The sequence below is a fragment of the Shewanella sp. DNRA4 genome (assembly GCF_012843185.1).
GTDB lineage: Bacteria > Pseudomonadota > Gammaproteobacteria > Enterobacterales > Shewanellaceae > Shewanella > Shewanella xiamenensis.
In genome coordinates this window covers 1-57,671 of sequence record NZ_JABAIP010000002.1, presented here as the reverse complement: position 1 = coordinate 57,671, position 57,671 = coordinate 1, and the positions used below count along the sequence as shown (strand labels likewise).

Below are 57,671 nucleotides of genomic sequence, written 5' to 3'. Positions count from 1 at the left end.
GATTCAACACACTCTAAGGGCTTTTCTAATTCGGCTTCGATTTCAAGCTCAAGATTATCATCAAGCTTACTGCCATCAGTTGAGAAAAACTTAATGCCGTTATCATAGTAAGGGTTGTGGGAAGCACTAATTACCACACCTGCTTCGGCGCGAAAAGTACGAGTCAAATAAGCTACCGCTGGCGTTGGCATGGGCCCCATCAGCATCACATTCAAACCCGCTGCCGAAAGGCCCGCCTCTAAAGCTGATTCAAACATGTACCCCGAGATACGGGTATCTTTACCAATAATTACTTTCTTAGTGCCGCTACGGGATAACACCCGTCCAGCAGCCCAACCCAACTTCAATGCCAGCTCGGGTGTCATCTGGCCTGAACCTACCTTGCCACGAATACCATCGGTTCCAAAAAATTTACGTTCGCTCATATCGCCCCACAAACTTCAATGTGTCCCTTCGATTGGGATCATAATATTAATGAAATACTTAACAAAAATAGCCTCTATAGATATGCCTGTGTCGCTTGTAACACTTTCAGCATATCGACAGTTTCAGGGACATCATGGACACGAATAATATGTGCCCCTTTCTGGGCCGCTATCATGGCGCCAGCAAGGCTCCCAGCTAAACGCTCAGAGGTCGGCCTAGCAAGGAGGTTTCCTATCATGCTCTTACGGGATAAACCTATCAATATCGGCAGTTCGAACTGCGCAAAACACTCTAACTTTGCTAGCAGTTCATAGTTATGTTCTAAGGTTTTACCAAAGCCAAAACCTGGGTCGATTAACAACCGTTCCCGCGGGATCCCAGCCTCCAAACAGGCTTGAATACGCTCATTGAGAAATTTAAAGACATCGGCAATAACGTCTTGATATTCGGGCGCCGATTGCATAGTACGCGGCGCGCCCTGCATGTGCATCAAACAAATGGGCACATTCAACTGCGCCGCAGTTTCTAGTGCCCCTGGCTCCAATAACGCCCGAACATCGTTGATTAAGTGCGCGCCAGCATTTACCGCCTGTCGCATCACTTCTGGTTTACTGGTATCAACCGAAATCCACACATCATGGTGTTTCGCGACATATTCTACCAAAGGGACCACCCGTGCGAGTTCATCCTCAACACTCACATCGGCCGCCCCAGGCCTTGTCGACTCGCCACCGATATCGATGATGAGCGCTCCTTGAGCAACCATTTCATCGGCATGCTGGCAAGCCAGTTCAAAAGAAGAAAACTTTCCACCGTCGGAAAAGGAATCGGGAGTAACATTCAGAATGCCCATGACTACGGGCGAAGCTAAGGATAAGCGTTTGGTTCCAGAAATTAATTCAAACACGCATTGACTCCATTTGGGACAGCTTGCTAGCGCGTTTCATCCGTATTCTGCGCAGTTCACTCATGTAACTGATTTATATTGAATGACAGCGCAGTCAATTTTCTAGCAAGATAAAACAAGAAAACCCCTTAACGGGGTTCTCTTTCAATTAACAAACGTTATTTAGCGGGTGACTCATCGGCATCTTTCAGCTCTGACTCAACAGGCGCTGACTTAACCACTTCGTCGACTTTAACCGCAGGTTCACCTTTGCCATTGCCTTTGTCATTTGAACCATTGTCATCTGCTTGCCAATCAGCAGGCTGACGCACTTCACGACGGTTCATCAAATCGTCAATTTGCAGTGAATCAATGGTTTCATACTTCATCAGCGCGTCTTTCATCGAATGCAGAATATCGATGTTATCCAGCAGAATTTGCTTGGCACGGCCGTAGTTTTTGTCGATAAAGGCCTTCACTTCAGCATCGATAAGCGTCGCAGTCTCATCGGACATAGCCTTGGCTTTACCCATGCTACGCCCTAAGAATACTTCACCTTCTTCCTCGGCATAGAGTAATGGACCAAGCTTGTCGGAGAAGCCCCATTGGGTCACCATATTACGGGCAATCGATGTCGCGTATTTAATGTCTTGCGAGGCACCTGTAGACACTTTTTCGCTACCGTAGATCAGCTCTTCGGCTAAACGACCACCGTAGGCAACCGAAATCTGGCTTTCTAACTTACGACGGCTTTGGCTAATCGCATCGGCCTCAGGTAAGAAGAAGGTCACGCCGAGTGCACGACCACGTGGAATAATGGTGACCTTGTGCACAGGGTCATGCTCTGGCACTAAACAGCCCACAATCGCGTGGCCCGCTTCGTGGTATGCCGTCATTTCTTTTTCGGCTTCCGACATCACCATAGAGCGGCGCTCAGCACCCATCATGATCTTGTCTTTTGCACGCTCGAATTCTTCCATACCGACCACACGGCGGTTACCGCGCGCCGCAAACAGTGCAGCTTCGTTAACTAAGTTGGCTAAATCGGCACCGGAGAAACCTGGCGTACCACGGGCAATCACGCTCGCTTTAACATCTTCAGAAAGTGGCACTTTGCGCATATGCACTTTAAGAATTTGCTCACGACCGCGAACATCTGGCAAGCCAACAACCACTTGACGGTCGAAACGACCTGGACGCAGCAGCGCTGAGTCCAATACGTCAGGGCGGTTAGTCGCCGCAATCACGATAATCCCTTCGTTACCTTCGAAGCCGTCCATCTCAACCAGCATTTGGTTAAGGGTTTGCTCACGCTCATCGTGACCACCACCTAAGCCTGCGCCACGTTGGCGACCTACGGCATCGATTTCGTCGATGAAGATAATACAAGGGGCTGATTTCTTCGCTTGTTCGAACATATCACGCACACGAGATGCACCGACACCGACGAACATTTCCACGAAGTCAGAACCCGAAATGGTAAAGAAAGGCACCTTTGACTCGCCAGCAATCGCTTTAGCAAGCAAGGTTTTACCTGTACCTGGTGGGCCAACCATGAGCACGCCCGTTGGAATACGGCCACCCAGTTTTTGGAATTTGGTTGGATCACGCAGATAATCGACCAGCTCTTTCACTTCTTCTTTGGCTTCATCACAGCCGGCAACGTCAGCAAAAGTGGTCTTGATTTGATCTTCGCTCATCAGCTTGGCTTTGCTCTTGCCAAAGGACATAGCGCCTTTGCCACCGCCGCCCTGCATCTGGCGCATAAAGAAAATCCATACCCCAATCAGCAGCAACATCGGGAACCAAGAAATAAAAATCTGGGTTAAGAACCCCGATTCTTCGGCTTCTTGGCCTTTCATGGTGATGCCTTTACGGTCAAGATCATTAATTAAATCTTGGTCATACAGTGGCATGATGGTCGTGAATTTTTCGCCAGTACGCTTAGAACCTTCGATAGTACGTTGGTCACTTTTCACTTCAACGCTGGCGACTTGTCCATCACGAACATTGTCTAGGAAAGTAGAATAATCCATCTTCTGCGATGACGAAGAAGAGGGGGAGTAACCCTGAAACACTGACATCAGCACAACGGCGATGACAACCCAGAGTATTAGATTTTTTGCCATGTCACTCAAATTACTAGACCTCATAAAGTCTTGCGATGATTAACGCTAGGGTACTACAACTTGTACCCTGTCGCCACAAGATAGACCTCACGGGAGCGTGCCCGCGACGAGTCCGGTTTACGTGTTTTTACGACTTTGAATGCCTCTTTAACCGCTTTCATATATTCGTCAAACCCCTCCCCCTGAAAGACTTTGACCGCAAAACTGCCGTTAGGTGCCAACACTTGATGACACATATCTAACGCCAACTCGACTAAATACATGGCGCGCGGCTGATCGACACCATCTGAACCACTCATGTTGGGTGCCATATCAGACAATACAACGTCAACCTTATCCGCACCGACGCGAGTTAGCAATGCTTCGAGCACTTTCTCTTCACGAAAGTCCCCTTGCAAGAAATCCACGCCGACGATGGGATCCATAGGTAAAATATCACAGGCGATGACTTTACCTTTGTCTCCAGCTAGCTTAACAGCAACCTGTGACCAACCACCTGGAGCGGCCCCTAAGTCAACAACCGTCATACCTGGGCGGATCAATTGATCCTTTTGCTGAAGCTCTTCAAGCTTAAACGCAGCGCGAGAACGCAATCCCCGTTTCTGTGCTAGTTTGACATAATGATCATCAAAGTGTTCCAGCATCCAGCGATTGGAACTGGCCGTACGTTTTTTACCTGACATTTAAAATCCGCAACAATTGAGAGTTACACAAAGGCTATATAAGGGTAGAATAGCGGTTTTTCAACAGTAACTCAGCAAAAGTTGGTAGAAATGAACTTAACAACCAAACAAAAACAGCATTTAAAAGGTCTGGCGCATAATTTAAAGCCAGTGGTGCTGCTTGGTGCCAATGGATTGACTGAAGGTGTACTCGCTGAAATTGAAAGCGCACTCGCTTATCATGAATTGATTAAAGTGAAAGTAGCCTCTGCCGACAGAGAGCTAAAAAATGCCATCGTTGATGCCATAGTACGTGAAACTCAATCTGCAAAAGTGCAACTTATTGGTCATATTCTGGTGATTTATCGTCAATCACCAGAAATGAAAATTGCTTTGCCAAGAGCGAAATAATTTTCCAGCCTTAAACAAAACGGCCACTCAAATGAGTGGCCGTTTTGTTTTAACGTCTACGGTGTATCGCTAATGGGTTTAACTTGATAGTGCTCAGGGGCTAAGCCGAGAAACTCTGGCAAGGAGGTCCCGACTGATATCGAGGAGAACGTGCCGGTCAAAATGCCGATAAACATGGCTATCGAGAATCCTTCTAGCGGCCCACCGCCCATTATCCATAGTGCTCCAACCGTCATCAGAGTGGTCCCCGAGGTCACCATAGTGCGCGAAAATGTCGCGACAATCGCTTGGTTGTTAATCTCCTGAATCGCAAGTTTGGGTTTTGCAATCAATAACTCACGAATACGATCGGCAATAATGATTGAGTCATTCAGTGAGTAGCCAAGGATAGCCAGCACCGCCGCGAGCACAGTTAGATTAAATTCCATCTGTGTCAGCGCAAAAAACGCGAGTACAAAAATGACGTCGTGTACTAACGCAAATAGCGCACCAGAGGCGAGGCGCCATTCAAAGCGATAACTCAAATAGCCTAGGATAGCTAACATAGCGACTAATAACGCGAGTCCCCCCTGCTCTGCCAGCTCTTTACCCACCTGCGGGCCGACAATACTGGTATTTAGCACTTGCACTTCGCCCAGTGGCGCTAAGGTTTGCGCAATATCCACATTGCTTTGTGCAGTGTCGGCATAACGCAATACCCAACGCCCAGGCTCACTCGCAGATATCACAGTCACTTCTTGCTGATAAGCCGCGTTCAGTAATGGCTGCAATTCGCTAGTGGTGATTCTTTTATCAAGTTGTACTTCGGTTACCACCCCGCCAGTAAAATCTAAGCCCCAATTAAAACCCTTCACGCCGATGATAGTAAGTGAGGCCAGCATTAAAAAGATCGAGATAGCGCTCGAAATATAACGCCATTTAGTCAGATTAATATTCTTCATTTTTATACCCTCACATGACGGCGCGCATCACGCCCATAAACAAGGTTAATCAAGGCTCTTGAAGCAAAAATACCGGTAAACATACTGGTCAGAAGACCTAAGCCTAAGGTCAAGGCAAAACCTTGGATCGGACCATTACCGATGGAATAGAGCACAACTGCGGTGATCATCGTAGTGAAGTTGGCGTCGAAAATGGTTGAAAATGCACTATCAAAACCAGTATCGATGGCAAGGGCAAAGCTTCGTCCTTCCTTTAACTTATCTTTTATCCGTTCGAATATCAGCACGTTAGTATCGACCGCCATGCCGACAGTCAATACTAGACCTGCAATACCTGGTAAGGTCAGTACTGCACCAGGAATAAGCGCTAGTAGGCCAAACAGGATCACCATATTAGAAATCAGTGCCACGTTTGCCACCCAACCGAGGCGGCGATACCAGAGCGCCATAAATAGCAGCGTAATCCCCATACCTAAACCGAGTGCGGCAAAGCCGTTTTCAATATTTTCAGCACCAAGTGTTGGGCCAATAGTGCGTTCTTCAACGATTGTTACAGGCGCAGTCATTGAACCAGCACGTAGCAACAGCGCTAATTGTTGCGCTTCTTGATAAGTCCCTGCACCAGTAATACGGAAACGATCACCTAGTTGGGATTGAATGGTCGCGACGCTAATGATCTGTTGTGTTTGCTTAGCTTTGCCCTGCTCATCCCGGCTATATTCGCTATAGGATGTTGCCATCGGCTTACCGATATTGGCGCGGGAGAACTCCGACATCTTCTGCCCGCCAATACGGTCGAGGTGAATGTTCACTTCGGCCATGCCCATTTCACCAATATTGGCACGGGCATCGACAATATGATCGCCACCTAATACGGGCGTGCGTGCCACATAAACGGGATTGCCAGATTTATCCTTCAGCACCTGCGCGTTCACAGAACCCGATTCTTTAACCTCAAAAAAGGCCAGGCTTGCCGTCGCACCTATCACGTTTTTGGCGGCGGCGGGGTCTTGTACACCAGGCAGCTCGATGCGGATACGGTGTTCACCCTGACGCTGCACTAGAGCCTCTGTGATCCCCAACTCTTCAATACGGCTACGCATGATTTGCAGGTTTTGCTGCACCGTTAAATTACGTAACTTAATTTGCTCATCTTGAGCAAGTTTGACCACTAAGCCATTATCCCCATTGGTTAATTGCCAAGTTGGATAGCTTTGCTGGATAAACTGACGTATGGCAGCACGGGCGTTATTGTTTGATGCTGAAGCATCCGTTAATGCAATCGCTATTTGTAATCCGGCATCATCGCGCGTGTTGTCAATACGCACACTGGCGCCACGGATTTGTTGTTCGCGTAAAAATTGTCTTAAGGATTCGACTAAGGCATCTGCTTGGGCTTGGTAGACAGGTTGCACATCCACATCCAGCAAAAATTGCACCCCGCCGCGTAAATCGAGCCCGAGCTTAATCGGTTCAAAACCCATATTTTGAAGCCAACTCGGCGCAGCACTCACCAATGCCAGCGTGAGTTCTTTCGGCTCACTCACCATGGATGACACTAAGGTCTTCACTAAGGTTTGCTCGCTGTCATCATTCAGTACAATAAGGGTTTGCCCATCTTCTGAGCTATTGGCGTTGCCATGTTGGGCATGCTTAACTTCGATACGCTTCACCTCAACGCCCTGCGCTTTTAATTTATCCCGCAGTTCAATAGGGGTTAAGTTAAGCCCTGCTTTAGCGCCCACCTGCACGGCGGCGTCTTCACCATACCAAGTCGGTAAAGCGCTAAATAACATCACAATAATCGTGACAATTAGCACAACGTATTTCCAAGCTGAATAATGATTTAGCAGCTTTTTACTCTGAATTTTATCCATAGATATCACTCGCATAGTTTTGCCCGCTCGGATAGTAATCAGTGGCGTATTAACGCCTTCAAACATGAGCGAACAATCACTGTATGTACGGTGAAACCTGTAAACACGAATTCAACAAAGAGTACGCTAAACGCAGCAAACTCAGTGGTGATAACCGATTCAAATCCGTCTAAACCGAATGCATTTAATCCAATGCAATTCAGTCGTATCTGCGGCAGTCATTCCGCAGGCTTTGACGCTAGGTTATCGGGTACAGGTTTCGGATGACAAAATGCAAAGTTAATCAAAGGCATCCTTAACGACCTATGGTTCAGTGACAAACTCAAACGGTATCGTTATGGATAAGCCTTGCTAACTTGCAACAGGGAGCAGTGAGTTAAGCGGCTTGCTGACTAAAGCGATATTGGAGGTTGGAGACTTTCCAGCCGGAGATCCGCGCGGGTGAAGATTCGGCTAAGAGGGTCCAATCCGGGCGAGCATCGAGGCGAATATTTTCCCCTAATGCGGGCGCAGGCTCGGGTTCGAACTCAAAGGCCAACAGGTAAACAGGCTTCACTTCGCGCATATCATGCTGAACAAGATTGATAAAACGCTGGGAGTTAACCGGGGCAAAATTAAAATCGTCAGAATGACTAACGAATTCAGACTCGGAACAATCGGAGGCTTGCACCTTATCAGAAGCAATGCAAACCGCTTGACTCTCGCTCGCAGTCGATTGTTCAGTTGAATGGCGCGATGTCGTATTTTCTTGCGCTGCGATTGACGGCGTATCGGCTGTCAGCACAGTTGTCACTACTGTTTTAGGCGCAAAATGCTGAGCGGTTAAGCTGCGCGGCGCATAGCCACTCGAATGGGCGATCAAAATGATCGACACACAGAGTAACATTAATCCTTGGCGCCAAAACTTAATCAAACTCAGATCCTAAATGGTGCACGCAGCAATTTACGTGAAAAATGTTTACAGGAAAAACAACGCTTTCTTGAATAGCTTTATTAAAAACATAGAAAGTTCCAAGCATGCAGCTTAAGTAACTGCCAACTCAGAGGCAAATTAAACTTTATCCATCTTGCTAAGTTTGCACTGCAAAGAGACTTATTGCGCAACGTGTTAAGTATCAAAAAGACATAAAAAAGCCGCTAAAAGCGGCTTTCAATGGTAAATAACCTGATGATATAAAGGCTTAGATATATTGCACCGAAATAATTTCGTAGTCGGTCAAACCACCGGGGGTCGTGATAGACACTTCATCCCCTTCATTTTTACCCACTAATCCTCGGGCGATCGGAGAGTTGACTGAAATCAGGTTTTCTTTGATGTTGGCTTCATCGTCACCTACGATTCGGTAGGTAACTTCAGCATCGGTATCGAGATTTAAGATAGTCACAGTCGCGCCAAAAATAATACGACCGTTGTTCACCATCTTAGTCACATCGATGATCTGCGCGTTAGAAAGTTTGCCTTCAATATCACGGATACGCGCTTCACAAATACCTTGCTCTTCACGGGCTGCGTGGTATTCAGCGTTTTCCTTCAGATCGCCTAATTCTCTCGCTGAGGCAATCGCTTCAGTGATTTTAGGGCGACGTTCAAACTTGAGCATATCTAACTCTTTACGCAGCTGTTCTGCACCGACAACTGTCATAGGAACCTTAGTCATAACTTCTTTCGTCTCCTTTAAACAAAAGCAACCCGTGCCGACGCTAAGGTCAACACAGTAAAATCAGGGTGGAATTGCGCTATTCTAATCGTTATGCGCGTGGGATGCATCAAGAACTGTGCACCCTTGCAGCTTACTGAAGCTAGCGCCCAGATGCTAGTAGTAAAGAATGATAGTGCGATCTTAATTACGGCAAGAGCCAAAAACAAAAATGCCCACAAACACGTCTGTGGGCATTAATCACTTTAGTAATAAAGTTTTAGCTTATTCAAGCCCTGCTTCGAAGGTCAAAAAGATTTCGCTTACCGTCTTATCGGCAAGGGATTTATCTGGGCTTGGACGCTCGATAGAGGCATGTAATAAATAACGGCCAGCGGCAGGTAACGTCATAGCCACTTTACCTTCTTTATCAGAGGTTAAGCTAATTTCCTCTGGCTTGTTACGGTATAGGCTACCGTCCTTCATAATGGCTACGCTGACGCCTTCAACGGGCTTTCCATCATAAACAAATTGCAGTGTTGCAGGTTCATTCTCAACAATATCAGCAGGATGCGTGATAGGTACTAATTCTAAGTATTCACCTTTGGGTACCAGTACCTTATCGGTTGGTTTATTGCGAGTCACATAGGTTTCAACCCTAGCAACGGTTAATGAGCCTTTAAGATCATAGGCATCCTTTGGCATGAGAGCTGCGGTCGCTTTTTTATCAAGACGACTACGCACTACCTCTTCTTTTCCTTTGACTTTGTAAACCGAAAAATACCGAGGCGTAACTTCTTTCTCGAACTTATAGGTGCCGTCTTGTAAGAGCTGCACATCAAAAACTGATTTACGGCCGCCAGTGTAGCTCGAACTTGGTGAACTCGACTTGCCATCGGGTAAATACACTTTCACATCGCTAGCCGTAACAGGCTTATCAACCATAAACACTTGGTTACTAGCGGAAACATCAGAAGTAATCCAAACTGCCTCATTACTTTCTGCCGACACATTGTAGTGGCTAGGTAGAATCCAGCGGTCATGGCTGCTGGCAAATGGGCTGATGCACAGTGCGCTAACTAAGGCAACAAAACGTAATTTCATCTTCACATCCTTTTCGTTAAATACTAGGCTTAGCGAGTCATGCCGCTTAAGCGAATATCAATGAGGCCAGTTTCAGTGGTGGCGGGTAATTGGGCTGTAAAATCCCCCGCCGATAAATCAAAGTTTTGTCTGACCAAATCACGGCCACCATGCTCACGCACCACTTCGATAAACACCGTGTAGGTGGCAGGAACAAGAGGTTTACCTGCATCATCTTTTAAGTCCCAATCAATTTTATAGTGGCCCGCAGGACGTGTAGCTGAGGCGATACCATCGACAAAGCTCATATCCTCACGTCCGGCTTTACGCCACCAACGACGAATATCCTTGAGCCATTTATGGCCTTCATCCCATACCCATAGGCTTATGGTTTTAACGGTTTGGCCCTTGGCATCCTCAACCCATACAGCCACATAGGGTCTGTGATACTGGCCCTCGGTAATTTCTGGCAAGGTTAAATCCACGGTCATTTTCGGTGCGGCCAATACCGCAGAACTCACAAACAACGCACCGATAGCGGTGGTGCGAATAAGATGACGCATCATCAATCGGCTCTCCCTATGGAACAAAATAAACATAAACAAGTGCGCAGCCAGAGCTGACGATCACCATATAAAACAACGATTTTTTTAGTCTTTTGGTTTGAGGTAACAGTAAATAAGCACCCGTGAGTGAGAACAAAATAATCAACAGCGCACAAAGATCGAGTACCCAAGCCCAGACACTTCCAGTATTACGGCCCTTGTGCAGATCATTTAGCACTGCGACAACGCCATAATCTAAGGTCTCGATATAGGCTTTGCCGTCGAGCAGATCGAGGGTGACTGTGCGATAGGTACCAGGCCCCTTACTCACTAGGCTGATTTCATCCTCATCGATATCGGCAGTGGTAATATCCATATCCCATTGACTTTTAAGCCAATGCCCCGCAGCTAAACGCCACTCGGGCTCCTGCGGCGCAGTGGGAATTAAATAACTGGGAATATCAAACTGCTCGCGCAGTGGCTCTTGATCCGCCGACGAAAACCAATTGGGGTGATTTAAGGTGATCCCCGTAATCGCGAAAAATAGCATTAACAAAAGCAACGCCATTGAGACGTAGACATGGATAATGCGTGCGTAGGAAAGAGATGATTTACTGACTTTAAATTTCAACGACTGACTCTCAAAAAAGGTATTTCAGGGATTGCTGCCTAAAATCGCCAAAACACAGCAGAACTTAGTGCCTGTATGAAATAAAATTAATGGCCTGATAGTAAATGATATTTATTATCAAAAAGCACCAAGTTTACAATCTTTACATACTCAATACGGTAGCGTTAGATAAAAGCAGCGCTGGTATAACTTGAAGGGAGACAAACTCTCGAATAAAGATACTTTGCAACATTTGGAGAATTACAATTAATTCATATAGATAAAAAGCAACATTTGGACTTAAAATCACACTTAAAATTTACCCTCTTCCCCCTCTCGTTTACAGAATCACAATCGGCTACAATCCGCCGCCGGCGACTTGCTGGTACTTCCAAAGGAAATATCATCTTGGGTACAACTCTGCTCAAAAAAATGCGTTGCCTTAACATTATTTGGCTCGCATTAATGCTAAACGCCTGTGTTGCTCCACTGCTGTTAATGTCGCCTCAAGGCCAACTGATGTGGGCACTGCTAAAACCCCTCGTAGGATTAAATCCTAATGATGTCGGGCTATTCGAACAGCCTCTCATTAAAGATCGTATGAAGTCGCTACTCGGTGATAACTATGAGACCACAGTATCTCTGTTAAAAACTGCCGACAAAATTCAACAGGAAGGCCCCTTATTTTATATGGTGTCGACTTATACTCCCGTGCCTGAAATGGCCGAAAAAGCCGGATTTGTATGGAATTCAGAAACCAACCAAATGGCAGTGATGTTATTAACGGGTGGCTCGCCAAAAATTATCTCTGAGCAGTTTACCAATCAAGCAGAGAAACTCGTTCCAAGCTGGCCAAAAGAACTGGCTGACTATACGGATCCGCAAAAACTGCAGCAAAAGGCCATAGAAGCTGGCACGGAAAAACTGCAAGAACAAATCCCAGCAGCTGCGCCCCTAAAAGCGGTTGCTACAGGCGATGTAAAAGCTACACAGGAAACGGTGCTTGAAAAAGCGGTGAACGAAGTCGCAGCTCCCACAGCAGTTAAAGAAGTAAAACCCGTACAATAACCACTACTCAACGCTCGGCGAGCTTTTTAGTCGCATTTCACTTTTATCGGTGTTAGCCACAGTGTTTATTGAACACTGTGGCTTTTTTTATCTCTATAAACACCTATCTAAGCCAATTAAGCGCATCTTAGCCATTAGTCATTCTCATATCGCCAAAACACTCAGCAATGCCATAACACACTAACAATGGAGAAGTAGATTGAAAATTAGCGAAGTAACCAGAGGATGATTCGACAAGCATATACAAACGACAGAAAGCAAAAAGCCCGTCAAAGGACGGGCTTTTTAACTATGGCTGGGGTACTAGGATTCGAACCTAGGTATGCCGGGATCAAAACCCGGTGCCTTACCGCTTGGCGATACCCCAATTAACTTTTTTTAACCGTAAAGGTTGCATTTTGATGGTACGGGAAGAGAGACTTGAACTCTCACACCTCGCGGCACCAGAACCTAAATCTGGCGTGTCTACCAATTTCACCATTCCCGCATCAAAATGTACCAGATTCACTCATACAAGCATCTCTGGATTTTTACCAGATAAACCAATTGATTTACGTGGATTTAAATATGGTAGCAATGGCGGGACTTGAACCTGCGACCCCAGCATTATGAGTGCTGTGCTCTAACCAGCTGAGCTACATTGCCATGGCTGGGGTACTAGGATTCGAACCTAGGTATGCCGGGATCAAAACCCGGTGCCTTACCGCTTGGCGATACCCCAAAAACTGAGAAACATGAAATGATGGCTGGGGTACTAGGATTCGAACCTAGGTATGCCGGGATCAAAACCCGGTGCCTTACCGCTTGGCGATACCCCAACTAAAACTTGTTTCATCACCCGCTAACGCAGATGTTTAAAATAATGGTACGGGAAGAGAGACTTGAACTCTCACACCTTGCGGCACCAGAACCTAAATCTGGCGTGTCTACCAATTTCACCATTCCCGCACAGTTTCAATTTTACATCCTGAAGCGATGCTAGCAAAAGCCAGTATAACGAAATGGTAGCAATGGCGGGACTTGAACCTGCGACCCCAGCATTATGAGTGCTGTGCTCTAACCAGCTGAGCTACATTGCCACTTCGTTATTGCGCGCCCCTCGTAGCGAGGAACGGGGCGTATTATGCTTATTCGAGGTATCGAGGTCAACAGCTTTTTTTCGCTATTTTCCTTGATACAAACCGTTCGGCTATTACTTCACCAAACTGAGCAACAGATACACTAAATCAGCCTCTGTTGCCCGTATTTTGCCTAACTTTCTACAGCTTAGCCCAATAATGGCTAACTTATACGTTAAACAGGAAGTGCATCACATCGCCATCTTGAACGATATAAGTCTTGCCTTCTACACGTAACTTACCCGCTTCTTTGGCGCCCGCTTCACCTTTATAGGCAATAAAGTCGTCAAATGCCACCACTTGTGCACGAATAAACCCACGTTCGAAGTCGGTATGGATAACGCCCGCCGCCTGTGGTGCAGTCGCGCCTACAGAAACGGTCCAAGCACGCACTTCTTTTACGCCCGCAGTGAAGTAAGTTTGCAGGTTCAATAACTGATAACCCGCACGGATCACGCGATCTAACCCAGGCTCTTCTAACCCAAGGTCTGCCATAAACTCATCGCGTTCTTCAACATCCATTTCAGCCAATTCTGATTCAATTGCAGCGCACACTGAAACCACAATGGCGTTTTCTTTTTCAGCAATGGCACGCACTGCATCTAAGTGTGGGTTATTGTCAAACCCATCTTCAGCCACGTTGGCAATGTACATGGTTGGCTTTAAGGTTAAGAAATTTAAGTAAGCAACGGCTTCTAATTCTTCCTTAGAAAGATCCATCGAGCGCAGCATTTTGGCTTCATCTAGCACTGGACGCATTTTCTCAAGGACTTCTACCTCAAACTTAGCGTCTTTATCGCCACCCTTAGCACGTTTTTGCTGACGAATAACGGCGCGCTCTAAGCTATCTAAGTCGGCAAGCGCCAACTCGGTATTGATCACTTCGATATCACGAGCAGGATCCACTTTGTTTGCAACGTGAACAATGTTGTCATCGTCAAAACAACGTACCACATGACCAATCGCATCGGTTTCACGGATGTTAGCAAGGAACTTGTTTCCTAAACCTTCACCTTTAGAAGCACCTGCAACTAGGCCTGCGATATCCACGAACTCCATGGTGGTTGGCAGTATACGTTGAGGATTAACAATTGCCGCCAGCGCATCTAAACGAGGATCCGGCACAGGCACTACACCAGTGTTTGGCTCAATGGTACAAAACGGGAAGTTTGCCGCTTCGATGCCAGCCTTAGTTAACGCATTAAAAAGCGTTGATTTACCTACGTTAGGAAGACCAACAATGCCGCATTTAAAACCCATATTCTTACCTTTCTCTCGATGATTGGCTGGCAAGTCACACTCACCAGCAAGTTTTAGTCGCACTGCCCCTTGGCAGCACATTGATAAATCGTCTTGACGTTTGAATAGCGACCTATAACAAAGCGCCTACCCAAACATTACTCCGCTTTAAAGGAGTGTAATCGAGTCATGGCTTTCACCATGTCCTCTTTAAATAAAATTTCAGTTGAGCGCACGGCTTCGTCTACGGCAGCATTGATCAGCTCTTGTTCTTTCGCGGGAGCCTTACCCAGTACGTAACCACTGACTTTATTTTTATCGCCGGGATGACCAATCCCAATCCGTAAACGATAGAAGTTTTTATCATTCGCTAATTTGGCAATAATGTCTTTTAACCCGTTATGACCACCATGGCCGCCACCGAGTTTAAATTTAGCCACGCCAGGTGGCATATCCAGCTCATCGTGGGCCACCAGAATTTCTTCAGGTGTAATACGAAAGAAATTAGCTAAAGCACCTACGGCTTTACCACTTAAGTTCATATACGTAGTCGGTATGAGTAAACGCACATCTTTACCGTGTAGTACGGCTCTGGCTGTCAGGCCAAAATACTTGCTATCGGCGACTAAGCTCACACCACAAATACGGGCTAATTCTTCCACATACCAAGCACCCGCATTATGGCGAGTCTGGGCATATTCAGCGCCCGGATTGGCAAGGCCTACGATTAATTTAATTTCGCTCATGACACTCACTAATGGCACTCAATACTGCGTTAATTGGTCGATGGCAAAGCACACAGGTCGACCATATTGAGCTAATAATGCCGCTTATACTCGTTAAAAACGCGGCATTTTAGCACTCAATGCGTAAGTCAACAAATACCGAGTGAGCAAGTGCTCACAACGAGGAACTAATTGAGCCCCATCGCATACTTAAGTACAGTTTGTTTGATGGGAGAATTGATATTGGCCAATTTTAATGCGCCATTGCGAAGTAATTTAAGCGGCAAAATATCATTACTAAAGCTAGCGTAAAACACATCCATGGTGGTCATCATCAGCTGATTATCAAGGTAACGTTTTGCTTGATATTGGCTTAACACCTCGGTTGACCACCATGGTTTATCCTCAGTTAATGCTGTCTTGATGGCTGTCAACAAAGCTCCAACATCTTTAAATCCAAGGTTAACTCCTTGACCCGCTAACGGGTTAATGGTGTGCGCCGCATCCCCTAAAATCACCACATTCGGCTTAAAATAGGCATTCGCGTGGCGGCGCGTCAGGGCAAAACTGCCTTTGGCTTCGACTGTAAAGTCACTGTCTAAGCGAACGGGAAAATGCTGGCGAATTTGGTCGGCAAGCTGCTTATGATTCAGCTGCATTAACTGTTTAATGCGATTGGCATCGTCATACCAAACTAACGACGCATGATTACCGGGGAGAGGTAATAACGAGCGCGGGCCGTTAGGGGTAAATTGTTGCCAAGTGACATCTTGCTGACCTTGAGCGGTTTGGATATTAATCAGCATGGCCGATTGGGCATAGTCCCAACCCGAAATTCCAATGCCCGCCCATTGGCGTACTTGAGAATTCGCACCGTCAGCGCCAACCAACAGCTTAGCCTCGAGTGAATAACCGGATTGTAAGTGCACGCTTACCGTATCAACACCACGCGCAAAGTAGGCAACGCGCTCAGGGCAAAAGAGTTGAATATTTTCCCATTGCTGCATTTGCTCCCACAGGGCGAGCTGCACTAAACGGTTTTCAACGATATGGCCTAAATGGCTAGCGCCGATTTGGGAACTGTGAAATTGGGTAATACAGCCATCAAGCTCCCAAGTCTCTAAGCCAAGATAAGGCACATTACGCATCTTAAGTAAGCTGTCTAATGCGCCTAACTGTTCAAGTAAATGTTCAGAGGCAACGCTTATTGCCGAAACGCGTACATCTAATGCTTGCTCAGGAGAATAAGCCTCGGGCGTAAAGGACTCAACTACAGCAACGTTAAGTCCTTGCTGTGCAAGACCAATCGCCGTTGCCGCGCCCACCATGCCGCCACCGACTAAAACCACATCAAAGGATTGAGTCTCTGATGTTATCGGTGCAGATTGCTGTGTTTGGCTCATTGTTCGGCTCATCTTAATTACCACTCATATTGTTGTTTAGACTTGTCAAATGCACCTTGTCACACCATCGCCATTCGCAACAGCTGCGCTGTAAATAATGCATTGGCTGCCACACCAACCATGTAAACGTTACCGTCAGTTACCGCAACAGGCTCGATTATGCCCTATATCACTACACCACGGAAATGTTGAACGTATTTCGACTCTAAATCCGTGAAGACATTGGCATTTGCTCCAGCAATAGCTTGTTGCCAATGGCAAATGTCGCACTAAGTCACCAAGAATAAATCACCTAAAACCCATCAATAGCGATAAACCTAGCTTCTTTGTGGGTATCATAACCCGATAGGATTAGCGAGTAAAAATGTGGACAACGCTGGTCAGCAGCCACAACTGCGGGTAAAATGTCGCGCTATTTTGACTGGGCGGTCCATTGGTCTTTTTACAAGGCAACGACGGCTCGGGACTCTTTTTACAGGGCAGCGTAGGGCAACACAACTGATGAGCAAAAAACTCCATATTAAAACTTGGGGCTGTCAAATGAATGAGTACGACTCATCTAAGATGGCGGATCTTTTAGGCGAATACCAAGGTTACACCTTAACTGAAGAAGCAGAAGAAGCAGATATTCTGCTGCTGAACACTTGTTCTATCCGTGAAAAAGCACAGGAAAAAGTGTTCCATCAGTTAGGTCGTTGGAAAACACTCAAAGATAAAAATCCTGACCTGATTATTGGTGTGGGTGGCTGTGTTGCATCTCAAGAAGGTAAAGCGATTAAAGACCGAGCTCATTGTGTTGACATCATCTTTGGACCACAGACGCTTCACCGTCTACCGGAGATGATTGAACAAGTACGCCGCGGCGATAAAGCTGTGATCGACGTGAGTTTTCCTGAGATCGAAAAATTTGACCGTCTTCCCGAACCACGCGCCGAAGGCCCAACGGCGTTTGTGTCAATTATGGAAGGTTGTAGCAAATACTGTTCATTCTGCGTGGTACCTTATACCCGTGGTGAAGAAGTCAGCCGCCCATCGGACGACATCATTCTTGAAATTGCCCAACTGGCAGAACAAGGTGTGCGCGAAGTCAATCTGCTCGGTCAAAACGTTAACGCCTACCGTGGCGCAACCCACGATGGCGGGATCTGTACCTTTGCCGAGCTATTACGCTATGTTGCCGCTATCGACGGCATCGACCGTATTCGCTTCACCACCAGTCACCCGATTGAATTTACCCAAGATATCATCGACGTTTACGAAGATACGCCTGAATTAGTCAGCTTCCTGCACTTACCAGTACAGTCAGGTTCTGACCGCATTCTCACCGCAATGAAACGTGGCCATATGGCGATTGAGTACAAATCTATCATCCGCCGTCTGCGTAAAGCCCGCCCTGATATCCAAATCAGCTCCGACTTTATTATTGGTTTCCCTGGTGAAACTAAAGAAGACTTCGCCGATACCATGAAGCTGATTGAAGATGTAGGTTTTGACCACAGCTTTAGCTTTATCTACAGTGCGCGCCCAGGCACGCCAGCGGCAGATTTACCCGATGACGTTGATATGGAAGAGAAAAAGCAACGTCTGGCGATTCTACAAGACCGTATCACTCAACAGGCCATGCGTTACAGCCGCCATATGATGGGTACAGTGCAACGCATTCTGGTTGAAGGCCCCTCGGTGAAAAACCCGATGGAACTGCGCGGTCGCACCGAAAACAACCGTGTGGTGAACTTTGAAGGCTTACCAAAACACATTGGTACCTTTGTGGATGTCGAGATTGTCGACGTTTACACTAACTCGCTACGCGGTAAATTTATCCGCGGTGAAGATGAAATGGATCTGCGCCGTAACCTGCGCCCATCAGATATTCTGGCGAAGCATAAGCAAGATGATGAACTGGGCGTAACTCAATTTAAACCTTAAGGGTTTAAATCTTCGGTTCGTGCACCTATATAAAGAGGGCGACAATGTCGCCCTCTTATTTTATGGCCATAACAACTGCCTGCTATTAGTGATTTTCCGTTAGCAATTATGATAGATGGCTCGTAAACTGAGATTATCTTCTGAATAGAGGCTGCGATAGTTGACTGACATCGCACTTAGCTTTCACTCAGCACTTTGCTTGGTATTTGATAATTTGCTTGTTATTTGACAATAGGAGTACTGTTTGTCCAGTAAATTAACCACAATGAATTTGTATCTCGAACCCGCAGAAACCCGCCGTTTGGCTTCACTGTGCGGTCCCTTCGATGACAATATCAAACAGATTGAGCGTCGCGTTGGCGTTGAGATAGTCCGTAAGAACAACCATTTCCAAATTACCGGATTACCACGTCACTGTTTAAGTGCCAATAACTTACTTAAGCAGCTCTATATCGAAACTCAAACGGTCAAAGGCAGCACGCCGGATCTCGACCCTGAACAAGTGCATTTGGCCATTCAAGAAGCCATTGCCCTAGAGCAGGACGACAGCGGTGACGATAAAGCCTTAGTTATCAAAACCCGCCGTGGCGTGATAAAACCGCGTAACCCCAACCAAAGCACCTATGTGGCCAACATTGTGCGCCATGATATTACCTTTGGTATTGGGCCTGCGGGAACGGGTAAAACCTACTTAGCGGTGGCCGCCGCGGTTGATGCACTAGAGCGTCAAGAAGTGCGCCGCATTCTGCTCACCCGCCCTGCGGTTGAAGCGGGGGAAAAACTCGGCTTCTTACCGGGCGATTTAAGCCAGAAGGTCGACCCCTATCTGCGCCCACTTTATGATGCCTTGTTTGAAATGCTCGGCTTTGAAAAGGTCGAGCGCTTAATCGAGAAAAACGTTATCGAAGTAGCGCCTTTGGCCTACATGCGCGGCCGCACCTTAAACGATGCCTTTATTATTCTCGATGAGAGCCAAAACACCACGGTTGAACAGATGAAAATGTTCTTAACCCGTATTGGCTTTAACTCACGCGCGGTCATTACTGGTGACATCACCCAAACCGACTTACCCAAACATGTTAAGTCAGGTCTGCGCCACGCCATTGAAGTATTAAGCCAAGTGGAAGAGATCAGCTTCAACTTCTTCGTGTCTCAAGACGTTGTGCGTCATCCTGTGGTTGCTCGCATTGTCGAAGCCTATGAGGCTTTTGATCGTAAAGAGCAGGCAATAAAGGCCGAAAAAGAGCGCCGCGACAATCAACAAGCGCACCCACAAACGCAACAGGAAGTTATAAAGCATGAGTCTTGATTTAGCCTTAGATGTGCAATACGCCACGGCGAGTGACTATCTTCCTAGTGAAGAACAATTTGCCCTCTGGGTAAAAACCGCCATTGGTAATAGCATGGAACAGGCGGAGCTGACGATCCGTATCGTCGATGCCCGTGAAAGCCAAATGCTAAACAGCACTTACAGAGGGAAAGACAAGCCCACTAATGTGTTGTCGTTTCCCTTTGAAGCACCGCCAGAAATTGAACTTCCGCTGCTTGGAGATCTTGTCATTTGTGCCGCAGTCGTTGAAAATGAAGCGCGTGAACAAGATAAAACTCTAGAAGCCCATTGGGCACACATGGTTGTACATGGTTGCCTGCATCTGCTAGGTTATGATCACATTGAAGACGAAGAAGCCGAAGAGATGGAGTCATTAGAGACTCAACTCATTGAAAGCTTAGGTTTTACTGACCCATATAAGGAACAATAATTAACTGAGATACTCTCTATCAAGGTTAATGAGAAAACTATGAGTGACGATATCCCCCCGAGTACGAGCGCCCAAAAGAAAAGCTGGTTTGACAGAGTAAGTCAGTTATTTCAGGGCGAACCTCAAAATCGCGAAGACTTAGTTGATGTAATTGATGGCGCAGAACAGCGCGAACTGATATCAGAAGACACCCGCGAAATGATTAAAGGTGTATTGGAAGTTTCCGATATGCGTGTTCGGGATATTATGATCCCAAGAGCTCAAATTGTCGCGATTCAAATCGACAATACCGTTGAAGAGTTGCTCGCAACTGTTATCGGTTCAGGCCATTCTCGCTTCCCTGTGGTTAACGAAGACAAAGACCATATCGAAGGCATTTTACTGGCTAAAGATTTGATCCCTTATGGTTTCTCTAACAGTGAAGAACCCTTTTCCCTTGAGCGCGTGATCCGCCCAGCGGTTGTTGTGCCAGAGAGTAAACGCGTCGATGTGTTACTCAAAGAATTCCGCTCCCAACGTTACCATATGGCGATTGTCGTCGATGAATACGGTGGTGTCTCCGGTCTGGTAACTATTGAAGATATTCTCGAAGAAATCGTTGGTGAGATTGAAGATGAATTCGATCACGATAGCCCTGAAGACACCGAAATCCGTAAAGTCGGCAATACTGTCTACATGGTGAAGGCGCTTACGCCTATCGAAGATTTTAACGAAGAATTCAACACCCATTTCAGCGATGAAGAGTTTGATACCGTTGGTGGCTTGGTGTCCCATGCCTTTGGCCACTTGCCGGAACGCAATGAGAGCATCATGATCGAAGGTATTGAATTTAAAGTTATCAACGCCGATACCCGACGTTTAATCCAACTCAGAGTAAAACTCCCCGATCCCAATATCGGTGAAGACGTAGAATAACCCTCTGCGTAAGAATAACTCTCCTTGTAAGAAGAATGATCCGTGCTAACTAACATTCGGGCTTTTGCCCAACAAAAGTCTCGATTGAGTGCGTTACGCCTCGTACTGGCGTTTATTTTAGGCGCCAGTACAGCGCTTTCCTTTGCCCCTTATTCCTTCTGGATCATCTATCCTATCGCCATGGCGTTAGCCCTTTGGCAGAGTGAATCCTTAAGCCCTAAAGCGAGCTTTTTCCATTGGTTAAGTTTTGGTTTTGGCTGTTTTGCCGTTGGTATCAGTTGGGTGCATGTCAGTATGGATACCTTTGGCGGGCTGCCACTACCCGCCTCTGTCGCATTAATGGCCTTACTGGCCCTCTATTTAGCGCTTTATCCGGCCTTAACGGGTCTGGGTTTAGCGTGGTTGACTCGCACTAATACTCCCTCGCTATGGCGTAACCTGCTCTTCTTCCCCGCTCTTTGGGTCTTAACCGAATGGGCCAGAGGCTGGGTTTTGACAGGTTTCCCTTGGATTTGGGCCGGCTATTCCCAAACTGAAGGCCCATTAAAGGAACTCGCGAGTATTATTGGCGCCTTGGGACTCAGTTTCTTAATTGCGATGCTCGCGGGCGCCTTAGCTCTGTGTTTTAGCAAACGCTACAAAAGCCTGTTGATATTACTGCCCATCATCGCAGCCGCGACTTGGGTCGCGCCTAAGCTGTCACAAATTAAGCCGACAGGCGAATCGGTCAAGGTCGCGCTTGTGCAAGGCAATATTCCGCAAAGTATGAAATGGGAACCCGATGCACTCTGGCCGACCCTGTTGAAATACATGGATTTGTCCCGTGAACACTTTGATGCTGACATTATCGTCTGGCCAGAAGCAGCGATCCCAGCGCCTGACTACCAAGTGCAAGACTTTTTGGATAATGCCAATAAAGTGGCCAACCTTAACCACACCTCCATCATTACCGGGATTATTAGTCGTCAACATGACGATTTTTATAATTCACTGATTGTATTAGGTAACCATAATCTGAAACAGCAAGATAGCCCAGATTATGAAAGCGATGGCAGCAACCAGTTTAAAAAGCATCATCTGTTGCCAATTGGTGAATTTGTGCCCTTTCAAGCCTTACTGCGGCCGATTGCGCCTTTCTTTAATCTGCCCATGTCCTCTTTTGCGCGTGGCGATTATCAACAACCGAACTTGAGCGCGGTAGGCCATAAAATTGCGCCGGCAATTTGTTATGAAATAGCCTTCCCTGAACAATTGCGTGACAGCGTTAATCTCGGGACGGATCTGCTGTTAACCGTCTCCAACGATGCCTGGTTTGGCACCTCAAATGGTCCATTACAACATATGGAAATTGCTCAAATGCGCGCCATTGAGTTAGGGCGTCCTCTGGTTCGCGCCACCAATAATGGTGTAACCGCCGTTGTCGATGAGCATGGCAATATCACAGCTTCTCTGCCGCAATTTGAAACGGGTGTATTGCGAGCCACAATTCCACTGGTTACAGGCCAAACTTGGTTTGCTAAAATCGGCCAAACACCACTGTTAGCCTTATGTGGAGCTCTGCTGTTACTCGGTTTTATCCGTCGTCAAAAGCAGCAACAGAATTTGAAATGATTAATCAGAAACGCACTCAAGGTTTTACCTTAATCGAACTCGTGGTCGTTATCATAGTGCTCGGGATTTTAGCGGTTATCGCCGCGCCGAAATTTATCGGCCTGAGCAAAGAGGCGCGGGAAAAAAGTCTGCTGCAACTCCATGCCAGTGTAAAAGCCGCAAATACCTTAGCCTATTCCAAGACCCAAATGCCCAGCTTACAGAGTCAAGCCGTCGCAGGCCGTGATGATATTATTGACATCGACCTCAATGGTGATGGTGTGGCAGAAACCCGCCTCAAGTGGGGTTATCTGGACAATACCGATATCGAAAAATGGATAGAGAAAGATGATAAACTCGTCATTCAATATCAAGGTATTGATATTACATATATTGGCTACGACTTGGATGCTAATACCTTAGTCAACGATGACCAATGTTATTTCCGCTATACCCAAGCAGCCGATGCCAACACACCACCGCTTTACGATATCAATGTCCAAGGCTGTTGATGGCTAATAAAAAACGACGCTAAGCGTCGTTTTTTATTTCTGGCGCATCCACAAGGCTAAGGCGTTAACGCCTCACGGGTAAACTCTTCATGGTCACACTCGGGGCAATCAGGGATCACGCCCGGAAACTCAATACTCATTTCATGGCCACAGTTAGTGCACACCATCACCCCTTGGCTAACAATATCGCCACTCTGGTAATAGCCGTGGTGTTTAAAGTCTTGAGCCAGTTCATGCCATTCCACTTGGCTGCGGTCGGTGATTTCACTTAACCAATGCCAAAGGGTGTTTTCTAGGGTGATCACCGTTGGGCTGTGGCTTAAGCTGTCGGCATTTTGCTCACGCAAAAAGCTGGCGATATCTCGCTTTAAGAATTGCTCAACTAACGCGAGCTCATCTTCCCCCGCTTGTTCTTTGAGGCGTAAGAACTCCTTCCCTTGAGTGACAGACTTAAATAAATTCTTTGCAGTCAGCGAGTTATCTTCCGCAAATTGCGCTTTCACTTCGTTAATTAAGGCTTGATACAGTCCTAGTAGCGCACTACTTCTATTATTCATAATCAATACTCCTTCATAGAACCTTTTTAATGCATCGCTTCTAGTTTATTCTATGCAGATCTTATTCGCGTCGATATGGCGTTAGATCAAATAAATAGGCGGCACTGCCGGAAATAGCGTGATGCAAGAGCAATATAATCCCTCAGAAATTGAAGCCTTAGTGCAAAAGCACTGGCACGACAACAAAACCTTTGAAGTTACTGAAGATGCAAACAAAGAAAAGTTTTATTGCCTTTCGATGTTTCCGTACCCTTCAGGTCGACTCCACATGGGACACGTTCGCAACTATACCATAGGCGATGTGGTTGCCCGCTTCCAGCGTCTTCAAGGCAAAAACGTGCTACAACCTATCGGTTGGGACTCTTTCGGTTTGCCTGCAGAAAACGCCGCAATCAACAACAAAACGGCACCAGCACCATGGACTTATCAAAATATTGAGTACATGAAAAACCAGCTAAAATTGCTGGGTTTTGGCTATGACTGGAGCCGTGAAATCGCCACTTGTACCCCAGAATATTACCGCTGGGAACAATGGTTCTTCACTAAACTGTACGAAAAAGGCTTAGTTTACAAGAAGACAGCTTCTGTAAACTGGTGCCCTAACGATGAAACCGTACTAGCAAACGAGCAGGTGCAAGACGGTTGCTGCTGGCGCTGTGATACCCCTGTAGAACAAAAAGAAATTCCACAGTGGTTCATTAAGATCACCGCCTACGCCGAAGAACTGTTAAACGATATCGACACCTTAGACGGCTGGCCTGAGCAAGTTAAGACCATGCAGCGCAACTGGATTGGTCGCAGCGAAGGCGTGGAGATGACCTTTGGTGTGGCAGGTAGCGATAAGTCATTCGATATCTACACTACTCGCCCCGATACCCTGATGGGCGTAACCTATGTAGCGATTGCTGCCGGTCATCCATTAGCAGAATTAGCGGCGCAATCTAACCCAGAGCTAGCTCAATTTATTGAAGAGTGCAAAAACAGCACCACGTCAGAAGCCGATTTAGCCACCATGGAAAAACGTGGCGTCGCGACAGGTCTATACGCGATTCACCCCATTACTGGCAAGCAAGTACCCATTTGGGCGGCTAACTTCGTACTGATGAACTATGGCACCGGCGCTGTGATGTCAGTTCCTGGTCATGACCAACGCGATTACGAATTTGCGAAAAAGTACCATCTCCCAATCGAAGCGGTTATCAAACCTGTTGACGGCGAGTTAGACATCAGCGAAGCGGCTTACACCGAAAAAGGCGTGCTGTTTAACTCTGGCGAGTTCGACGGTTTAGACTTTGACGGCGCCTTCAATGCCATCGCCGACAAGTTAGTGGCAGAAGGTAAAGGCAAACGCCAAGTAAACTACCGTCTGCGTGACTGGGGTGTATCACGTCAACGTTACTGGGGCGCACCAATTCCTATGGTGACCTTAGCCGATGGAACTGTTATCCCAACACCTGAAGATCAACTGCCAGTTATTCTGCCAGAAGATGTGGTGATGGACGGTATTCAAAGCCCAATCAAGGCCGATAAAGAGTGGGCAAAAACCCAAGTTAACGGTCAAGACGCGCTGCGCGAGACTGATACCTTTGATACCTTTATGGAATCTTCATGGTATTACGCCCGTTATTGCAGTCCAAAGGCTGATCAAATGTTAGATCCAACCAAGGCTAACTACTGGTTGCCAGTGGATCAGTATATTGGTGGTATCGAACACGCCTGTATGCACTTGTTATATTTCCGCTTCTTCCACAAGTTGCTGCGTGACGCGGGCCTAGTAAACACTAACGAGCCAGCAAAACAACTGCTGACCCAAGGCATGGTTCTGGCCGATGCCTACTACTACACCAACGATAAAGGTGCCCGTGTATGGGTGTCTCCGCTGGATGTAGTCACTACCGAAAAAGACGACAAGGGCCGAGTGACTAAGGCTATCGATAAAGACGGCAACGAACTGGTTTACACCGGTATGTGCAAAATGTCTAAGTCGAAAAACAACGGTATCGACCCACAGGTAATGGTCGAAAAATACGGTGCCGACACAGTTCGTCTGTTTATGATGTTCGCATCACCACCAGAATTAACGCTGGAATGGCAAGAGTCTGGCGTTGAAGGCGCGCACCGCTTTATCAAACGTCTGTGGAAACTGGCCAGCGAATATGTGGCGCAGGATAACAGCGAAGCACTAGACGTCAGCAAATTAACAAGCGAGCAAAAAGCACTGCGCCGTGAAGTGCACAAGACTATCGCGAAGGTGACCGATGATATCGGCCGTCGTCAGATGTTCAATACTGCGGTTGCCGCCGTAATGGAACTAATGAACCATCTGCAAAAAGCGCCACAAACCACAGGTCAAGATAGAGCCATTATCGGCGAAGCCTTAACTGCGGTAGTGCGTTTACTGTACCCCATAATCCCACACGTGAGCTTCACCCTGTGGAATGAGCTGGGCAACACCAACAGCATCGAAGACAGCCAATGGCCTGTTGTGGATGAATCTGCTCTGGTTGAAGACAGTAAACTCATCGTGGTGCAAGTGAACGGTAAAGTGCGCGCTAAAATTACAGTCGCGGCCGATGCTGACCAAGCGTCTGTTGAAGCTCTGGGTATGGCGGACGAGCAAGTCATCAAGTACTTAGATGGCGTTACGGTTCGTAAAGTGATCTATGTACCCGGTAAACTGCTCAGCATCGTTGCCAACTAACATCGTTGATGTGATAAACAGATGCTGTCCACACGACAAACAGGAAACCGCGAAAACTTATGCTAATTAAACGCTTAGCTTTCGCAATCATGGCGCTGGTCATTATGACCAGCGCAGGTTGCGGTTTTAAGCTTCAACGTAGCTACCAAATCCCCGAGCAGCTCAATCAACTCAGTTTGAGCAGCTCGGATGAATACAGTGAACTCACCCGTTTGGTGCGTGAGCGGTTACGTTTGAACAACGTCAAGATTGTCGATGCCGCCAATGATGTGCCAGTGTTAAGGCTTATCACCGACTCCTTAGAGCGTTCGACACTGTCACTTTACCCTACGGGCAATGTGGCCGAGTATGAGCTTATCTATTTCGTCGAATTTGCCGTGGCCTTGCCGGGCAAAGAGGCACAACCTTTCAAGATTGAAATTCGCCGCGATTACTTAGACGATCCTCGCACAGCACTGGCTAAAAGCCGTGAAATGGAACTGTTAGTCAAAGAAATGCGTATTCAAGCGGCCGATAGGATTTTGCAATCCCTGGCCAGCACAGAGGTGAATTAATGCAGGGTCCAAATTAATGTGGCACTGCAATAAAATGTGGAGAGTGGTTTAAATGCGTGTTTATCCTGATCAACTCTCCCGCCATCTCAATCCGCTTCACGCTTGTTACCTGATTTTTGGTGATGATCCTTGGTTGCTCGAAACCTCCAAGGATCAGATCCGCCAAGCAGCCAAACGCCAAGGGTTTGAAGAGCGCGTTCAGTTAATTCAAGAAACGGGTTTTAACTGGGGTGACTTAACCCAAGAATGGCAGTCCATGAGCCTGTTTTCTAGTCGGCGCATCATTGAGCTAACTCTGCCCAACGCAAAACCCGGTGCAGATGGTTCGGCGGCGCTACAAGCGTTGCTGCAAACGCCAAATCCTGATGTGCTGCTGATCCTCGAAGGCCCAAAACTCGCCAGCGAGCAAACCAATAGTAAGTGGTTCAAAACCTTGGATAGTTTAGGGATTTATTTGCCCTGCACTACGCCAGAGGGCGATCAATTCAGACGTTGGCTCGACTCACGCATTGCGCACTTTAAGCTGAATTTACAACCCGATGCGCGCGCTATGCTTTACACACTCTACGAAGGGAATTTACTCGCCGCCGATCAGGCCATGCAGTTGCTACAACTGTTAAGTCCAAGCCAGCCTATCGGTGCTGACGAGTTAAGCCATTACTTTGAAGATCAGTCCCGCTTTACCGTGTTTCAGCTCACGGATGCACTGCTGAATAATCGCCAAGACAGTGCTCAGCATATGCTGGCCCAGCTCAACGGTGAGGGTACGGCCACGCCCATTTTACTCTGGGCCTTGTTTAAAGAGCTGCAGTTGCTGCTCAGCCTCAAGAGTGAACAGGCGCAAGGTACGCCCTTAAATAGTCTCTTTGGCAAACATCGAATTTGGGATAAGCGTAAACCGCTGTACCAAACCGCGTTGCAGCGCTTAAGCCTCACCCAAATCGAACATATGCTTGCCTTCGCGTCCAAGCTGGAATTGAACTTAAAGCAATTAGGCCATGAAGATTGGACAGGGCTCAGCCACCTGTGCTTATTATTCGATCCCAAGGCCCACGGCCATTTGGCCCATATCAGCTTAGATTAAGGCACTGACTGGATGCGTATCGGTATTTTAGGTGGCACCTTTGACCCCATACATTACGGCCATATTCGCCCCGCGATGGAAGTCAAAGCCAGTCTCAAGCTGGATAAAATCCTGCTGATGCCCAACCATATTCCGCCGCACAAAAACACTACCCACTCGACTACAGCGCAGCGACTCGAAATGGTCGCGCAGGTATGTGAGGCATTAACAGGTTTCGAGCTATGTGATATCGAAGCTAAACGCGACAGCCCATCCTACACCGTTGTCACCCTTCAGCAGTTAACTCGACTTTATCCCGATGACGAACTGTTTTTTATCATGGGAATGGATTCGTTTATTCACCTGCAAAGCTGGCATCAATGGCAGCAATTGTTTGAATTAGCCAATATCGTAGTATGTCAGCGCCCGGGCTGGCATTTAGCCGAAGGGCACCCGATGCTGCATGAGTTAAACGTACGCCACGCGTCGCTTGAAGCGTTAAGTCACTCAAGTGAACCACAACATGGGCGCATCTTTACCGTTGATATCAGCCCACAGGATATTTCGTCCACCCAAATTCGCTCACAACTGGCCATGGGAGAAATTCCACAGGACGCCCTCCTGCCCGTCACTTTAAATTACATTCAAAAACAACGGCTTTATTTTTCTTAGGCCGAAAATCAAGCGCTAAGAGTACAAACTCAGCCGCTAAGATCGCTAAGAGAATGTATTCCCCCGCTTAAGACTGATATACTAGCGCGCTATTTAAAATGAATGAGGTACATCAGCGTGCAGAGCGCCGAATTAAAACAGTTTGTTGTCGATAAAATCGACGATTTAAAAGCCCGTGACGTCGTGGTTATCGATGTCAGCAACCAATCTAACATCACCGACTACATGGTGATTTGTTCTGGTACATCTAAAACTCACGTTAAAGCGATCGCCGAAAATCTCGTGATCGAAGCGAAAGCCGCAGGCATTCCACCTATCGGTATCGAAGGCCGCGACAGCAGCGAATGGGTATTGGTGGATATGGGCAACGTGATCCTGCATGTTATGCAAGATCAAACCCGTGATTTCTACCAGCTTGAAAAACTCTGGTCAGAAAAGCAAGCCTAATGAAGTTGCAACTTATCGCAGTGGGGACACGGATGCCCGATTGGGTTACCCGCGGTTTTGAAGAGTATCAACGCCGCTTTCCTCGGGATATGGCGCTGGAACTTATCGAAATCCCTGCTGGTAAACGCGGAAAAAATGCTGACATCGCACGCATCCTGCAAAAGGAAGGCGAGCAAATGTTAGCGGCGATTCCTAAGGGCAATCACATTGTTACCTTAGATCTTCCCGGCAAAAACTGGACTACGCCAGAATTAGCGACAGCCATGAATAAATGGCAACTCGATGGTCGTGATGTGAGCTTACTGGTCGGCGGCCCCGAAGGCTTAGCGCCCGCCTGTAAGGAAGCCGCCCATCAGAGTTGGTGCCTGTCGGCATTGACCCTGCCCCATCCTCTGGTGCGGATTGTGGTTGCCGAAAGCTTATACCGCGCGTGGAGCGTGAACACTAATCACCCTTATCACAGAGAATAGCGGGATCTTGATGTTAACGAGTGTCAACCACCCGGATGGGATCAGCTGGAGATAGCCTAAGTGTCGCCAAAAAAGCGGATAACCATGCACGACCACGCCGCCGAGGCGTCACTGTTTAAGCGTCGTGCGCTGTTCACTTTTATTTGTGTTGTCGCCCTCCTTAGTGTGTTGGTGACCAATCTTTATCATCTTCAGGTTGAATCCTATAAAGATTACGAAACGCGCTCTAATGATAACCGCATTCGTGTCGTGCCTATCGCCCCAAGCCGTGGCTTGATTTACGACAGAAACGGCGTGTTACTCGCCGAGAACCAACCCTTTTATTCTCTCGACTTAGTGCCGGAGAAAATTGCCAATATGTCCGAGACCTTGGACGAATTAGGCAAGTTAATCGAAATCACTCCCGATGAGCGTGAAACTTTTACCGAAGCGCTAAAGTTTCACCGCCGCTTTAAGCCCTTAACCCTTAAAAATCAGTTGACCGAAGAACAGGTCGCCATTTTTAGTGTTAACCAACATCGCTTTCCTGGGATTTCCGTTGAGGCGGGTTTAAAGCGTAACTACCCCTATGCGAGCCAGCTCACCCATGTGCTGGGCTATGTAGGTAAAATCAACACTCGAGATCGCGCTCAATTGGAGCGTAACGATCAGTGGAAAAACTATGCAGCCACCAAGGATATTGGTAAGCAAGGCATTGAAAAATATTATGAATCACTCCTTCACGGTACACCAGGTCATCTCGAAGAAGAAGTAAACAACCGCGGCCGAACTATCCGTACGCTTAAAATTGTACCGCCGGAGCCGGGGCAAGATATTTACTTAACTCTCGATTTACAATTACAGCAAAAAGCCGTGGAACTACTCCAAGGCCATAAAGGCTCAATCGTTGCTATCGATCCAAGGGATGGCGGGATTTTAGCTTTAGTGTCGAGCCCAAGTTACGATCCCAACCAGTTCGTGCAAGGGATTAACAGCAAGGATTACAGTGATTTATTGAACGACAAATCACGTCCGCTGATTAACCGCGCTACCCAAGGCCAATATGCGCCCGCATCAACGATTAAACCCATTATTGCCCTACTGGGACTTGATGAAAAAGCCGTGACCGAACACACCCGTATTTGGGACCCTGGTTTTTGGCAAATCCCAGGGGTTGAGCGTAAATATCGCGACTGGAAACGTTGGGGCCATGGCTGGGTTAACGTCTATAGTGCTATCGTGGAATCCTGCGATACCTACTTCTATGAATTAGCTTATAAAATCGGTGTTGATCCCATCGCCCGTTTTATGGAGCAATTCGGCTTTGGCCAAAATACTGGCGTCGATATTTTTGAAGAGTCGGCGGGTAATATGCCGTCGAAGGAATGGAAACGCTTAAAATACAATCAAGCTTGGTACATAGGTGACACCATTTCAGTCGGTATCGGTCAAGGTTACTGGACCGCAACTCCGTTACAACTGGCCAATGCTACCGCTATTCTCGCCAATAAGGGCCGTCGTTTTCCGCCGCACTTATTAAGATCGATTAAAGATAATACGGCCAAAATTGACTCGCCGATTAACGAGTTACCACCGATTGAGCTTAAAAATCCGCGCAACTGGAATATCATTAACGAAGCCATGCGCCAAACCGCCCATAAGTCTCGCTTCACCGACGCAAGCTATACCGCCGCGATGAAAACCGGTACGGCGCAGGTGATTGGCGTGGCCGAAAACACGAAATACGATGCTAATAAGATTGCCGAGCATTTCCGCGATAACGCACTCGTCGTCGCCTACGCGCCCTTTGAAGATCCTAAAATCGTCCTAGCTGTGGTAATGGAAAACGCCGGCTGGGGTGGCGCAAACGCTGGCCCCGTCGCTCGCGCTATGCTCGATGAATACATGCTCAGAGACACTTGGAAACCAACGCCATGAGTGCCCATCAACGTCAAAATATCTGGCAACGATTACATATCGACCTGCCCCTGTTGCTCGGCCTATTGGCTGTAATGGGCTTTGGCCTATTTGTTATCTATTCCGCCAGTGGTGAAGATCTTGGCATGATGGAACGCCAACTGTTTAGGATGTTTTTATCCCTAGGCATCATGTTTACCATGGCGCAAATTAATCCTGAGGCGCTAAAACGCTGGGCATTACCCATTTACCTTGCAGGCATTGTGTTACTGCTTGGGGTGCATTTTTTTGGGGAGATTAACAAAGGGGCGCAACGCTGGTTGAACTTAGGCTTTATGGAGTTTCAACCATCTGAGCTGATTAAGCTCGCCTTCCCCATAACTATGGCTTGGTATATCAGTAAATTCCCACTACCGCCCAAAAAACGCTATCTAGCGGGCGCAGGTGTCATTCTGCTGATCCCCACATTATTAATTGCTAAACAACCCGATCTCGGCACTTCTATTTTAGTTGCGGCATCAGGTATTTTCGTACTGTTTTTATCGGGTATGAGCTGGGTGATTGTGGGCGGTTTTATTGCCGCCGTGTTGGCATTTTTGCCTATTCTCTGGTACTTCCTAATGCACGATTACCAAAGAACCCGCGTCTTGACCCTACTCGATCCAGAACAAGATCCCCTCGGTGCGGGTTACCACATTATCCAATCGAAAATTGCTATTGGCTCAGGCGGCCTCTGGGGTAAAGGTTGGCTCGATGGCACTCAATCCCAATTAGAATTTATCCCAGAACGTCACACCGACTTTATCTTTGCGGTGATCGGTGAAGAATTTGGTCTGATAGGTAGCATTATCCTGCTCCTGATGTATCTCTACATCATCGGACGCGGCTTAGTCATTGCCTCTCGGGCGCAAACCAGCTTTGCCAGACTCCTTGCCGGCAGTATCACATTGACTTTCTTCGTTTATGTTTTTGTGAATATTGGTATGGTTTCAGGTATCCTGCCTGTGGTGGGTGTACCTTTACCCCTTGTCAGTTATGGTGGCACATCGATGCTGACATTAATGACAGGGTTTGGCATTCTTATGAGCATTCATACCCATAGACGTTTTGTAGATAGATAATTTTTAGGGACTTCTTAATGCCTATTCTTCGAGCTTGTTTGGCTCCACTGGCAATGCTTTGCCTCAGTTCATACCTTATTGGCTGTTCAACCGCTAACGAGTCCGCGACAACGCAACCAAGTGCCGCCGTGACCACACAGGCTCCCACACCGGTATTAACCGAGGCACCAGTATTACCTGAGGCCTTAAAGGCTGAGTTTATCAAAACCCAAATGGCACAAGGCTTTACCCAAGCCGAAGTCGAAAATTTCTTGGCCAAAGCCAACTACAACCAAGCGGTTATCGATGCGATTTCGCGTCCTTGGGAAGCTAAACCTTGGCATCAGTATTATCCGATTTTCTTAACCGAAAAACGCCTCAACGCGGGTCTGGCCTTCTGGAAAAAACACGAGGCGACGATTGCCAAAGCCGCCACTAAGTACCAAGTCGAACCACAAATTATTGTGGCTATTATTGGTATCGAAACTTTCTATGGCGAGTACACGGGTAATTATCCGGTTATCGACGCACTCTATACCTTAGGATTTTATTACGAGCCAAGAGCCACCTTCTTCCGCAAGGAGTTTGGTGAATTAATGAGGCTGGTAAAAGAAGAACACTTAGATATCAATAGCCTCAAAGGCTCATACGCTGGCGCCATGGGCTTTGGTCAGTTTATTCCTTCAAGTTACCGCCACTATGCTGTGGATTTTGATGGCAGCGGCAACCGTGATTTACTCCAGAGTCCAGAGGACGCCATTGGCAGTGTTGCCAATTACTTCCATGAACATGGCTGGCAATTGCATGCCCCCGTTGCTTTACCCTTAGTGAATAGCAATGCCAATGCACCTAAAGCCAAAGTGTGGGCAGGCGAGAAGTTACAATACAAGGTCTCTGATATTCTCTCCCCGAGCTTATCGCTAGCCAACGCCCGCGATTTAGATGCATCGCAAAAAGCCATGCTTATCGAGCTAGAACAAGTGGGAAGTAAAGATTACTGGTTAGGGCTCAATAACTTTTATGTAATCACCCGTTATAACCGTAGCCCCTTGTATTCCATGGCTGTTTATCAATTTAGCCAACAACTGAAGCAACAACATGACGCTAAAAAATAATCTTTTATCGCTTTTGATGCTCGGCTGCTGTTTTGCGCTCGCGGCCTGCTCGAGTTCTAACTCTGGCTCAGCCAGCGTGAAGAATAAGAATATGGATCCCAATAAGGGCCGCTACGCGCTTAAAAACGATAAGATGCCCCTTAATCCACCCAATGTAGATCATGTACCGAATGCGACCCCCAAATATGAACCCTATAGCCGCCGCGGTAACAAACCCTATACGGTTTATGGTGAGTCCTATACGGTATTAGACTCGGGGGAAGGCTTTTCCGAAATGGGTCGCGCCTCATGGTACGGCGAAAAATTCCACGGTTATGAGACATCCAATGGTGAACCCTACGATATGTTCGGCATGTCTGGTGCTCATAAGACCCTACCCCTACCAAGCTACGCTCGCGTCACTAACTTAGATAACAATAAGCAGGTGATTATTCGCATTAATGATCGCGGTCCGTTCCACTCTGACCGGATTTTAGACTTATCCTATGCCGCCGCCTATAAGCTTGGTATGCTAGGCACAGGCACGGCACGCATAAAACTGGATGTCATCTATATTGGCAATAAAACCGCAACCCAATCGGCAATAGCCAATATTCAATCCTCAGGAAACCACTATATACAGTTAGTGGCTTCGAAGGATAAACAGCGACTCCATAAAATAGCGAAGGATCTGGAGAAGAAATATCAGGTCAAGACTCGTGTACAACCGGCAAACAATATGTTTAGACTACAGCTCGGTCCGATTGGTCAAACGGAGCTTGCCGACCGATTACTCATTAAAGTGAAACAAGATGGCTATCCCGAAGGCTATATGGTTTTGGAATAGTGAACACTCACATTATGGAGTCAATTTAGCTTAAAAATACCGCAGATGAAGGAACCTTCACTGAAAACCTTTGTCGAAGGGTGGTATACTCGCGAAACTATTTTGCCTTTTCTTTCAATACAACCAAAAAGACGTGCTAAGTTAATGATGAATTTTGTAAAAAGTCCCATTAAGACATTGCTGCTAATTTCGAGTGTTTCTCTTCCTGTTTATGCTGCGCAGCCGATTGTTACCCCTGATGCACCAACCGTGGCCGCCAAGGCTTACATCTTGATGGATTATAATTCAGGCCAAATCATTGCCGAAGAAAATGCATACGAGAGTTTAAACCCCGCCAGCTTAACAAAGATGATGACCAGCTATGTTATTGGTCAGGAAATTAAAGCCGGTAACGTATCTCCCGATGATGATGTCACCATCAGTAAAAATGCTTGGTCGAAGAACTTCTCTGACTCATCGAAAATGTTTATCGAAGTGGGTAAAACCGTAAAAGTTTCTGACTTAAACCGCGGCATAATCATTCAATCCGGTAACGATGCTTGTGTCGCGATGGCCGAACATATTGCGGGTACTGAAGGCGCCTTTGTTGACATGATGAACTCGTGGGCAAAGCAGCTTGGTATGCGTGATAGCTACTTTGAAAACTCCCATGGCCTAGATTCAGAGAACCATAAAACGACGGCCTATGATATGGCACTTTTAGGTGCAGCACTCATTCGTGACGTGCCAGAAGAATACCGTGTCTACAGCGAAAAATACTATACTTTCAACGGTATCAAACAATATAACCGTAATGGTCTGCTGTGGGATAACAGCATGAATGTGGATGGTATCAAAACCGGCCACACTTCTGGAGCAGGTTATAACTTAGTCGCTTCTGCAACTAAGGACGGTATGCGTTTGATTTCAGTGGTATTAGGCACTCAAAGTGAAGCCGCTCGTAAAGCCGAAAGTAAAAAACTGCTGACCTATGGTTTCCGCTTCTTCGAAACAGTGACCCCTTACAAGGCCGGCGACAGCTTCGTGACGCAAAAAATTTGGTACGGTGATAAGAGTACCGTCGATTTAGGTGTCGCTACAGATGCACCAGTTACCGTCAGCCGTGGCCGTGCAAAAGACTTAAAAGCCAACTTCGAACTGACCAAGCCACTGGATGCACCACTGAAAAAAGGTGAAACAGTGGGTCGCTTATACTTCCAGTTAGATGGCAAAGATATTGCGCAATTCCCGCTAGTCACCTTACAAGAAGTCAACGAAGGCAGCTGGTTCAGCAAATTAGTTGATTACTTTAAGCAACTGTTTTCTGGTTGGTTTAGCTAATCCGGCTCACAAAACTCAGCCACCTTCGGGTGGCTTTGTTGTTTTTGGGGGAGTATCGCCCTTGAATCGGGTATAATCGCCACCATATAGTTCCTATTAAAATGGTTATTGAGCACGACTATGTTAAACACAAAATTTGATGAACTCATGGAGTTTCCCTGCGCCTTCCCATTCAAAGTGGTTGGCGATGCCCACGAAACCTTAACGGATAGAGTGGTTGCGGTAGTGCAAAAACACGCTCCAGGTGATTATTCACCAACAGTTAAAGCCTCGAGCAAAGGGAGCTACTATTCAGTCACTATCCGTGTCACTGTGACCAGCAAAGATCATATCGAAATACTGTACACTGAGCTTGCCGGTATCGAAGGCGTTCGCCGCGTACTATAAGTATTCCTCAAGGCTATAAAATGTGATCTAACTTACATTTATGGCCAAGAGGCGTATAATAGCGCCACTCAATTATAGGGGAGAGGTTGCCCTTGCAAGACACCACTTTGCATATTCGGCATCTGGGACAGCAGGATTATGAGTCTGTGTGGCATGCAATGCAGCATTACACCGACACTCGCAACAGCGACAGTCCAGACGAACTGTGGATCGTTGAACATCCACCCGTATTTACCCAAGGCCAAGCCGGTAAAAGCGAACATATTTTGAATCCGGGCGATATTCCCGTGATCCAGGTGGATCGTGGTGGTCAAGTCACTTACCACGGACCAGGGCAATTAGTTGTCTACCCTCTCCTCGATATTAAACGCAGTAAAGTGGGTGTCCGCCAGCTTGTTACCCATATCGAGCAAAGCATTATCGATATGCTTGCAAAGTACGCTATCACTGCCTACGCCAAGGCCGATGCACCGGGGGTGTATGTGGATGAGCGCAAAATTGCCTCTTTGGGTCTAAGGATCCGTAAAGGCTGTTCATTCCATGGCTTAGCACTGAATGTGGATATGGATTTGGCACCATTTCGACGCATTAATCCCTGTGGTTATGCAGGGCTTGAGATGGTGCAATGTAAAGAACTTGGCGGCCCACAAACCGTGATTGAAGCAGGCGAGCAACTCATTATTACCTTTAGCCAACTACTGGGCTACCAACATCTAGTTCATCATCAAGGATTAGCAGCGTCATGAATAGGCCTGAACGTTTACAACCCGGAGTCAAATTAAGAGATGCCGATAAAGTCTCGCGCATTCCGGTTAAAATCGTGCCCTCTGAGCGCGAAACCATGTTACGCAAACCCGATTGGTTAAGGGTTAAACTGCCCGCGTCTAACCAACGCATTCTCGATATTAAGCAAGCGTTACGCGCTAACGGCCTGCACTCGGTCTGTGAAGAAGCTTCTTGTCCTAACTTGGCAGAATGTTTTAACCACGGCACTGCGACCTTTATGATTTTGGGCGCAATTTGTACTCGCCGCTGCCCATTCTGCGACGTGGCCCATGGTCGTCCACTCAAGCCCGATGCGGAAGAGCCAGTTAAATTGGCGCAAACCATCCGTGATATGAAGCTGAAATACGTGGTAATCACCTCGGTTGACCGCGATGATTTGCGTGATGGCGGTGCCCAGCACTTTGCCGACTGTATCCGTGAGATCCGTAAGCTCAATCCCGAGATTAAGATTGAGATCTTAGTGCCAGATTTCCGTGGCCGTATCGACGCCGCCCTCGACATTCTGTCGACCGAGCCGCCTGATGTGTTCAACCACAACCTCGAAACTGCGCCTATGCATTATCGCAAAGCGCGTCCAGGTGCGAACTATCAATGGTCACTCGACCTACTGAAGCGCTTTAAAGAGCGTCATCCCAATGTGCCGACAAAATCGGGACTGATGATGGGGCTAGGCGAAACCAACGAAGAAATCGCCCAAGTGCTGCGTGACCTACGTGAGCACAAGGTTGAAATGTTAACCTTAGGCCAATATCTGCAACCGTCTAAGTTCCATCTGCCGGTTGAGCGTTACGTCTCACCAGCCGAGTTTGATGAGCTTAAAGCCCTTGCCGATGAGCTAGGCTTTACCCATGCTGCTTGTGGTCCATTAGTGCGTTCAAGCTACCATGCAGACTTGCAAGCTCAAGGTAAAGAAGTGAAGTAACCTTCGCTTTATTAACTCCATAAAAAAACAGCGCTAAGGCGCTGTTTTTTTTATCTTCTTCTAAAACCTTATGCCGTTTCGCTTAAGGCTAAATCCATCAAAATCGCATCTTCTTTGCCCTCTGCCAAAGGATAATAGCCTTTGCGCCGACCGGTTTCGACAAAGCCTAGCTTCTGATAGAGTGCGCGCGCGGCAAGATTTGATTCGCGAACCTCCAGCATCAGCACCACCGCCTTGGCAGCCTTAGCGCAGTCGACAACCGCCGTGAGTAGCAGATGCCCATATCCTCGCCCTTGTTGTTCTGGCGGCAAACAAATATCCAGCAGCGTTGCCTCATCGACAATCTGCTGCACAATCGCGAAGCCGAGCAACTCATCACGTTGCATTAACCCAATAACGCGGTACAAGTGGCCAAAACAATCGGCAAGGTTATTCTCACTCATAGGATGGGAATGAGCACTCGCTTCAATGCGCGCCATTTGACTCACATCGGTTGGCGTCAGAAGCACGATTTGCAATGATTCGTTAAGGGTATTAAGGACTTGATGACTCACGGGAAAATCCAAATTAAAAGGTAACTCACGATAATGTGTACTGGACACGACTAGGCCGTTAATTGCTGCTCACGCCACTGGCAAATCTGCCCCCACAAGGCGCGCTTTGCCTCACTGCGCGTTAGTAACTCAGCTAGGGGATCCGACACTAACCAAGCCACTCTGGGCCTAACCCTGTGGCGACGTAAATCCCAGACGATGGGTTTACCCTTATGTGGCTCAGTGTTGAACTCACAGTCATCCTTACTGATCCCAATTAAACCAAGGACAGTATCAATCAGTGGCTCAGCGGCAGACGACATATCATCAACATCCCAAACCACTTGATAAGGTCGCACTTTAGTATCGCGAAGCTGCCAAGGAGTTATCTCCATCGCGGCTAAATAGGCAGATTTATTCATGGGGTTATTGGGGTTTCATTAAGCACTGACACCACATAAGGATACCAGCTAAATGGGCCGAATGTTATTGCCAAGATACGGTTCATGGCTCAAGCCAAACGTTTACTTACGCTTTAATCTGTAAAATCGATTTTACGAATCTATTTTAACCGCTTTATATGTTTAGCTTATTTGATAATCTATCTTCATTGAGTAGGACAATAGGAGGAATTTCCATGATTAACATCGGCATCAACCAAGCTCATAGAGAAGAAATCGCCGCAGGGTTAAATCAGTTATTGGCCGACAGCTACAGCCTTTACCTTAAGACCCACAGCTTTCACTGGAACGTCACAGGCCCCATGTTCACTAGCTTGCACTTATTGTTTGAACAGCAATATACCGAGCTTGCCTTAGCGGTCGATTTAATCGCCGAGCGGGTACGAGCATTGGGCGCAAGGGCATTAGGTTCCTATTCGGACTATGCCAAGTTGACCGAAATCCGTGAAGATCAAGGTGTCACTAAAGCTGAAACCATGATCCGTGAACTGTTAAGCGACCAAGAAGTAGTGATTAGAAATGCCCGTGCGCTCTATCCCTTGGTTAGCCAAGCCAACGACGAGGCCACGGCAGATTTACTCACCCAGCGCATTCAACTCCATGAGAAAAATGCGTGGATGTTACGTAGCTTATTAAGCGAATAACCTTTTCATCATCCCCAAGCCAAATGGCCGAGCAGTCACGCGCTCGGCTATTTTTATTGGGCATTGTTTTAGGGTAAAGCTAATTTAGAGATACTTAAGCCAAGCCTGCGGACTCTGTCCTTTGTAACGGCTAAACCAGCGCACGGGATAATAGAGCAAAGGAATTAAGACTAAGCTTATCAGCCATACCCACCCCATATGCGCTACGCCAAAAAGCTCACCATGGTTGGCGCCAAATATCCCTTTAGCCAGCGAATACAGCAACAGCAGCACATATAAGTGCAAGATATAGAAGAACATAGGTACAGAGCCAAACACTGCTAACCTCTGCCCCATCCAACCTAATACTCTGCCTGTAGCAAAATAGCGCTCAAACACCACTAAGCCGTAGAACATCCCGCACAAGGTCACCAACAAAAAACTCAGTGATGGCGGATACTTAGTTAGATTAAATACCGACATTAAGGTTTGACCTAGAGTATCGCCAAACTGCCAAGGCAACGTCTCGCCGTAGAGATTGAATCCGCGCAGCAAGCCAAACAGCAGAGCGCAGCCAAGTCCTAACAGTATTAATTTTTGCTGACGCAGCCCCGCATCACTCCCTCTGCCAAATAAGGGGCCAGCCACATAGCCCAATAAAATCACGCCAATCCAAGGTAGCGCTGGGTAACTTATTTTCAGCTTAAGCTCGCCCTCGGCAATCAAATAACCTCGGTCATGCAGTATCGTCCACAGACTATAGCCCCACTCGTCTGGCGTAAAATGAATAGGCGACAATAGGTTATGGCCAAAGATAATCAATAGTCCGAGTAATGCCATCCACAACCTCGGGAGGTTGATTAATGCCGCAAGGGCCAACATGCTCAGCCCTATCACCCAAATCACCTGTAACCACAGGGTGTGATAATTGCCCATCCATGAGAAATTAATCACCAGCACCTCGAGGGCGATTAAGAATAATCCGCGCTTCATTAAAAACTCGCGCGCAGAGCGCGGCTCGCCATAGCCACGATTGGCGTAAAGCCAGGCCGAGACTCCAGTTAAAAAGACGAACACTGGCGCACAAAAGTGCGCCGCAAAACGGCTGACAAACAGCGCCCAGTTTGTTGTGCTTAAATCCATTGGGTCGCTCACCTGCATATGCAGGAAAAACCGCTCCCGCACATGGTCGAGCAACATAATCAGCATCACTAAGCCACGCATCATGTCGATGCTATTGATCCGCTGACGCCCTTGCTGCTTAGGCGTCTCAGACGAAGCGGCGGGTGTCACAGTGGCATTAAAATTCATAGCTAACACTCACTTTAACGTTACGTGGCTCACCCGGCACGGCCCACAGCGCCGAATAACTGCTGGCGATATAGTGCTCATCCAGCAGGTTATCGACATTGAGCGCGAGACTTAAGTTGTCAGCAAGCCGAGTAGTAAAGAACATTCCAAGCAACTGATAACTCGGTAATTGAAAACTCGGATCGGCCGAATCGCCCAAGCGTGAGTCAACATAACGCCAACTCAGCCCTAAATGACCGTCGATAGAAAGATCATTTAAGTCCTGTTTGAGAATGATACTGCCCGTGTGTTTTGGCACATTGACCAGCGGACTTCCCGCCGGAATTAACACGCCCCAATCTAGATTCAGACTGTCGTTCGCCGTGCGGGTATTCAGGTAGGCATAGGATAAGGTCGCTTGTAAGCTCTCGGTCAATTCGGCCGCGATATCCAATTCAATCCCCGTGCTCTTGGCTTCACCAAGGGTCGCCGAAAAGCCGACATTAACGGGATCAGAGGTCAAGATATTGCTCTTTTGCGCATCAAACCAAGCCAAACTGCCATTGACGGGTAGCTCAAACCAAGTGCTGTTGAACTTAACCCCTAACTCGACGGATTTGCTCTCCTCTGGCTCGAAGGGATTACCCGCATAATCAGTGCCTGAAAGCGGTAAAAACCCTTCCGAATAGGAGCCGTAAACACTTAGCGCCTCAGACCATTGGTACACTAATCCGACTTTCGGACTGACTCTGTTATCGCTTTGATCCGACAGACTCGCGTTGACCTGCTCTGCGATTTCTTGGGAATAACGGTCAAACCTTAACCCAAAATGCAGTTTCCAGTGATCGGTTAACTCCAATTGATCCTGTAAATAGGCGCCCCAGGCATCTTGAGTCTCTCGGTTTTCATATAGCAGACTGACCTCCGGCTGAGCCGCGCCATATTGGGGGGCAAAGATGTCGATAGCATAGGCGCCCTTCTTGCCTCGATAACGGTAGAGTCCCGTTTTTAGTCGATAATGATAGGCATCCGTCCCGAGCAGCAGATTGTGCCTTATGTTGCCAGTATCAAACTGGCCGCTGAGTTCGGCACGCACTGAATGGTCTTCAGAAGCGTAATCTCGATAGCGATGCTGCCGCGTCAGAGTACGTCCATCGTCATATAAGGATTGGCGCCCCTTAGCTAATTCAGCATCCGATGAGTAGCCATTTAAACTCGAATCGCGGTAGTTATAACCCGCAGTAAGCGACCAATCATCGCTCAACTCATACTCATAGGTAAGCTGATGTCCAGTCGCATCCACCTTAGTTGGCCCATCGTTGGGCTCGCCCAAGTAACGCGAACGGGGCACGGTATTAAAGTCGTTATTGAGCACCACTACGCCACGGTCAAATAACTGCTCCTGCCTAAGATATTCAACCTCATACAGAAGCGATGACTTATCGGACAGTTGCCAGCGCAGCGATGGCGTGACGATTTTTTTATCGCTAAACACGTAATCGCGAAAACTGTCATGCTCCTGCCAAGCACCATTGAGCCTAAAGGCCAAGGTATCGGTCAGCCCAGAGGTAAAATCTCCCTCCAACCGATATTGATCGAAACGCCCTGCGGAGGCTTTTAAATAGCCCTGCGCCTCGTACTGCGGCTTTTTAGTCACAATATTCACAGTCCCGCCAGGCTCCGAGCGTCCATAAAGCGCCGAACCCGGGCCTTTGAGGATTTCCACATAGGCCACGTTCGATAGGTCTCTATGACCACTAAAGCCTCGACCACCATTAAAACCATTGATTAAATAGCCCGATGGCATGTTTTCATTCCCAGGAAAGCCCCGTAATGAAAAACTATCCCACAGTCCACCACCGTTGTTTTGCCGCGCGACACTGGCGGAATAATCCAACAGGTCTTGAAAACGCGTCAGCCCAGTATCTTTAATCAGTTGCTCATCCAGCACTGTGATGGCCTGAGGTAACTCAGTCGCAGGCACATTGCCGCGGTAAGCTTGACGATAATGAATGCTTAAACGCTCGATATCATCATTAAGTCCAGTGCTATCAGTTTGCACCGCCTCGGCGGCCAATAGGGGAACACTCGTATCCAACGCCAATAACGCCACGCCCAGCACTAATGCCGAGCGCTTGTGGCTCACATAAACAGCCATTTTTTACTCCAAAAATAAACAGCATCGTTCACCTTAGTTAAGCCAAGGCGCTCGAAAAATAAGAGAAATAGATAAAAAGCAGGAGTTAGGCTGTTAGCGGCGGCGCGCGGCTATGGAAGTGGCGCCTAAATGGCGTCTTAAAGGAAATAACATCAAACTCAACCGAGATAACACCCTGTTGAGAAACTTGAAAATCTAATGGAGAGTATGAGATCGCATGCTGCAATTGATGCTGATGCAAACACAGCGCGCAGTGGGCCTTGGTATCATCATTGAGGTGGGAAACACTGTGCAGCGCAAACGCAACAGACAGCAACACTAAGATGGCTGCAAGCCATAGTGCTAATCTGCGCCTTGTTTGTATCACAGAGCTCAAACCATACATCCTCAAACCAAAGGGATTGCGATTGTATGTTAGACACTACGAAAGTTGCAAATACCTTTACTTAACAAATGTAAGCAAATGCGGTGAGAAAATTTATCGCGCGCAAAATAAAACGGCTCGCATATTTCTATGCAAGCCGTTGTTTTATTTGGCAGGGGTGGCAGGACTCGAACCCGCAACCATCGGTTTTGGAGGTGGTAATTTAAAACATAAAAATCAATCAGATAAGACTTTTTTTAGAAAGCTAAACTCGAAAAAACATCTAATAAGCACATGATTCTTGATGTTTTATATTGGTAATTTCTAACTATTTTAATCACAAAAAAAAGATATCTATTCGCACACACTTAGCTATCACACTCTTATAGGATTAGACGATTAACATCAATATGCTCTTCCTATAACTCGATTTGGAACATTTCCGCGTTAGACTTTTAGCTTGGATTAGTGAATTTCGGATTAAAATTTCTATGGGTTAACTTTTACCTAAGGGGCGGCACGTAGTATCGTCCAGCTTCAAGTTTTTGTTAAGTGTATTATGGACTTATAATTTTTTTCAATTCATCAAATGTCACTGGCTCTGTGATATTCAACTGCCCAAAATACTGTTTTGTCGACTGGTGCCAATCAATACCTAATGATACATTGTAATTTTCTAGCCAATACTTGTCTGTGATAACATCAAACTTATTTTTAATTTGAGCATTTAGGATGTTCATAATCTGTTTGACGATCAAAACAATATCGTCAAGGATATTTGACGTTGTTTTACACTCAAGTTCGTCAATGTTAGGTATTATTTTAAAATTAAATAATGATTTATTTCTTTCTATTTCTATTTTAATGTCGTCTACTTGTTCTATGCTGGAGATGTTATCTTGTATTGTTTTAATTTCAGGTTCAGATACATTTTCTGTTTTTATAATAAACTCTAACAAGAAAAGTCGAGAGCAAGGCAAAATAGGGCTCGGTATGGTTTCAGGATAAGAAGTTATTTCACCACAAATAAATTTTACTTGCTCAGGCAATTCAAAAGGGTCACTTCCGATTATTGAAACCATATGTCGTGCTATGTGTGGTGTTATTATATTTATATCATCTATCTTTGATGTTTCATCTAAAATCAAAGAGCGCTTTTCTAACCATTCATTTTCACTTGGTATTTTTAATACATGATTCAATGATTCATTATTTCTTTGTCTTGGCATGGATAGATAACCAAGTAATGAATGATGCAGCCAACCGCAGATCATTTGGTTATCAGAAATCCAAGGTGCTTTTTCATCTGGTTCTGGTATGTTTTTATATGGCCAAACATCAAATTCATCGATTAAGCAGAAAATTGATTGTTCCCAGTGTAATTTTTTTTGCTCAATTATTGCTAATCTTCTAAGTTGTTCATTCCACTCAATTCGACTTATGATGATATGATCAATGCAAACATTAAATTCTTTGTTGAAAATTCTAATGTGTTCAGCTTCTGTAACTCTTGCATCGTTAATGCTGCTCCAATTTATTGAATTATTAGCTTCAATAAAATCAAGCTCAGTGCCAAAAAATAATTTTGTTTTCACAAAACTGATTGGTTTAATATTGAGTTCTAATTTTGAACCATCCTGAGTGTTGGGTCTATTAATGATGTGAGGTTTACCAAATCTAATAGTAAATGAGCTTAAGCGTTTCTGTAACCATTCTGATAAAATTATTGATACCTTATGAGTCAAATCGTTTATTTCTACTAATGTATTTAGTCCCTCTACAGTTATGGAAGAAAAAGAGAATAATGATGTTGCCCCTTCTTCACATGTAAGTGGCAATGGTGCTTTATATGGCTCAAATGTTTTTGTATCTAAAAATGTTTTATTGATAGTACATTTCAAATGATTTAACGATGCTTTAAGATTAGTTAAAAGCTCTGTAACATCTTTTTCTTCTGCATGATCGTTAACGATATATGGAAGATCATTTTCATGTTCTCTTATTAAAATTGGCAAATTGACTGTTAACAGTTTGCTTATGAATGATTTTCCGTCAAACCAAATTGATCTTAGCAATGGATTATCTAGAATAATTGAGCATAATATATCACCATCGATAAAGTTCAGATTGAAATTTTGATAATTATCTAAATATTCTCTTTTAGCCTGTGGCGAAATCTTGGCATTCGTAATGAAAATTCCTTTTTTATAATTGAATTTTATTAAAGCCATTGGTAGTTCCGATAGTTCTCTGCTACCACACACCAACTCAGAACTGTTGTGAAACTTACATTGTACTAGAAGTTTTTGACCAGACTGGTCTTCGGCATATAGATCTCTTCCACCATCTCCAGGTCCATCCATTTTTTTTGTATTAGTGCAACCTAAAGAAAATAAAATGTCAGCACTTAAATCAACTAATAATTTTGGATCTAAAATTTCAGTTAATTTTAACTTAGGGTTTTCCGGCCCTTTATAACTCATAATTCACTTCCTATTACCGTATACACTTAACGCTTTAAACAGCGGAAAACGCGAGCGCAGTGAGTGGTTTTCCGATGATTTAACTTGTTAGCACTACCCACCAAGCTGACCGATATTATATTTTTTTGTGTCGCCTGATCCGTCTGAATACTTCTCTGAAATACTCAATTCGTTACCATTTCCGGAAAATGTTATTTTTGAATCATATTGATCAGTACGCCATCGCCCTGTATCTGCACCCCATATAGCCCTATTTCCTTCTAATTTACATTTGTACTTCCAATGTTTACCGTCATCACGGCGAAAATATGAAAGATAAGTAACATCACCTTGGATAGAATCAACTTTGATGATGGAAGGATCTCTTCCCATTGTCGCAGCAACTGTGGCAACACATATTTGCTGGTCACTGAAATTACCTTTATCTGAACCACCACAGGCGGACAACGCCAATGTAACAACAATTACTAAAGTGTTTAGAAATTTTTGACGAATGCTCATACTTTATCCTTGAGTGTTAACGCCGCCAGCATGCGCGGCTTTGTAGTGGAGGCGAAGCCGCAGCGGAAAAGACGTCACCGTGACTGGCCTTGTTATAAACCACCTTACTCACTTACTGCCGCCGATGCTGAACCTACATCTTTTTTAAACAGCAGTATGAATAGATAAATTACGCTAAAGATTGGAATAAGTGACAAAACAGCACCGAGTAAACCCGCCACCACTGGCTTTTGCATTTTGCGACGCGCTACGTAATAGCATAGTGCGCCCATGATCAGCGCGAAAATGATTACAAACTGGCCGTACAAAGTAGCATTGATATTCAAATGAACTATTCAAATGAACTCTCCTTGTGGTTTATAACATTTTATTCGTGCGCATGCGCGTTTACCTCGTTGGACCAGTGAAAACGCGCACGGTTAACTATCTGTATGTAAAGAACTTATCAGCTTTCTGCCAAATACACCATCTGCAAAAACGCACATGCGCGTTTTCAAAACCTATTAACTTAAAATCAGCCGCTATAGTTAATTGATTTTATAGCGTTTTATTTATTTTGGATGGAATTAGTGCGCACTGATTTTGTCTGAAAATCATACCAAAACACCTAAATTTAAATATGACTGTATACCCATAAGGGCTATCCATTTAGCGCCACCAGTGTCAATATGTAGTAATGAAAACTTCATCGTATTTATTAAAAGCTGGCGTCGATTACCCTACAAATTGGGACGAATTTGTTGATTGGTTTCATGATGAACAATCTTGCACTAGCTACCTTTACGCACTTCGTTGGCCAAACGGATTCATTTGCCCAAGCTGTTCGAGCCATCAATCACCTTATCAGTTAAGTAATGGCAAGTTAAAATGTCATGCTTGCCGTTTTCAGTGTTCAGTAACATCAAATACACTTTTTGACAAAACAAGAACCCCCATGAAAAGTTGGTTTGCAGCTGTCTGGTTTATTACAAATCAAAAGAATGGGGTCAGCGCTCTTGGAGTCCAAAGGCTATTAGGTCTTGGGAGTTATCAAACTGCTTGGTCTTTAATGCACAAGTTAAGATATGCCATGGTAGATCCTGAAAGAGATAAACTGTCCGGCATCGTAGAGGTTGACGAAACATTAATCGGTGGAGTCATTCCAAAATCATCTATTAAAAATCAACAGGGTAAGCGTAAAGCTATAGTTTTGGTGGCTGTTGAGCTGCTATCACCCTCTGGATTTGGGCGGATACGTTTAAGGCAAGTAGAAAGTGCAACTAAAGAACATATCCATCAATTCATTCAAGATGTAATAGAACCTGGTAGCACAATTTGTAGTGATGGTTCTCAAGCATACAAGCAAATAGACAAAAAAGGATATAAGCATAATCGGATGGTGCATTTAGGTTCATCTGTACCTGCACATGAAACAATGGCTGGGGTGCATCGAGTCTCATCATTATGTAAAAGATGGCTTTTAGGTACGTATCAAGGTGCGGTAAAGGCTAAGCAACTTGATTATTATTTAGATGAGTTTACATTTCGCTTCAACAGAAGAAAGTCAGATTCTCGGGGATTATTATTCTACAGGTTGCTTGAGCAAGCAGTGCGTTCTAAGCCGATAACGTACCAATCAATTAAAAATCGATAACCACAATATATAGTGGTTGGTCGTGCTAAGTGGATAGCCCTTATACCCATACATTGTTAGCCGATTTCTGGTAAGGCCAAACATAGTAAATAGATAAGAATTTGTATGGCAGCAGGAGTGGGAATTTTCGATTGAGCTAACGAGCCGAAACACTGAATGGGGGCATAAACAAATCAATCTACTGTCGGATATCAACACTTTATCTCGGGCAGACAATGCCACTTGGTTGTGTATTGTGGTGTGAGTAAGTCTCGACGCATAGCCCATTTTTGCTCGATACCTTGAGCGGCAATGAATAAGGTGTCTGTGCCATAACGTTGATTGATGCCATCGAGGGTCTTCATTAACGCTGGTTTAGCTTTTGAGACATTGAATAAATCTAACTGGCCATGCATGGTGCTAACCAAATCAATCAGGCCCACGCCGACTTTATAATAACGTACGCCTGCACGGAAAAGTTGAGATGCTGCTTGTGTCATACCTTGAGTGAGTTCAATGCTGCAATCGGTGGCACAAGCAAAGTGCACTAAGGTTTTAAAGCCTGTTGGGCGTTCATCGTAGGGAGAATTGCTGGCAAACAGCAACATGGTTTTACAGCTTGAACCTTGCTTTCGCGCTTTCGTTGCGGCAATAGCCACATGTTTACTTAAGGCTTGCAGTAAATCCTCATATTCAGTAATACGCTCGCCCACACTACGAGTTGAGAATATTTGCTTCTTATCCGCCCTCGCCTCATCCCACACTTTGCACGCTTGCCCATTGAGTTCACGCACAGTGCGTTCTATTTCAATACTAAATTGCTTACGAGCTAAACCAGCAGGGATTTTTGCTAAGTCATAGGCGGTTTTTACGTTCATTAGTTCAAGTTTTTTGCTTATCCTGCGCCCAATACCCCAGACATCATTTACATTCATTGATTGTAAAATTGAAATCCTGTCTTGTTCATTATCGATAACGCACACACCGTGATAGCCAGGTAACTTTTTTGCCGCATGATTGGCCGCTTTAGCCAGTGTGAGTGTTGAGCCGATGCCGACACAAACCGGTAAACGAGTTTCTTTCCAAACCGCTTTTCGAATCAATTGGCCTTGGGCTTGTAAGCACTTAATGGCGGGGTAACTATTTTTAAAGGAGAGAAAGCTTTCATCAATGGAATAGACATGCTGCTCTGGTGCAAATCGGCCAATGACATTCATCATCTTTGCGGATAAATCGGCATAGAGTTCATAGTTACTTGAACAAACAATGACACCTAATTTCGTGCACAGGTCTTTGACCTGAAAGTATGGTGCAAACTTAGGAATACCGCATTCTTTCGCTTGCTTGTTTGCCGCAACAATGCAGCCATCATTGTTGCTCAAAACAATCATTGGCTTACCACGCCAATCAGGTCTAAATACCTGCTCGGCGCTGCAATAAAAACTGTTGGCGTCTACCAAGGCAAACATCAGATATCCGCCAATAATGGACTTTGGCGATGACAACGAATAGAACGAATAACAACCCCTTCAATCGTAAAGTTATCGTAATCGTGAATAGGCTGAGGTTGGTGCTGTTCATTAGATGACAGTAGCATGCGATGCGTTTTATCGAGGATTTTACATACAAACTCACCGTTGAAATTGGCAACAATCACATCACCATGACGCACGGTTTCCTGGCGGTCAACAATCAATATATCGCCATAAAAAATGCCCACGCCCTGCATTGAGTCACCTTTTGCGATACCAATAAATGTCGCGCTGGGATGCACAACTAACAGCTCATCAAGGCTGAGACCCAACTGGCTATATTCAGCCGCAGGGCTTTCGAAGCCAGTGATACCGGCACTGGCATAGATGGGGATAATACGCATAGTCAACATCACTGTTTTTATATACAGTTATTATAGGCGTCGTTAGATAACTGGCAAGAATTATTGTGATGTTCCGATGTAACAACATTGGTTCTTTTCTTTATCGAAGATCACGTTAATGCTCATTAGGTCGGTATAGCCTTATTCAACTCTGAGGGTTGCAATTTCGCTTATCACTGTAAGTCATCAATACATTGTGGCTGTATTACTTGAAACAGAAACAAAACCCTGGTGGTGAGAACAATTTCGTACTTCCTCTTTTCACTCGTTCCTACCGTTGCTCATAAGCCGTTATGCCGAGCAGTGCCAAAAGCGAACATTCGTTAAACCTAAATCTCATCGGTTAATAAAGTAAACGTAGTCAATCCCTAATATTCGGTACCATTTGACAAAGTTCAACATGGTTTATTCTTCGTTGTGTTTTGAAATCAAATTTTTAGTATTTCAGGATGCACTCGTACTTTTCTTCGATTGAGTAAATCGAATCATCTTAACTGGAACCATTGATAAACTTACCTTTTTAAATTTTAGAGTTTTACGAAGTCTTTCATAAGTAAGTTTTAACTCATACTTAGCCATTAGCGGTAAGTCGTTTTTGTCTGGTTTTGCTAATGATTGATCATATAGTAGCCACATTTTCACGCAGTAATCAGTTCCGAGCACCTCCTCAGTAATTGGTTTTATATGATCTAGAAATGCCTTCTTGCATTCTTTCGACTGCTTTTCAATATATGATCTGATGTCAGCTAAAAAAACTTCATCCGTTAAAAAGAATTCGCAGTAGAATCTAGTTTGTGAAAAAAGATAACTAACTGAACTACAACCAGAATGCTTTTTAACCTGAATGATGTGCATTTCATTGCCTGATTTCTCTAAAATATCGCAGAATTCTTTGTCTTTTTTCGCTTTCCCAATTTTTAATTTTGCTTGATCAAATTCGATAGCGTTCTCATTTCTCTGGCAGTAAATATCGTTAAACTTCTCTTCTCTATTTTGCTTAGATTTTAAACAGGAAATATCTAAGTTTTTATATTCGTCATCGATCTCTAACTCTAAAAGATCCTTGGCTATGAAGTTTTCAATTGACTGATAAAAATCAGTGTCAACTTTCCTCCATTCACCTAGCGCAAGAATGTAATAGTCGTTATTAAAAGTAATTTCAGAAACTAAGCAGTCGTAAATGCTCCACTTTAGATGGTTCAATATGCGTTCTTCATCGTGGGAGTAAGCATAAATTGACCTGTTACTCAGCGACTTTACAGTTATATCTTCAGATTTATTAAATACTTGAGTGTATATATCTTCTATTCTGACATGAGAAAATATGTTATTTTCTTTTTTTGATGAATTCTTATATGAAAAACTATACTGATCATCTGAAATGAACTCTGGAATAGCAATATGAATTTTGGATAATTTCTTGTTTACAAGATCGTCAATTAAATTTTGGTTTAACTCTTCAACAATTGACTCATCCACTTGAGAAAGATTAGGATAGTTGGGGAAAAGCTCTTTATATGAATCAGATTGATAAGATAAATAAAAGTCATCAATAAATGAAATTAATCGCTTCCAATTTAGCTTGTCATCACCAATTACCTTTAGTGTTAAGCAATCTTTTCCTTGAAGAGTGATGTTTTTATCATCTTTTAAGTGTGCTGATATAAAGCGAAGAAGCTCAACTTCTGACATTCCAAAATCAAAAGTATCAGAGGGCTTACTTTGCTGTCGATCGATAACTTGAGTGGTATATGAGTGAATTGAACTTTTTGCTTGTCTAACATCGCTATTACCACACAGATTCATTGCCACGATAATACCGAAATCAGGTTCTATAGACTTCTTGTTAAGCCAGCTGCCCCCTCTAGTACCGAACGATGCCGCGAAAATTCTATTGTTCTTATTTATAAGAAGTAAGCCGCTTGGGCGTTCTGATTTTGATTTGAAATCAAGTGAGTCATTATCATCTAAATTCTCATTAACGAAGTCTAGCCAAGGAGGCACAGTGCTGGCATTATTGATAACTTGCTGACAATAAAATTTGCAATCAATTCCATCAACCTGAAAGCTCCTAACTTTGAAGTTAGTTGAGTCTTGCTCACGTATTTTCTGTTTATCGACAACATCTTGAAAGCTCTTTCCACTTTTTGACAGATAAAGAGTGATTTTTCCTAGTTCGCAATCCATTATGTTCTTCCCTTATCGAAACTGGTTACATCGTAATCAGATACAGGGACAAATCGCAAGTAATTTGGTTGAGCAGAAAAGGTTTATTCAATAGATGTTTATCTACCTAGCCTACTCGATAACGATAATCATTGATTCGAAAGAAATTGACATGCTAATCATGCAACAGTCATGGGGTCATAAATTAAGTAGCTTACATGAGGCATGGTAGTGACACTCAATATTTTAGTCTTTAAAATCACTGTAATTCAATAGTGAGCGCAATTAGTAATAATGAGTAAGAGTCTAGAAAATTTCTTAAAGGTCGCAGTATATGACCAATTTTGGAGTGTCGTTCAACTGAACCATTCAAAGGTGCAGAAAGAGGTCTTCCTATCAAGGGATGAAGCAGTAGCTCTTTATGCGTATACGGTTTGTTATCCGCCAATGTATAAGGCAATCAATTCAGCGTTGAGAGAGAACAGACTTAATAACTTCTTAATCAAACTTGTCGATTCTGCTTTGAATAAACTTCCAGTTTATACTGCTAGGTATGTTTACCGGTGGTCTATGCCGACTTTGAATGAACAAGCTAAATTGGCAAATAATGAAGTTATAGTAGATCGAGCTTATTTAAGTACTTTGAAAGTCCCAAATGTACTTACGATGGTGGAGCATGACTGTATAATCATTAAAATTAAACACTTAAATGGACGAGATATATCTTTGTTCTCCGATGATTTTTCTGCCGACATTCAGGAAGTACTTATTCCTCGAGGCTCGTCGTTTTTGCAATACCATCCCCATGACCCAGATTTTGATCTCACGATTGAGCAGGTTGCATAAAGTCGGCTTAGACCAGCGATATAAACAATACATGTGTGTGAAAAATTTTTTTGCACCGTTACAAATTTTAAGCGAAAGCAGACGTTACGTCTGCTAATAACTCAAAGCGAACCTGAAAGTAACTGGATGATTGCTTAAATGGGTGGTTAAGCAAAAGTGCAACGAGTGACAAAAAGCCAATTATCAGGGTGGTAAATTCGGGTGACGTTTTGCACTCTACCAAACTAAACGTGCAACCTTCCCATACATCCGAGAAAGATCCGTGCAACAATCCCACATAACCACTAAATCACGTTGAACAGGTTTAAACAACCCGAAAAGTACCATCAAAATCTCGCTAGTAGCCGAAAACAGCGGTTTAACGTAGCTCATCCGTGCAACCATCCCATAGGTCTAAGACTGAACCGTGCAACAACCCCACATACTAATAAGGCAAAAGTGCAACCATCCCACATATAAATCCGCTAAGTTGTTACATGTCACGCCGCTCTTTTCGTGACATGTAACAGAAACAAAAAGATATAAGAAAATCAATTACTAATTTGAATAGAGTCCTCATTCCAAATCGACATATCTAATCTTTCAGCCTTCTAACGATAATGCCATTTGTCCAAAACGGGCAGTTTGACGTGCCATGTTTCGTGTATTACCGCAGCAAAATAACTCTGCAATCAACAACGCTAAGAGGTTTTTATGAAGCTAAATGGTATTGAAGTGCTAACACCAGCTTCGGCACATGAACAACAAGAGGTTTGGGTAGTCAGGTTAGATCCGCCCGATCAACCCGGAAATCGGGGGCCAGATGGTGACTTGCTCTGGCCGGAGGTTTTACTGTGCAAACACAGAAAAGATGCACAGGAATTAGCTGAATTTCTAAGCAAAGCAGCGCTTGATGACTTATCCGCTTTCATGGCCGCGGAGATTGAAGATTTTACATTAGGCCTTCCGGATACAGACCAATATATCGTTGCTCTCTGTAAAAGTATCGATAGGTACAGATATGCCTGGTTAATAGAGCCTAGCATCAAAAGTATTCAGCAAATCGAAGTACTAAAGGAGGCCTTTGATCATGAGAAGTAAGCATTTATTGGGCGTGGTTGCTTTTACGTTGGTTGCTTACTCTAGTAACTTACTTGCTCAGGAGAGTGCAACCGTAGGGCAGAAATCAACGCAAGAAAAACGTTCACAGAAAGAAACAGCAATCAACGATGAAACCAGCATGGAATTACAACGACAAAAGGGGGAAGAACAACGCAATGGTGAGGAAACACGAGATACCACTTCAACCTCGGTACGTGATTCGGACGAAACATCATCTCGGCGCCAAAATCAAATAACTAACCGTCTGGCAGTTAAAACAGCGCCTCTTGCAATGCTAAATGAACTGTTTACATACATAGAGAAAGGTCATTCTGCGAAAGGACGAACTGCAAATGTAATCAGACATTGTGCGCTCGTTACAAAACCCAAAGCTCCACAATTTCCAGATCTAGAACCTAAACCACTCGTAACCAGCGTTCAAGCTTGTATGGCTTGGAACAAAGAAAAAACGATGGGACAGTGCCAGGTTGAGTTGCACCAAGCAAACTTCAATTGGGCGACCACAGGTATGCCATCGTTTATTAGGATTCCATCATACAGACTCGTTGAAGATGGCATGTGCTGGGCCCTTTACGGACTTGTTGCCGAAGCGACTCTTGAAGATATATCCAATGGGATTCCACTCAAAGGAAATAATCCGTCTGGCATCAAATTAGCCCTAGCAAACGCGATGGGCAAACAATTGATGAGAAATGACCTGCCAGATAAAGCCAAAAAGATTGTGGAGAGGCAATTTGGGCAGAACTGTGTAATACCAACAAGTCGTGGGCATCGCTATGAGGGAAAATACGAGTGGTCCTGCGGCTCATTTTCTGTTGATCCAAAAAACATCTCGGCCTCAATTGGTGAGTTCACTCTGTTTGGGAAAGGAAACTCTCTATTTGGTGAGACCTGGGAGATGGAAACATCACAAAGCCAAGACACGCTCTTTTCAGTATCGACTAATAGAGCAAACTCAAAAGAGGCATCAACGTCCGACGCCCAATATGCAAGCACAGACAACCGTTCATCTAAATCACGAAACCTGTCAATGAGAACGTCAGAGCGCTTACAAACAGAAGAAGCATCCAACCTCAGCAACTCAACAGAAGCAAGTTTCACAGTGTCCCAGCCAGGTATCAAAGGAGGTAACTAACAATGAAATCTGTACTTTATGGCATCATCATTGCCAGTCCAATCACAGCGATTATCATCTATTTTACCTTGTCCGGCAGACAGGAAGTTCTTATCCAACAGAAAACACATGAAGTTCAACAACAAATCCGTTCAGAAGAATTTCAGCGTAATTTTTCTAAAGCATGGACTGAATTTGACCAGCTCAATGAGCATGACAAAGCAGCTCTTTCGGTTGAGGATGCTGAGCGTGATGAACGGATCAAAAAACTAAAAAAACTTCGTTCCCAACTGGAAGCATCTGATAGTCAATCAATGGATAGCCTTGAAGCTGACCTAGCGGAAATGCGAAAGGCACTGAAGGAAGCTGAACAGAGGAACAACACAAAATAAAGAGATGAGACTATAGAATTTCAAATATCGGGCTACACTCCCCCATATATAATTTGTAGTAGCTCATATCTGATGGTTTGGACTTCATCTGACAGGCCGCTATGAGCGAGAACCCAGAAATACGACGATGCACTTTAATGGCTATTAAAGTGCACTATTTTCAAATCAGTAATGTTTTTAGTATCGCGTTTATCGACGCTGGTCAATTTTTAGACCACTACAACATTATTTAAAGTAGTACATCAATATGCTAGCTATTTTCATTATTCCAGCTTGTTCTGAAATAGATTTAGCAATAATCGTATTAGATAGTTAATCAACTACCCAATAACGCATAGGATCTTGCTGGCCCCACATTAGTTTTGTCAGAATACAATGCGAATTTTGTTGACGATAAAGCTTCTCGATAAATGATGGCATTTCGGCCAAGTATTTATGCTCACAAAATTTAAAAACTTTTCCAGTACAAGAACCTTGGTCTGGGAATAGCGTTATATATGTATCGGCCCCATTACCTTCTTTAGTATTTTTATACACAAATGAATCGTAGCCTCGGCTAATAGCCCAATCTTTTAGTTTAAAGGTCAAGTCTTGCCATACTAACTCAGTGTTTGATTTAAATAAAAATTCCTCACCTATTGCAATCGATCTATTTTTTCGCTCTTTCAACTTACTTGAAAAAATCCTATTTGTTTCTCTCTTCCTTTTTAGTTCTTTGATATTTATCAAAGACTCTCTTATATAGAGTTCTACGTGATCTATATATATTAAACCATTAAATGGTTCGAACAATTTATAAACTTCACTTAACTCTGCTGGTGATATATTTGTTGTATCAACGACTTCCGGTCCGGCACTACCAATCGGATCATCCTCCCATAAGTCAAGTAATCGCAATGACCGCTCAGTTTTCACTTGATACTCATAAATGTAAAATCTCTTTGCAAATTCGCTGAAAAGTTTCGTAAATTCAGGAATTGATATTTTTTCAATTAAAACTCCATTTATGTTAATCACATTTACTTGCTCCCCTTTTATCATATATGAATTTTGATGTGCAAACATACCATCAACTCTATCAGCCGAGACATCTGGGCTGGAACCAAAATGGCTTAGAACAAATTTTTCTTTACTTATTTTCTCTTTACTAACATTATAAAAAAACATCGTACCTCCAAGATAACCGCTTTAAATAAAAATCTGATTTTATAGAACAAAATAAAAATTGATAGAACCTAAAGTCACATTTTTAGTAATAGTGAGACTAACTATTCACTAAAACCATTTAATAGCCAATACTTCACAAAATGACTTTTAGCCTTATTAAAATACTGATGTTCATACTCTAACGGCGATAGCCCATTATTGGAACTATGCTGTAGTTTTTTGCTAGCAATTGCTATAGTTTTTTGGCACGGCAATCCACATATTTAGGCCCATTAGAATCATCCTTACTCGAACATACACCAAAGCCGGATAAATTTTAAGCCACCATAAATGACAAAAAAGGCAGGTTAACCCTGTCTCTCATACACAAATCCCTGAACAATGCTCAGGGATTTTTTTTGAACTCATTCCCCGCATTGTGATCAGATCGTCTAGGGCTAAATATTCGAGGCGATTATGATGAAGATGATGGATCCAGAGCAGTGGGCGCAATGTCAATTTGGGCACGCAAACCTCAACGACCCAAGACGTACACAAAGACTTGTTTCACTGGCTACCTCAATTACCCAACAACCCGGAGTTGCCGTGTCCAAACTTCCCTTATCTCCCGCTGAGATGGAAGGGGCCTACCGATTTATCCGCAATGAGAATATTCAAGCCAGTGATATTGCTGAAGCGGGTTTTCAAGCCACCGCGCAGCAAGCT

At 45.1% G+C, this 57,671-nt stretch carries 55 protein-coding genes and 7 tRNA genes (1 of these 62 running past the window's edge); 29 read left to right on the top strand and 33 right to left on the bottom strand.

Going from position 1 to position 57,671, the window contains the following annotated elements; genetic code table 11:
• The 4 genes from glmM to rlmE all read right to left on the bottom strand — a co-directional run.
• On the bottom strand, positions 1 to 425 hold the 5' end (the start) of the coding sequence (gene glmM, locus HG547_RS02215) for a phosphoglucosamine mutase (RefSeq protein WP_047535342.1). 913 nt of this gene lie to the left of the window's left edge; only the first 425 of its 1,338 coding nucleotides appear in the window; it begins with the start codon at positions 423 to 425; its stop codon lies off the left edge, out of view.
• Between the two features lie 74 nt (positions 426 to 499).
• Positions 500 to 1,333: a dihydropteroate synthase gene (gene folP, locus HG547_RS02210; RefSeq protein WP_169546870.1), complete on the bottom strand. Its 834-nt coding sequence runs from the start codon at positions 1,331 to 1,333 to the stop codon at positions 500 to 502.
• Between the two features lie 158 nt (positions 1,334 to 1,491).
• Entirely contained in the window at positions 1,492 to 3,465 is a 1,974-nt protein-coding gene (ftsH, locus tag HG547_RS02205; protein ID WP_037429699.1) for an ATP-dependent zinc metalloprotease FtsH, read from the bottom strand.
• 29 nt (positions 3,466 to 3,494) lie between these two features.
• Positions 3,495 to 4,124: a 23S rRNA (uridine(2552)-2'-O)-methyltransferase RlmE gene (gene rlmE, locus HG547_RS02200; RefSeq protein WP_011625490.1), complete on the bottom strand. Its 630-nt coding sequence runs from the start codon at positions 4,122 to 4,124 to the stop codon at positions 3,495 to 3,497.
• Positions 4,125 to 4,214: 90 nt separating this feature from the next.
• Here rlmE and yhbY point away from each other — a divergent pair, with 90 nt between their 5' ends.
• Positions 4,215 to 4,514, top strand: a complete 300-nt coding sequence (gene yhbY / locus HG547_RS02195) for a ribosome assembly RNA-binding protein YhbY (RefSeq protein WP_011071425.1) — start codon at positions 4,215 to 4,217, stop codon at positions 4,512 to 4,514.
• A 56-nt stretch (positions 4,515 to 4,570) separates the two neighbouring features.
• Here the strand turns inward: yhbY and secF are convergent, their stop codons facing one another.
• The 7 genes from secF to HG547_RS02160 form a co-directional block, all read right to left on the bottom strand.
• Positions 4,571 to 5,455, bottom strand: coding sequence for a protein translocase subunit SecF (gene secF, locus HG547_RS02190; protein WP_037415220.1), 885 nt, complete (start codon positions 5,453 to 5,455; stop codon positions 4,571 to 4,573).
• Between the two features lie 2 nt (positions 5,456 to 5,457).
• On the bottom strand, positions 5,458 to 7,332 hold the full coding sequence (gene secD, locus HG547_RS02185; protein WP_169546868.1) for a protein translocase subunit SecD: 1,875 nt from the start codon (positions 7,330 to 7,332) through the stop codon (positions 5,458 to 5,460).
• 376 nt (positions 7,333 to 7,708) lie between these two features.
• Entirely contained in the window at positions 7,709 to 8,218 is a 510-nt protein-coding gene (locus HG547_RS02180) for a hypothetical protein (RefSeq protein ID WP_088586976.1), read from the bottom strand.
• Between the two features lie 295 nt (positions 8,219 to 8,513).
• The gene (greA, locus tag HG547_RS02175; protein ID WP_011071421.1) at positions 8,514 to 8,990 is read right to left on the bottom strand and encodes a transcription elongation factor GreA; all 477 of its coding nucleotides are present in this window, start codon (positions 8,988 to 8,990) and stop codon (positions 8,514 to 8,516) included.
• A 264-nt stretch (positions 8,991 to 9,254) separates the two neighbouring features.
• On the bottom strand, positions 9,255 to 10,073 hold the full coding sequence (locus HG547_RS02170) for a DUF4198 domain-containing protein (protein ID WP_169546866.1): 819 nt from the start codon (positions 10,071 to 10,073) through the stop codon (positions 9,255 to 9,257).
• A gap of 29 nt (positions 10,074 to 10,102) precedes the next feature.
• Positions 10,103 to 10,615, bottom strand: coding sequence for a DUF2271 domain-containing protein (locus HG547_RS02165; RefSeq protein ID WP_169547033.1), 513 nt, complete (start codon positions 10,613 to 10,615; stop codon positions 10,103 to 10,105).
• 16 nt (positions 10,616 to 10,631) lie between these two features.
• Positions 10,632 to 11,228 carry a PepSY-associated TM helix domain-containing protein gene (locus HG547_RS02160; protein WP_088585995.1) on the bottom strand — a complete coding sequence of 199 codons (597 nt, stop codon included), beginning with the start codon at positions 11,226 to 11,228 and terminating at the stop codon, positions 10,632 to 10,634.
• Between the two features lie 411 nt (positions 11,229 to 11,639).
• On the opposite strand from HG547_RS02160, the gene HG547_RS02155 reads away from it, so the two are divergent.
• Positions 11,640 to 12,275, top strand: coding sequence for a hypothetical protein (locus tag HG547_RS02155; RefSeq protein ID WP_047540206.1), 636 nt, complete (start codon positions 11,640 to 11,642; stop codon positions 12,273 to 12,275).
• A gap of 292 nt (positions 12,276 to 12,567) precedes the next feature.
• Here the strand turns inward: HG547_RS02155 and HG547_RS02150 are convergent.
• The 10 genes from HG547_RS02150 to HG547_RS02105 form a co-directional block, all read right to left on the bottom strand.
• Positions 12,568 to 12,642, bottom strand: a tRNA-Gln gene (locus tag HG547_RS02150).
• Positions 12,643 to 12,677: 35 nt separating this feature from the next.
• Positions 12,678 to 12,762, bottom strand: a tRNA-Leu gene (locus HG547_RS02145).
• 81 nt (positions 12,763 to 12,843) lie between these two features.
• Positions 12,844 to 12,920: transfer RNA gene (locus HG547_RS02140), tRNA-Met, on the bottom strand.
• 1 nt (position 12,921) lies between these two features.
• Positions 12,922 to 12,996, bottom strand: a tRNA-Gln gene (locus tag HG547_RS02135).
• 22 nt (positions 12,997 to 13,018) lie between these two features.
• Positions 13,019 to 13,093 (bottom strand) — tRNA-Gln (locus HG547_RS02130).
• Positions 13,094 to 13,138: 45 nt separating this feature from the next.
• Positions 13,139 to 13,223: transfer RNA gene (locus HG547_RS02125), tRNA-Leu, on the bottom strand.
• A gap of 54 nt (positions 13,224 to 13,277) precedes the next feature.
• Positions 13,278 to 13,354, bottom strand: a tRNA-Met gene (locus tag HG547_RS02120).
• Between the two features lie 207 nt (positions 13,355 to 13,561).
• Positions 13,562 to 14,653, bottom strand: coding sequence for a redox-regulated ATPase YchF (ychF, locus tag HG547_RS02115; protein WP_037431408.1), 1,092 nt, complete (start codon positions 14,651 to 14,653; stop codon positions 13,562 to 13,564).
• A gap of 137 nt (positions 14,654 to 14,790) precedes the next feature.
• Positions 14,791 to 15,378 carry an aminoacyl-tRNA hydrolase gene (pth, locus tag HG547_RS02110; protein ID WP_037415200.1) on the bottom strand — a complete coding sequence of 196 codons (588 nt, stop codon included), beginning with the start codon at positions 15,376 to 15,378 and terminating at the stop codon, positions 14,791 to 14,793.
• 167 nt (positions 15,379 to 15,545) lie between these two features.
• Complete coding sequence (locus HG547_RS02105) at positions 15,546 to 16,760, bottom strand: FAD-dependent oxidoreductase (protein ID WP_169546864.1); 1,215 nt, start codon at positions 16,758 to 16,760, stop codon at positions 15,546 to 15,548.
• Between the two features lie 501 nt (positions 16,761 to 17,261).
• Here HG547_RS02105 and miaB point away from each other — a divergent pair.
• The 6 genes from miaB to HG547_RS02075 all read left to right on the top strand — a co-directional run bounded on the left by miaB (position 17,262) and on the right by HG547_RS02075 (position 23,463).
• A complete protein-coding gene (miaB, locus tag HG547_RS02100) occupies positions 17,262 to 18,686 on the top strand; it encodes a tRNA (N6-isopentenyl adenosine(37)-C2)-methylthiotransferase MiaB (RefSeq protein ID WP_037415195.1) in 1,425 nt (474 codons plus the stop codon).
• 244 nt (positions 18,687 to 18,930) lie between these two features.
• The gene (locus tag HG547_RS02095) at positions 18,931 to 19,995 is read left to right on the top strand and encodes a PhoH family protein (RefSeq protein ID WP_169546862.1); all 1,065 of its coding nucleotides are present in this window, start codon (positions 18,931 to 18,933) and stop codon (positions 19,993 to 19,995) included.
• Positions 19,985 to 20,446 carry an rRNA maturation RNase YbeY gene (gene ybeY / locus HG547_RS02090; protein WP_023268295.1) on the top strand — a complete coding sequence of 154 codons (462 nt, stop codon included), beginning with the start codon at positions 19,985 to 19,987 and terminating at the stop codon, positions 20,444 to 20,446. Before HG547_RS02095 ends, ybeY begins: the two co-directional genes overlap by 11 nt.
• Positions 20,447 to 20,485: 39 nt before the next feature.
• The gene (corC, locus tag HG547_RS02085; RefSeq protein WP_037415189.1) at positions 20,486 to 21,361 is read left to right on the top strand and encodes a CNNM family magnesium/cobalt transport protein CorC; all 876 of its coding nucleotides are present in this window, start codon (positions 20,486 to 20,488) and stop codon (positions 21,359 to 21,361) included.
• A gap of 42 nt (positions 21,362 to 21,403) precedes the next feature.
• The gene (gene lnt / locus HG547_RS02080) at positions 21,404 to 22,972 is read left to right on the top strand and encodes an apolipoprotein N-acyltransferase (RefSeq protein WP_169546860.1); all 1,569 of its coding nucleotides are present in this window, start codon (positions 21,404 to 21,406) and stop codon (positions 22,970 to 22,972) included.
• Positions 22,969 to 23,463: a prepilin-type N-terminal cleavage/methylation domain-containing protein gene (locus HG547_RS02075; protein WP_037431688.1), complete on the top strand. Its 495-nt coding sequence runs from the start codon at positions 22,969 to 22,971 to the stop codon at positions 23,461 to 23,463. The genes lnt and HG547_RS02075 overlap by 4 nt, the downstream gene beginning before the upstream one ends.
• A gap of 56 nt (positions 23,464 to 23,519) precedes the next feature.
• Here HG547_RS02075 and HG547_RS02070 read toward each other — a convergent pair whose 3' ends face one another.
• On the bottom strand, positions 23,520 to 24,020 hold the full coding sequence (locus HG547_RS02070) for a zinc ribbon-containing protein (RefSeq protein ID WP_169546858.1): 501 nt from the start codon (positions 24,018 to 24,020) through the stop codon (positions 23,520 to 23,522).
• 121 nt (positions 24,021 to 24,141) lie between these two features.
• On the opposite strand from HG547_RS02070, the gene leuS reads away from it, so the two are divergent.
• The 14 genes from leuS to lipA all read left to right on the top strand — a co-directional run bounded on the left by leuS (position 24,142) and on the right by lipA (position 38,279).
• A complete protein-coding gene (gene leuS / locus HG547_RS02065; RefSeq protein WP_169546856.1) occupies positions 24,142 to 26,721 on the top strand; it encodes a leucine--tRNA ligase in 2,580 nt (859 codons plus the stop codon).
• 59 nt (positions 26,722 to 26,780) lie between these two features.
• Positions 26,781 to 27,275 carry an LPS assembly lipoprotein LptE gene (gene lptE, locus HG547_RS02060; protein ID WP_037415176.1) on the top strand — a complete coding sequence of 165 codons (495 nt, stop codon included), beginning with the start codon at positions 26,781 to 26,783 and terminating at the stop codon, positions 27,273 to 27,275.
• A 52-nt stretch (positions 27,276 to 27,327) separates the two neighbouring features.
• Positions 27,328 to 28,359: a DNA polymerase III subunit delta gene (holA, locus tag HG547_RS02055; protein WP_169546854.1), complete on the top strand. Its 1,032-nt coding sequence runs from the start codon at positions 27,328 to 27,330 to the stop codon at positions 28,357 to 28,359.
• Positions 28,360 to 28,371: 12 nt separating this feature from the next.
• On the top strand, positions 28,372 to 29,010 hold the full coding sequence (gene nadD, locus HG547_RS02050; protein WP_169546852.1) for a nicotinate-nucleotide adenylyltransferase: 639 nt from the start codon (positions 28,372 to 28,374) through the stop codon (positions 29,008 to 29,010).
• A gap of 117 nt (positions 29,011 to 29,127) precedes the next feature.
• Positions 29,128 to 29,457, top strand: coding sequence for a ribosome silencing factor (gene rsfS / locus HG547_RS02045; RefSeq protein WP_011071401.1), 330 nt, complete (start codon positions 29,128 to 29,130; stop codon positions 29,455 to 29,457).
• Positions 29,457 to 29,927 (top strand): 23S rRNA (pseudouridine(1915)-N(3))-methyltransferase RlmH, encoded by a 471-nt coding sequence (gene rlmH / locus HG547_RS02040; RefSeq protein WP_037415165.1) that lies wholly within the window; start codon positions 29,457 to 29,459, stop codon positions 29,925 to 29,927. The genes rsfS and rlmH overlap by 1 nt, the downstream gene beginning before the upstream one ends.
• 60 nt (positions 29,928 to 29,987) lie before the next feature.
• Positions 29,988 to 31,844, top strand: a complete 1,857-nt coding sequence (mrdA, locus tag HG547_RS02035) for a penicillin-binding protein 2 (RefSeq protein ID WP_037415163.1) — start codon at positions 29,988 to 29,990, stop codon at positions 31,842 to 31,844.
• A complete protein-coding gene (rodA, locus tag HG547_RS02030; protein WP_037415160.1) occupies positions 31,841 to 32,944 on the top strand; it encodes a rod shape-determining protein RodA in 1,104 nt (367 codons plus the stop codon). Before mrdA ends, rodA begins: the two co-directional genes overlap by 4 nt.
• 17 nt (positions 32,945 to 32,961) lie before the next feature.
• Positions 32,962 to 34,038 carry a lytic murein transglycosylase B gene (gene mltB / locus HG547_RS02025; RefSeq protein ID WP_169546849.1) on the top strand — a complete coding sequence of 359 codons (1,077 nt, stop codon included), beginning with the start codon at positions 32,962 to 32,964 and terminating at the stop codon, positions 34,036 to 34,038.
• Positions 34,022 to 34,864 (top strand): septal ring lytic transglycosylase RlpA family protein, encoded by an 843-nt coding sequence (locus HG547_RS02020; RefSeq protein ID WP_037415153.1) that lies wholly within the window; start codon positions 34,022 to 34,024, stop codon positions 34,862 to 34,864. Before mltB ends, HG547_RS02020 begins: the two co-directional genes overlap by 17 nt.
• Positions 34,865 to 35,008: 144 nt before the next feature.
• A complete protein-coding gene (locus tag HG547_RS02015; RefSeq protein ID WP_037430803.1) occupies positions 35,009 to 36,184 on the top strand; it encodes a serine hydrolase in 1,176 nt (391 codons plus the stop codon).
• Positions 36,185 to 36,304: 120 nt separating this feature from the next.
• Positions 36,305 to 36,571 carry a DUF493 family protein YbeD gene (ybeD, locus tag HG547_RS02010; RefSeq protein ID WP_037415150.1) on the top strand — a complete coding sequence of 89 codons (267 nt, stop codon included), beginning with the start codon at positions 36,305 to 36,307 and terminating at the stop codon, positions 36,569 to 36,571.
• Positions 36,572 to 36,663: 92 nt separating this feature from the next.
• A complete protein-coding gene (gene lipB / locus HG547_RS02005) occupies positions 36,664 to 37,317 on the top strand; it encodes a lipoyl(octanoyl) transferase LipB (RefSeq protein WP_037430802.1) in 654 nt (217 codons plus the stop codon).
• The gene (gene lipA, locus HG547_RS02000; RefSeq protein ID WP_023268311.1) at positions 37,314 to 38,279 is read left to right on the top strand and encodes a lipoyl synthase; all 966 of its coding nucleotides are present in this window, start codon (positions 37,314 to 37,316) and stop codon (positions 38,277 to 38,279) included. The genes lipB and lipA overlap by 4 nt, the downstream gene beginning before the upstream one ends.
• A 68-nt stretch (positions 38,280 to 38,347) precedes the next feature.
• Here lipA and rimI read toward each other — a convergent pair whose 3' ends face one another.
• Together rimI and HG547_RS01990 are read right to left on the bottom strand one after the other, a co-directional pair.
• Positions 38,348 to 38,758 (bottom strand): ribosomal protein S18-alanine N-acetyltransferase, encoded by a 411-nt coding sequence (rimI, locus tag HG547_RS01995; RefSeq protein ID WP_248278681.1) that lies wholly within the window; start codon positions 38,756 to 38,758, stop codon positions 38,348 to 38,350.
• 125 nt (positions 38,759 to 38,883) lie between these two features.
• The gene (locus tag HG547_RS01990; RefSeq protein ID WP_037415143.1) at positions 38,884 to 39,234 is read right to left on the bottom strand and encodes a DNA polymerase III subunit psi; all 351 of its coding nucleotides are present in this window, start codon (positions 39,232 to 39,234) and stop codon (positions 38,884 to 38,886) included.
• Between the two features lie 215 nt (positions 39,235 to 39,449).
• Between HG547_RS01990 and dpsA the strand changes: the two genes are divergently transcribed.
• Positions 39,450 to 39,917, top strand: coding sequence for a DNA starvation/stationary phase protection protein DpsA (gene dpsA / locus HG547_RS01985; RefSeq protein ID WP_037415139.1), 468 nt, complete (start codon positions 39,450 to 39,452; stop codon positions 39,915 to 39,917).
• Between the two features lie 84 nt (positions 39,918 to 40,001).
• Here the strand turns inward: dpsA and HG547_RS01980 are convergent, their stop codons facing one another.
• The 5 genes from HG547_RS01980 to HG547_RS01960 all read right to left on the bottom strand — a co-directional run bounded on the left by HG547_RS01980 (position 40,002) and on the right by HG547_RS01960 (position 46,692).
• Complete coding sequence (locus tag HG547_RS01980; protein WP_037430560.1) at positions 40,002 to 41,207, bottom strand: heparan-alpha-glucosaminide N-acetyltransferase domain-containing protein; 1,206 nt, start codon at positions 41,205 to 41,207, stop codon at positions 40,002 to 40,004.
• The gene (locus HG547_RS01975; protein ID WP_169546847.1) at positions 41,197 to 43,344 is read right to left on the bottom strand and encodes a TonB-dependent siderophore receptor; all 2,148 of its coding nucleotides are present in this window, start codon (positions 43,342 to 43,344) and stop codon (positions 41,197 to 41,199) included. The genes HG547_RS01980 and HG547_RS01975 overlap by 11 nt, the downstream gene beginning before the upstream one ends.
• 85 nt (positions 43,345 to 43,429) lie before the next feature.
• Positions 43,430 to 43,720, bottom strand: a complete 291-nt coding sequence (locus HG547_RS01970) for a DUF2946 domain-containing protein (protein WP_169546845.1) — start codon at positions 43,718 to 43,720, stop codon at positions 43,430 to 43,432.
• 545 nt (positions 43,721 to 44,265) lie between these two features.
• Positions 44,266 to 46,191, bottom strand: a complete 1,926-nt coding sequence (locus tag HG547_RS01965; protein WP_169546843.1) for a restriction endonuclease — start codon at positions 46,189 to 46,191, stop codon at positions 44,266 to 44,268.
• Between the two features lie 93 nt (positions 46,192 to 46,284).
• On the bottom strand, positions 46,285 to 46,692 hold the full coding sequence (locus tag HG547_RS01960; RefSeq protein WP_169546841.1) for a hypothetical protein: 408 nt from the start codon (positions 46,690 to 46,692) through the stop codon (positions 46,285 to 46,287).
• Between the two features lie 676 nt (positions 46,693 to 47,368).
• Here HG547_RS01960 and HG547_RS01955 point away from each other — a divergent pair.
• Entirely contained in the window at positions 47,369 to 48,325 is a 957-nt protein-coding gene (locus HG547_RS01955; protein ID WP_169546839.1) for an IS1595-like element ISSod11 family transposase, read from the top strand.
• A gap of 191 nt (positions 48,326 to 48,516) precedes the next feature.
• Here the strand turns inward: HG547_RS01955 and HG547_RS01950 are convergent, their stop codons facing one another.
• From HG547_RS01950 to HG547_RS01940, 3 genes are all read right to left on the bottom strand, one after another.
• Complete coding sequence (locus tag HG547_RS01950; RefSeq protein WP_169546837.1) at positions 48,517 to 49,773, bottom strand: Y-family DNA polymerase; 1,257 nt, start codon at positions 49,771 to 49,773, stop codon at positions 48,517 to 48,519.
• Entirely contained in the window at positions 49,773 to 50,180 is a 408-nt protein-coding gene (locus HG547_RS01945) for a S24 family peptidase (protein WP_169546832.1), read from the bottom strand. The genes HG547_RS01950 and HG547_RS01945 overlap by 1 nt, the downstream gene beginning before the upstream one ends.
• Positions 50,181 to 50,624: 444 nt before the next feature.
• Positions 50,625 to 52,367 carry a DUF6119 family protein gene (locus HG547_RS01940; protein ID WP_169546830.1) on the bottom strand — a complete coding sequence of 581 codons (1,743 nt, stop codon included), beginning with the start codon at positions 52,365 to 52,367 and terminating at the stop codon, positions 50,625 to 50,627.
• A gap of 273 nt (positions 52,368 to 52,640) precedes the next feature.
• Between HG547_RS01940 and HG547_RS01935 the strand changes: the two genes are divergently transcribed.
• The 4 genes from HG547_RS01935 (at position 52,641) to HG547_RS01920 (ending at position 55,799) form a co-directional block, all read left to right on the top strand.
• Positions 52,641 to 53,192, top strand: coding sequence for an ADP-ribosyltransferase (locus HG547_RS01935; RefSeq protein WP_169546827.1), 552 nt, complete (start codon positions 52,641 to 52,643; stop codon positions 53,190 to 53,192).
• A 693-nt stretch (positions 53,193 to 53,885) separates the two neighbouring features.
• Entirely contained in the window at positions 53,886 to 54,272 is a 387-nt protein-coding gene (locus tag HG547_RS01930) for a hypothetical protein (protein ID WP_169546825.1), read from the top strand.
• The gene (locus tag HG547_RS01925; RefSeq protein ID WP_169546823.1) at positions 54,262 to 55,428 is read left to right on the top strand and encodes a hypothetical protein; all 1,167 of its coding nucleotides are present in this window, start codon (positions 54,262 to 54,264) and stop codon (positions 55,426 to 55,428) included. The genes HG547_RS01930 and HG547_RS01925 overlap by 11 nt, the downstream gene beginning before the upstream one ends.
• A 2-nt stretch (positions 55,429 to 55,430) precedes the next feature.
• Positions 55,431 to 55,799: a hypothetical protein gene (locus HG547_RS01920; protein WP_169546821.1), complete on the top strand. Its 369-nt coding sequence runs from the start codon at positions 55,431 to 55,433 to the stop codon at positions 55,797 to 55,799.
• A gap of 312 nt (positions 55,800 to 56,111) precedes the next feature.
• Here HG547_RS01920 and HG547_RS01915 read toward each other — a convergent pair whose 3' ends face one another.
• A complete protein-coding gene (locus HG547_RS01915) occupies positions 56,112 to 56,966 on the bottom strand; it encodes a hypothetical protein (protein WP_169546819.1) in 855 nt (284 codons plus the stop codon).
• A gap of 468 nt (positions 56,967 to 57,434) precedes the next feature.
• Between HG547_RS01915 and HG547_RS01910 the strand changes: the two genes are divergently transcribed.
• A partial coding sequence (locus HG547_RS01910; protein ID WP_169547031.1) for a transposase occupies positions 57,435 to 57,671 on the top strand: 237 nt, incomplete at its 3' end.

What these genes read in the sequence shown, in the direction of transcription:
- secD (WP_169546868.1), bottom strand. Translation starts at nt 7,332, where the DNA reads ATGGATAAAATTCAGAGTAAAAAGCTGCTAAATCATTATTCAGCTTGG.
- pth (WP_037415200.1), bottom strand. Translation starts at nt 15,378, where the DNA reads ATGAGCGAAATTAAATTAATCGTAGGCCTTGCCAATCCGGGCGCTGAA.
- holA (WP_169546854.1), top strand. Translation starts at nt 27,328, where the DNA reads ATGCGTGTTTATCCTGATCAACTCTCCCGCCATCTCAATCCGCTTCAC.
- miaB (WP_037415195.1), top strand. Translation starts at nt 17,262, where the DNA reads ATGAGCAAAAAACTCCATATTAAAACTTGGGGCTGTCAAATGAATGAG.
- HG547_RS01975 (WP_169546847.1), bottom strand. Translation starts at nt 43,344, where the DNA reads ATGGCTGTTTATGTGAGCCACAAGCGCTCGGCATTAGTGCTGGGCGTG.
- HG547_RS01990 (WP_037415143.1), bottom strand. Translation starts at nt 39,234, where the DNA reads ATGAATAAATCTGCCTATTTAGCCGCGATGGAGATAACTCCTTGGCAG.
- HG547_RS02105 (WP_169546864.1), bottom strand. Translation starts at nt 16,760, where the DNA reads ATGAGCCAAACACAGCAATCTGCACCGATAACATCAGAGACTCAATCC.
- dpsA (WP_037415139.1), top strand. Translation starts at nt 39,450, where the DNA reads ATGATTAACATCGGCATCAACCAAGCTCATAGAGAAGAAATCGCCGCA.
- HG547_RS01935 (WP_169546827.1), top strand. Translation starts at nt 52,641, where the DNA reads ATGAGTAAGAGTCTAGAAAATTTCTTAAAGGTCGCAGTATATGACCAA.
- mltB (WP_169546849.1), top strand. Translation starts at nt 32,962, where the DNA reads ATGCCTATTCTTCGAGCTTGTTTGGCTCCACTGGCAATGCTTTGCCTC.
- HG547_RS01945 (WP_169546832.1), bottom strand. Translation starts at nt 50,180, where the DNA reads ATGCGTATTATCCCCATCTATGCCAGTGCCGGTATCACTGGCTTCGAA.
- HG547_RS02020 (WP_037415153.1), top strand. Translation starts at nt 34,022, where the DNA reads ATGACGCTAAAAAATAATCTTTTATCGCTTTTGATGCTCGGCTGCTGT.
- rlmE (WP_011625490.1), bottom strand. Translation starts at nt 4,124, where the DNA reads ATGTCAGGTAAAAAACGTACGGCCAGTTCCAATCGCTGGATGCTGGAA.
- nadD (WP_169546852.1), top strand. Translation starts at nt 28,372, where the DNA reads ATGCGTATCGGTATTTTAGGTGGCACCTTTGACCCCATACATTACGGC.
- leuS (WP_169546856.1), top strand. Translation starts at nt 24,142, where the DNA reads ATGCAAGAGCAATATAATCCCTCAGAAATTGAAGCCTTAGTGCAAAAG.
- HG547_RS01965 (WP_169546843.1), bottom strand. Translation starts at nt 46,191, where the DNA reads ATGAGTTATAAAGGGCCGGAAAACCCTAAGTTAAAATTAACTGAAATT.
- lptE (WP_037415176.1), top strand. Translation starts at nt 26,781, where the DNA reads ATGCTAATTAAACGCTTAGCTTTCGCAATCATGGCGCTGGTCATTATG.
- HG547_RS02180 (WP_088586976.1), bottom strand. Translation starts at nt 8,218, where the DNA reads ATGTTACTCTGTGTGTCGATCATTTTGATCGCCCATTCGAGTGGCTAT.
- HG547_RS02070 (WP_169546858.1), bottom strand. Translation starts at nt 24,020, where the DNA reads ATGAATAATAGAAGTAGTGCGCTACTAGGACTGTATCAAGCCTTAATT.
- corC (WP_037415189.1), top strand. Translation starts at nt 20,486, where the DNA reads ATGAGTGACGATATCCCCCCGAGTACGAGCGCCCAAAAGAAAAGCTGG.
- HG547_RS02015 (WP_037430803.1), top strand. Translation starts at nt 35,009, where the DNA reads ATGATGAATTTTGTAAAAAGTCCCATTAAGACATTGCTGCTAATTTCG.
- rimI (WP_248278681.1), bottom strand. Translation starts at nt 38,758, where the DNA reads ATGGCGCGCATTGAAGCGAGTGCTCATTCCCATCCTATGAGTGAGAAT.
- ybeY (WP_023268295.1), top strand. Translation starts at nt 19,985, where the DNA reads ATGAGTCTTGATTTAGCCTTAGATGTGCAATACGCCACGGCGAGTGAC.
- HG547_RS01950 (WP_169546837.1), bottom strand. Translation starts at nt 49,773, where the DNA reads ATGTTTGCCTTGGTAGACGCCAACAGTTTTTATTGCAGCGCCGAGCAG.
- HG547_RS02165 (WP_169547033.1), bottom strand. Translation starts at nt 10,615, where the DNA reads ATGCGTCATCTTATTCGCACCACCGCTATCGGTGCGTTGTTTGTGAGT.
- ybeD (WP_037415150.1), top strand. Translation starts at nt 36,305, where the DNA reads ATGTTAAACACAAAATTTGATGAACTCATGGAGTTTCCCTGCGCCTTC.
- HG547_RS02075 (WP_037431688.1), top strand. Translation starts at nt 22,969, where the DNA reads ATGATTAATCAGAAACGCACTCAAGGTTTTACCTTAATCGAACTCGTG.
- HG547_RS01980 (WP_037430560.1), bottom strand. Translation starts at nt 41,207, where the DNA reads ATGAATTTTAATGCCACTGTGACACCCGCCGCTTCGTCTGAGACGCCT.
- HG547_RS01915 (WP_169546819.1), bottom strand. Translation starts at nt 56,966, where the DNA reads ATGTTTTTTTATAATGTTAGTAAAGAGAAAATAAGTAAAGAAAAATTT.
- HG547_RS01925 (WP_169546823.1), top strand. Translation starts at nt 54,262, where the DNA reads ATGAGAAGTAAGCATTTATTGGGCGTGGTTGCTTTTACGTTGGTTGCT.
- HG547_RS02155 (WP_047540206.1), top strand. Translation starts at nt 11,640, where the DNA reads ATGCGTTGCCTTAACATTATTTGGCTCGCATTAATGCTAAACGCCTGT.
- lipA (WP_023268311.1), top strand. Translation starts at nt 37,314, where the DNA reads ATGAATAGGCCTGAACGTTTACAACCCGGAGTCAAATTAAGAGATGCC.
- secF (WP_037415220.1), bottom strand. Translation starts at nt 5,455, where the DNA reads ATGAAGAATATTAATCTGACTAAATGGCGTTATATTTCGAGCGCTATC.
- HG547_RS02170 (WP_169546866.1), bottom strand. Translation starts at nt 10,073, where the DNA reads ATGAAATTACGTTTTGTTGCCTTAGTTAGCGCACTGTGCATCAGCCCA.
- HG547_RS01940 (WP_169546830.1), bottom strand. Translation starts at nt 52,367, where the DNA reads ATGGATTGCGAACTAGGAAAAATCACTCTTTATCTGTCAAAAAGTGGA.
- ychF (WP_037431408.1), bottom strand. Translation starts at nt 14,653, where the DNA reads ATGGGTTTTAAATGCGGCATTGTTGGTCTTCCTAACGTAGGTAAATCA.
- HG547_RS01930 (WP_169546825.1), top strand. Translation starts at nt 53,886, where the DNA reads ATGAAGCTAAATGGTATTGAAGTGCTAACACCAGCTTCGGCACATGAA.
- HG547_RS01955 (WP_169546839.1), top strand. Translation starts at nt 47,369, where the DNA reads ATGAAAACTTCATCGTATTTATTAAAAGCTGGCGTCGATTACCCTACA.
- yhbY (WP_011071425.1), top strand. Translation starts at nt 4,215, where the DNA reads ATGAACTTAACAACCAAACAAAAACAGCATTTAAAAGGTCTGGCGCAT.
- greA (WP_011071421.1), bottom strand. Translation starts at nt 8,990, where the DNA reads ATGACTAAGGTTCCTATGACAGTTGTCGGTGCAGAACAGCTGCGTAAA.
- HG547_RS01920 (WP_169546821.1), top strand. Translation starts at nt 55,431, where the DNA reads ATGAAATCTGTACTTTATGGCATCATCATTGCCAGTCCAATCACAGCG.
- ftsH (WP_037429699.1), bottom strand. Translation starts at nt 3,465, where the DNA reads ATGAGGTCTAGTAATTTGAGTGACATGGCAAAAAATCTAATACTCTGG.
- rodA (WP_037415160.1), top strand. Translation starts at nt 31,841, where the DNA reads ATGAGTGCCCATCAACGTCAAAATATCTGGCAACGATTACATATCGAC.
- rlmH (WP_037415165.1), top strand. Translation starts at nt 29,457, where the DNA reads ATGAAGTTGCAACTTATCGCAGTGGGGACACGGATGCCCGATTGGGTT.
- HG547_RS01960 (WP_169546841.1), bottom strand. Translation starts at nt 46,692, where the DNA reads ATGAGCATTCGTCAAAAATTTCTAAACACTTTAGTAATTGTTGTTACA.